This window comes from Paenibacillus segetis (genome assembly GCF_014639155.1).
Classification (GTDB): domain Bacteria; phylum Bacillota; class Bacilli; order Paenibacillales; family Paenibacillaceae; genus Fontibacillus; species Fontibacillus segetis.
Window position 1 is genome coordinate 2595220 of the sequence record NZ_BMFT01000001.1, and the last position, 57671, is coordinate 2652890.

Consider the following 57671-nt stretch of genomic DNA (forward strand, 5'->3'; position numbering starts at 1 on the left):
GCTGCCACCATTCCAATAGAAATGGCTTCACCATGAAGGAATTGACCATATCCACCGGTCGCTTCCAGCGCATGTCCAAGCGTATGGCCCAAATTAAGGATAGCACGTAGTCCATGTTCGCGTTCATCTGTAGAGACGACCTGGGCTTTGATCGAACATCCCAACGTCAAGCCATAGACTAGACTCTCCGGGTCCAAATCGAGTAGCTTGTCACTTTGATCACGACACCAATCCGTGAAACTCTTATCCCAAATAAGTCCATGCTTTATCATTTCCGATAGACCAGATCGTACATCACGTTCCGGTAAAGTCTGTAAGGTATCTACATCGTAGAGTACCATTTCAGGTTGATGGAATGCACCAATCATATTTTTAGCCAATCGATGATTAACCGCCACTTTACCACCAACGCTGCTATCATGCGCTAGAATCGTTGTTGGTATCTGTACGAACTTCACTCCGCGCATGTAGGATGCAGCCACAAATCCTGCCAAATCACCAACCACTCCGCCGCCAAGAGCAATGACCACAGAATGACGATCAAGACCACCTTCGATTGCGGTTGTCATGATTTCTTCAAATACTTCTAGTGACTTCGACTTCTCACCGGCTTTAACAACCTTACTTATCGTACGGTAGCCTGAGTTTTGTAATGACGTCTCTAGTTTACTGAGATACAAGGGACCAACATGTTCATCTGTGACAATGAGCAAGGGGCTTTTCTTGGCTAAATTATGGCGTTCAAAATATTCCCCAGTCTCGGCAAGCAGACCACCACCGATATATATCGGATAAGATCGTTCACCCAAATCCACCTGTAAGGTTCTCATTAGTAGTTCTCCAATTGCGACAGGTAGCCCTTCACATTACGGTCTATTTCCTGGATGGAATCTCCGCCGAATTTCTCCATAAATGCTTTAGCTATTTCCCATGCAACAACGTGCTCCATAACCACACTTGCTGCTGGAACCGCACAAGCATCTGAGCGTTCAACTTGCGCCGTGAATGGTTCCTTTGTATCGATATCGATACTTTGTAACGGTTTGTAAAGTGTCGGGATTGGCTTCATAACACCACGGACGACAACAGGCATACCATTGGTCATACCGCCTTCAAAACCGCCTAGACGATTACTTCCCCGATGATAACCTTGTTCCTCGTTATACAGAATCTCATCATGCACTTTCGAACCTGGAAGCGTACCAGCTTCAAATCCGATACCGATCTCTACTCCCTTAAACGCGTTGATCGACATGACCGCTGCAGCAATCCGTCCATCAAGCTTCCGATCGTATTGTACATGGCTGCCAAGGCCGATCGGCACTCCTTCAACAATACACTCTACAATTCCGCCGATGGAGTCCCCATCAGCTTTAATCTGATCGATGTAGGCTTCCATCTTCTTCTCCGTCTCTGCATCTACTACACGAACGGAAGACTGCTCAGTCATAGTTATCAATTCATCAATGGATAGATTATGAGGTGGTGCTTCAATCTCACCAATCCGAATGACCTGCCCAGCAATTTTGATACCAAAATGTTCTAAGAACTGTTTGGCAATAGCGCCAACGGCTACACGAATGGCTGTTTCCCTAGCACTGGAACGTTCCAGTACATTTCGAAGGTCTTTCAAATTATATTTGAGACCGCCATTCAAATCTGCATGTCCCGGACGTGGTCTATGTACCCGGCGCTTCTCTTCATCTGAACCCTCAATCGGCTCAATATTCATAATGTTCTGCCAGTGCTTCCAGTCGTTATTCTCAACCACTAACGCAACCGGTGCTCCCGTTGTATAACCATGACGGACACCGCCGACGATACTAACCGTATCCTTCTCGATCTGCATCCGACGACCTCTGCCATATCCTTTTTGACGACGGGCTACCTCAAAATTAAGCGCCTCAAAGTCAAGCTTCATATTGCTTGGAAGTCCTTCAATAATTGCTGTCAACTGGGGACCGTGCGTCTCCCCTGCCGATAAGTAACGTAAACTCATGATACGTTCCCCCTTTAAACTGTTAAACTGTAAAGAGCTAAAATCCGTTATTTTCTTTGCTCATTATAGTATAGGTCCCTTCCTTTTGACAAGAAGTCACCCAAAGACAGATAACAGATCCCTCTTGTCTCCCATGAGAAATAACAAAAACACGCCACTCCTTCTACCGTAGCAGAGAAGCGACGCGTTCTCATTTATCATCAATATTATAGCCTATCCAGAGGCTGGATGATTATCCAATGTAATACTTCGTTTTATTTCCATTGGCAAATCTTCCAATAGTCCTTGTAATTGCGATTTCTCCAATCCAAGAACTTGAGCACATTCCTGTGGTGTCAGGAATCCACGCTGGTAAGCATCGATCACTTTTCTCTTATCCATGACCAACCCTCCACGGTAGCTTATATTCTCAAGTATTGGAAAAGAAAAGATTGAATATACCGTGGACTTAAGATTTTTTTCGATAGAAAAAAGTTTCTGTTGCCTCGAGACCAAAAACTGCTGGAGAGAAGATTTGCTCTGTGCTACCCACGAACAACACGCCTCCAGGACGCAGCGCTTTTGCGAATTTGTGGTAGAGCCCCTGCTTAGCTTCTTCCGTAAAATAGATCATGACATTACGGCACACAATCAGATCAAAACTTTCCTCGAAAGTGTCGAGTAATAGGTTTTGCTTCTTAAATGTAACCGCCTTTTTCAGGGCACTGTCAATCCGGTACATTGCACCCTCTGAACTAAAATATCGCTTAGCAACTGCGGGAGGCACATCCTTGAGTGAACGTTCCAGATAAAGTCCTTCTGCAGCTTTGCTCAGCGCCCCGTCATCAATATCCGAGGCAAGCAAGTATGTATTACTTAAGAGTCCCAGGTCAGCTAATATCATCGCTAACGTATATGGTTCCTCACCCGTAGAGCAAGCAGCACTCCAAATTCGTAGACGCGATTTAGCAGATGCTACCTCAGGCAGAACTACATCTCTCAGCATTTCCCAGCGGTTCGGATTACGCCAGAACTCAGATACATTGATCGTCATCTTATCCAAAAATTCATAAAACAAAGTCTTATTGTTCATCATCGCACGAAAAAAAGCCTCAAATGTTGTGAAACCATTTTTATTACGCAAAGTGGTTAAGCGACGTTTCATTTGTGCTTCTTTATATTGAGCTAGATCGATGCCCGTACTTTTCTTAATATTTTGGATAAAACCTAAGTAATCCGGATCTGGCATCTCTTCGCTACCCCCACGAAGGGATTGTGTTAATTTCTGACTTATATCCATGGATCAAGATTTTTGGCATATCCGAGGAGTTCATGCGCTTCAAAGAAATTAGCTATTTCCCGTTCCGCGCTTTCTGGTCCATCGGAACCATGTATCAGATTTAATGGGGTATGTGCAGCAAAATCGCCCCGAATTGTTCCTGGTAACGCTTCAGCAACCTTTGTCTTACCAATTACAAGCCTAGACAATGAGATCACATCATCACCTTCCCACACCATGGCAAAAACAGGACCGGAGGTAATAAAATCAACCAATTCACCAAAAAACGGCTTCCCCTCATGCTCCGCATAGTGGAATTGTGCCTGATTCTCTGTTATTTGTACCAGCTTTCCAGCAACCAACTTGAAACCTTTGTCTTCGAAACGACTAATAATTCTGCCAATTAGGCCCCGTTGAACACCATCTGGTTTAACCATCAAAAATGTCCGTTCCATGGTTTGTACCCCTCCCCTAAATTCTAAGCATTATCAATAATAGTACGTGTTCAAAAAGTCAGATTTTCAGCACCGGAAGGCCCGGCTGAATCCAAGATTCGATGTCGAATATGCCTCTTGTCCAACTTCGTGATCAAAAGATGACTTTTTGAACTACCTCTAAATACCTCTTATCCTGGCTAAGAGGATTACTTAGTCTTATCCCGTAGTTTACCAGAAAAAAGAAAGAAGGGTAAGATTCAATAGGAGCGTTTATTTACAAAAAGAGCGATTTCTTTTAGATGTGACCGTGCTTTATTCTCAGGGAGCTCGTCCAGTGCATCCAAAGCCTTTTGAATAAATCGATCAGCGAGTTCCTCTGAGCGTCTAATTCCAGAGCTGGACACAATCATATCAATTGCTTTCGAGACCTCACCTGTACCATCCTCTGCATGAATACCGCTGATTTCACGTAGCAGGTCAGCTCTGAGATCTGCTTCCTGCAAAGCATAAATAACAGGAAGTGTAATATTGCCTTGACGCATATCACTTCCCGGAGGTTTACCGATGCTTTTCTCGGTTCCACAGAGATCAAGCAAATCATCACGAATCTGAAAGGCCATACCTACGTTGTATCCATATCGGTAGAGCAACCAGCTCACCTTTTCTGGAGCTCCCGCTGCCATTGCACCTAGCTGACAACTGATCGCAATGAGCAATGCTGTTTTCCGGCGAATGCGTAGCAAATAATTCCGGACGGTCTGTTCCGTATTAAAAAAGTCGCGAATTTGCTCCATCTCACCTATAGACATTTGTACCAGTGCTTTGGACAGAATGCGGTGGATTTCTGGATTGCTGAGTTCAGTCGCCAAGATTAGGGCTTTGGCATAGATATAATCCCCTGTATACATAGCGATCTTATTATCCCATTTTGCCTTCACCGTTGGCTTACCACGCCGTGTCCCCGCATCGTCAATCACATCGTCATGAACGAGCGATGCAGAGTGAATAAGCTCAAGAGGAACAGCAACATGCTGAAGACGCTGTAAATCATAATTACCAAATTTACCACCAAGTAATACAAAAACGGGACGAAGTCGTTTTCCTCCCGCTTTGAGTAGATGTAATGACGTTTCACTTAGCAGTTCATCATCACCATCGATGCTCCGGTACAACTGACGTTCGATAAAATCCATATCCCTTTTCAGCGCGCCAAAAATATCCATTAATTTCATTGTTTCACCCGTGTCAACGTATTGTCACTCCAAATATTCATCCGGACTTCATGCTGTAAAAGTCCCAGTTCATAAGCATAAGCGAAGTACAATGCCAGCCCCGCCTGTTGCTTATCGTTAAAATCATAGCATAAATTGTTAAAATAATGATGCCAATAATCCGTTGTACCTCCGATTTCACTACAAGCCTCAGCAACTAACGAAGACAGATTGTTCAAACTTTGCTCCTTGCTCACTTTGAAAGCAGAACACACTTCAGCGAGAAACTCCGGATTAGCCTCAGCAAAGCTGCGCTGTACAGTCCAAACTGCAAAGCTCATTCCAAATCCTGTCCAACTTTTCCAGACTTCCCCTAAATCAGTGACGATATAACCATGATCTCGCCAAGAAGCTCGAATTGCATGGTCACCAATCAATAAAGCTGCATCACACTGATCCATCATTTGATCCAAATCAGGTTCACTAACTGAATAGATTGGCTTCACACCATAAGCTTTCTCCATGATAATCTTAAGTAGATTAACAGAAGTCGCAGAAGTATTCGTTAATGCTATGGTACAGTTCATTAATTCCTCTGGAGGCTTGCGTGAGAATAGAAGGATCGAGTTAACGGGCCCATCCGAGCTAACGGACAGTTCTGGGAGTACCAATAACCTTTCCGCCCCCATCCCAAAAGCGAAAGAGGATACTGGTGCGATATCAAGTGATCCCTCAAGTATACCCCGATTTAATATCGCAGGAACCTCTGTGACCAATTCGCTTTTCCGAGATAATGTATTTACATTAAAATAATGATACATAGGCCAGGCGTTGGTGTATTTTATTTTGCCAATGAGGATATTGTCATTCTCTCTGTTGTTCATTATGATCCCCCCATCTGGTAAACAGAGCATGTTCGATTCTTAAACTATCTAGAACCTTGCCCACTAAAAAGGAGACTAGGTCATCTATACTTTTTGGGCCAAAATAAAAAGCTGGCATAGCTGGAATCATCACGATACCCAGCCTGGCGAGCTTCAACATATTTTCCAAATGGATAGCGTGCAGAGGAGTTTCGCGTGGTACTAGCACAAGCGGACGTCTTTCCTTCATCATTACATCCGCCGCACGAGTCAATAGGTTATCTGAGGTTCCGTGGGCTATGGAGGACAATGTCCCCATCGAGCATGGCATTACAACCATCCCCTCTACGAGATAAGAACCACTGGCGATGGAAGCGCCGATATCAGCATTATTATGATAACGATAACTGCCAGGTAGTCCCCCGAATTTCTCCTCAAGCGCCTTGTTTCGATCCGCAATGTTCCAGCCAAGCTCCTCGTTAATTACACGCCAGCCCGCGTTCGTGATGACGATATGCACATGATAGCCAATCCCGAGCAATGTCTCGATCAGCTTCACACCATAGATCGAACCGCTGGCGCCCGTGATTCCGACCACAATCGATTTCCTACTGTGATTGATCTCCATCAATAGTAGCGCACCACCAAATCAATCAAGGTAAAGGAGAAAACTACGATGCTCAGTACGCCATTCATTGTGAAGAAAGCAGTCTGCAGACGACTCAGGTCATCTGGTGATACGATATAGTGCTCATAGAATAAAATTAGATAAGCGATTACCATACCAGCAATATACCAACCGCCTAGATTAGTCATAAGTAAAAGTGCGATAAAGCCTAAAGCAGTAATAATATGGAATACACGAGCAATCTTCAGTGATTTAGCCACTCCAAACCGAACAGGAATGGAATATAAACCCTCTTTGCGATCGAAATCAACATCCTGACAAGAATAAATGATATCAAAACCCGCGATCCAGAACGTAATTGTTATAAAGAATACTATTGCAGTCCAATCCACAACTCCAGTAACCGCGGCCCATGCACCGAGAGGAGCTAGAGCAATCGTAAGCCCAAGTACCACATGACATAACCAAGTGAAACGTTTGGTATAGGAATAAGCTACTAACATGATTACCGCTATGGGAAGCAGTTTGAAAGCCAATGGGTCTAGCATAAAAGCCGCCAAAAACAACATGGCAAAGGAAGCAAGAATAAATAGCAGCACTTCACCAATTTGCAATAGTCCCGCTGGTATAGCTCTATTAGAGGTACGAGGGTTCTTTGCATCACTAACTCTATCAATCAATCGATTCAACCCCATTGCTGCACTACGGGCACCAAACATAGCAAGCAATACCCAACCAATCTGTGCCCACGACGGGAGTTGTTGATGAATGGCGACATTACCAATTAAGGCACCCATAAAAGCAAAAGGCAACGCAAATACCGTATGTTCAAATTTAATCATTTGCAGGAAAATAGCTACTTTTTTATACATCTGGCTTCTCCTTTGTTCCGATATGCAAGGCTGCAATTCCGCCAGTCAAAGGATAAGCCCTAACCTCTTTTAATCCTGTCTCCGTAAAAATTTGCGCTAATACTTCACGCCCTGGAAATTGAGCAAGGGAATCAGGAAGCCACTTATACTGTTCATAGCGTTTTGCAAATAACTTTCCTAGCTTGGGAAGTACCTTTTCGAAGTAAAAATAATAAAGACCTTTGAACGGTTGCCAGGTTGGCTTCGACAACTCTAAGCATACGACCATTCCACCCGGTTTCACAACACGTTTCATTTCGCGTAATACTTGATGGAGATCAGGAACATTACGAAGACCAAAACCAATTGTCGCATAATCGAAAGTATTATCTTCAAACGGTAGGTCCATGGCATTACCCTGAATTAATGTAATATTGTCATTCAAGTTTTGATCGTTGATTTTGTGACGTCCAATCTCTAACATATTCTCGCTAAAATCAAGACCCGTAATATGCCCACCTGAAGTATTAGCCATGCTAATAGTCCAATCACAAGTACCACAACATAAGTCAATAGCATTGTCACCCTGGGACATATTCATCTTAGCCATTGTAAATTTACGCCAAGCCTTATGGCGTCTGAAGCTCAAAATATCATTCATGATATCGTATTTTGGAGCAATACTCTCAAAGACGGAATGAACAAATTGTTCTTTCGGCTTGGTTGTGGACTCATTTTTCATTTGATTAATTCACCTTTCACCCTTCCTGTAATGAACGACACGTTGGTGAAACAGCCTCAATAAAAGGCTCCAATGCCTTCACAACCTCAGAGCGTATCGTCTCACTCTTACATTCATTGATCAGCTTTTGCGTGCGCTCTACCGACTGACTTAGTAAGACTGTCAACTGTTCCTTCACATTGTATTTCGCTAATAGAGAGGTCCATTCCCGATCTGCGATACTAGTTCCAGACACCGTTTCCTTATCTTCAAACGTTCCGGTCTCCATAATTTTGAAATACGCATAACCTTGATGATGCTGAGGTAGTTCCCCAGTTGACTTCATTTCTCCAAAAATCACTTCACAACGGCTGAGTTCAGAGAGTAGTAATCTCCACACATTATGTACCGACTTGTCTAACAAAGTAGTGAAGGAAAGAAATAAAGTCATATTCAGCTGAGCACGCTCCTTCAAATAATCCTCAGCAGACAGAAGCATTCCCTTTAGTTTTGTATATAGATTCACTTTCAATCGATTCACTTCACAAATGGCAGAACTCATCAAAGATACAATTTTGATCTCTCCGGCTTGCGCCAGCAGCTCATAGAAAACGCCACTAAAGTAATCACCTGCCAACACCTTCAACTGGCGAGAACGCATATTTCGTTCATCTTGGTGCCTAATTTCCAAATCGATCTTATCATGTGTATCAAGACCCAACTGTACGAGAAACGCCGCTAATGCACAGGTTTCTGCTGTGCAATTGGACCTACCACCGTCCCGATCATTTAGAAATGTATAAAGCAAACGAACACGGGAACCCGGAAACTCCGGAAGCGCCGTGTGGGTTGAAATCATGTCATATTCAACATACTTTTGTGCTAATTCATTTATGCGATAGGGTTTCATCCTTTGCCTCCGAGCCGGTATACTAAATATCAAACACATCTCAAAAAGTTGTCAATATCTTGTCTATTATAGCATATGTTATTTCGGTGCGCACGATGGACACCGCTCTTATTTTCAGACTAAATATCAAATGAATTTCTCACATGTTATTCTTGAAATCGCGTTTTCCATAGATGAGTTTCCGTCATGCGAAACCACTCCCTGAGTTCTCTTGGAACCTCTTGGTTTCCAACATTCCGCAAATCTTCTAACGCTGAAAGAGGCCATTGTCCTCTACGGACATCAGCTGCAAGCAATAAATATCTGGTACCCAGCCATTTATCCTCAGCTACAAGTCTCAATAGCAGTTGGTCCACGTTACTGGTGCGTTCCATAGAGAAAGAGATCAACTCTGCCATCCCCTGGTATAATTTTGCTGCATCAAAATCGTCTTCCGTCACCTTAAGATCCACGGACAGAACGTTTCTGTTCAGGTCCACCTTGATAATCTTTGTAGGAAGCTCTAACACACTCAAACCATCGACGAGATTATTGTTAGTTAGCATGATGGGTTGCTCTTCAGCAAACACCGTATACGTTCCACCTGTCTTGTCTCCTCGTTCACTTAACCAAGCTAAGGAAGCAAGTAGAAGCGTACATCCAAACATGAATAAGATAACTTGCAGAGCCCATTTTGATTTCATGGGGCACATCCCCCCTTAGATTTCACCTGGTAACAGATGAATACATTTTCAGGTCCATACCCCATTGTACAATCAAAAAAAGCAGGCTATGCCTGCAAATCCAAAATCATTCTTCCGTATCAACCACACCATGCTTTGTCATCACGATCGCTTTTCCTCTAACTTTAACGGCAGACGTGTGACTCGTGAATTGTGCAATAAGCACTTCACCCTTGTCTAATTTCTCCGTATGATGAAATCGAGTATCTTTCCCTCGGGTCAGCCCGATCACCGTAACGCCCTGTTCCTTGGCTTTCACCACGAAATAATCGCCACTTATAACTTCATGCTCGTCTCCACCGCTTGCTTTGTGATTGTGACTATCCATGATCTGACCCTCTTCCCATGTGCAATTTGGTCAATGCAAACTGATTTCCATATCTCCATCATTTATCAAAAGAAAAGGCCGTGAACATTTGCCCACGGTCTTTTACGGAAGAGGATATGTAGAAATCACTATTTGATTCCGTCTTTGAGTGCTTTACCCGGTTTGAAAGCGGGAACTTTACTCGCAGCAATTTCGATTTCCTCTCCGGTTTGCGGGTTACGGCCTTTACGGGCAGAACGCTCGCGTACTTCAAAGTTACCAAAGCCAACCAATTGTACTTTATCACCGTTTTGGAGAGCTGTTGAAATAGCCTCGAATACTGCATCAACCGCTTTGGTTGCATCCTTCTTGGACAATTCCGTGCTTTCCACAACTTGAGAAATCAAGTCAGATTTGTTCATCATGATTCACCTCCCTACTTAGCAATCTAATAACCTCTGATATTCTGTGTTTCCGTTTTACCGCAGAATATACGTTTCAGTACTTCCAATATGGTCAAATCCCCTGTATTTTCGCTATTTCCCCGCGCTAACCAGGAGCGTCGAACAAATTTATAGTAATACAGCCTATCCATAATTTCAAGTTTTTTAAGTGTTTAAGTCATATTTACCCCAAAAAAATAATAGAATTTGGGCTACTTCGAGCACAAAAAAACAACCGCACGCAGCTGATTAGCTTGCGCGCGGTTGTTAAGAGGAGGACTAAGGTTATAAAATAATGGCGATTAAACCACCGGAACCTTCGTTGATTATTCGGCCTAACGTTTCTTGTAACTTGTAGCGAGCATTGTCCGGCATCATCGCTATCTTCCCCTGAATTCCTTCTCTTACGATGGAGTGAAGCGAACGACCGAAGATGTCGGATTCCCAAATCTTGATCGGATCGTTCTCGAAATCCTGCATCAAATAACGCACCAATTCCTCACTTTGCTTCTCCGTGCCAATAATCGGAGCAAATTCTGACTCTACATCCACTCGAATCATGTGGATAGATGGAGCCGTCGCTTTCAATCGTACGCCAAATCTTGATCCTTGGCGAATGAGTTCTGGCTCATCGAGCGCCATTTCAGCCAGTGATGGAGCTGCAATACCATAGCCCGTAGTCTTGACCATTTCTAACGCTTCTGCAAAACGGTCATATTCCTTCTTCGCATGTGTGAACTCCTGCATAAGCTGTAGCAGGTGATCCTTGCCTCTGATCTCCACACCTACGACTTCCATCAGGATGCGGTCATAGAGATCGTCAGGTGCGTACAAATCGATTTCTGCCACACCTTGCCCCATGTTCAAACCACTAAGTCCTGCACGAGCGATAAAGTCATAGTCTAAGAAGTTACTAACGACTCTATCAACATCCCGTAACCGTCTGATGTCCTTCACTGTATCGCGGACAGAATTCTCATAATTACTGCGGAGCCAATGATCCTCATTCAGCACCATTACCCAGCTAGGTAGATTCACGTTAACTTCATGAACAGGGAACTCATATAATACTTCTCGTAGCACACCAGTGACATCTTCCTCTGTCATGGTTGCAGCACTAAGTGTAATAACAGGGATGTCGTACTTCGCAGCTAATTCACCACGTAATTGCAGTGTTTCATCGCTATTCGGACGTGTCGAGTTAATGACGAGTACAAACGGTTTGCCTACTTCCTTCAGCTCGGCTACCACCCGTTCTTCCGATTCCACATAGGAGTAACGAGGAATGTCCGCGATCGTACCGTCTGTCGTTACAACCACACCAAGTGTGGAATGTTCTTGAATGACCTTCCGAGTTCCAATTTCTGCCGCTTCCTGAAACGGAATAGGTTCTTCGAACCAAGGTGTCGATATCATTCGAGGTCCATTCTCGTCCTCATAGCCTTTAGCTCCTTCAACAGCATAACCAACGCAATCAACGAGCCTCACGTTCACATCAAGACCTTCAGCCACCTTAATTTGTACCGCATTGTTAGGTACAAATTTGGGCTCGGTCGTCATGATCGTTTTGCCAGCCGCGCTTTGCGGAAGTTCATCCACCGCGCGTACTCGATCCGCTTCATTCGCGATGTTCGGTAGGACGACCGTCTCCATGAATCTTTTGATAAAGGTCGATTTCCCGGTGCGGACTGCTCCTACGACACCTAGATAAATGTCTCCTCCGGTACGTTCGGCAATGTCCTTAAAAATATCCACTTTCTCCAATACCAATGATATCCCCTCCTCAAAATTCGCCGAAGGAAAAATGCTTTGAGAGCATCCGCTTCGTTATTCACCATCTTTTTCACAATCACTGCTACGGCAGGAGCGGCAGCTCCTCTTGCCCGTGTCCGCCGCCGAAAACCACTGTGGAGAGAACCTGAACGAAGCGGCGTTAACTCGTACATGCATTTGGACTAGTATCATCATATGTACCAGATGCGTAATTATGACGGAATAAACATGTCACGCCCACTTTTTTTTACAAATCCGCTGCTTCGCCACGAACAGGACGGATTTTTTTCCGCCATAATCAATTTGTATGTGTCTAAAAAGAATAATATGACTAGGTGCTGACTTATACATTTGCTATACAAAAAACCGCACCATGACAACGTCATGATGCGGCAGCGCGATAGATTATTGGGCTTGTGCAATCGGATCGTTATGAATCCAAAGATAAGGAAGTGATTTCACCGGAACGAAATATGACTGGTCTACCAAAACCGTCCTAAGATCCTCACCAGCCTGCGGGTTAACTTCAGCTTTATTTATAGCCTGCATAATATCGGCCGCGTAATCAACAAATACCGTACCATAATTATCCATCAAATAGGGTAGCGTCTCTCCAGAAAATACACTTCGTAAAGAATGATCTGTTCCATGAATCTGCTCTAAATCCACCGTATACAAGCCAGGGTAAGTTTCAGATCCATCGACCGCAGGTAATTGCGAATCATTAGAAGCAAGGAATTTATTTACAAGTGCTTGTACATCATTGACTTTTTGTACGGTGACTAGGTCCATAACTTTAACTTTAGGATCTTTTTCTTCGTCAATTACGAGAAAATAGGCGCTTCCACCTTTTTCAAAGGCTGTTAATGGAATTTCATCAATATAACCATCTTTATACAGCCTACCCAGATCAATCACAAATTTCTCATATCTTGGCGTCTCTTCACCAGCTGTAATGATTGGGAGTATGCCATCTTCCTTCTGAAACTGCTCAATCGCTCTTTGAATCCGATCTACACTTTCTCGGTAGGATACTCCTTGCCCTTGCCTTTGTTCCTTGGGGTACATGCATCCTGATAGAAGTGTGATTCCACCTATCATAAGGCACAACAACAGCAAACTACGGATATTTAAAATGGTAGTTTTATGCAATTTTATTCTCACAATGCTTCACCCTTTCCTCTGATTCTTTTGTTCATTACCATAACTCATCGTCCGCACTTTGTTTCTCCAATTGCTTGCGGATCGCCGCTTTCAGAGGATCTTCAGGGAGTTTCACCTCAGCTGAGCCACAAATACGTGCCTGACAAGCCAGACGAATACCTTGCTCCAGCAAAGGTCCAAGCTTATAACGCTCAGCATCACTTGGAGGAGTTAACGCTGATTCGCGCCCTTGCACAACCTCAACTTTGCACATGAGACATCCTGCATTACCACCACAGCGAGTTGCAATAAACACCCTCGCTTCGCGGGCTGCATGTAGAACACTACTTCCAGGACGAACTTTGATGGTCTTCCCCGGTGGTATAAATTTAATTTGATGTTCCACTTTATACCTCCTTATGACTTACTATTTCGGTGATCCAGCCATTGTTCCATGAGTTCAGGGCTGTCCAACATCACAGCCAGTCTGTCCACCATAACGGTGTTCCAGCCATTTCTGATGAATATCTTCATCAGCAACGGTAAATGTTGTTCGAGGGAACTGCGCATGACCTCTGCAATCGCAAAATACCGATCTGGACGCTCTCTTAGAACGTTGAACACTAACTCATGAGAAAGTGGCATCAATGGGACAATGACGCCTTCAAGCTGATATAACACGGCTTCCTCCAGAAGTACACTGGATACCTCCGTTACATAGCTAGCATCTAAAGTATTCACCTCAAATCCACCGACCAACTCCATCGTTAAATTCCCCAGTCGATAATGACTGAGGCGGGATATGTAAAGACCACTTTTATCGAGGCGAGGTTCATCCAGCATAATTTCAGTCAATTGATCATGCAACTGTTCAACGTCTTCCATGTCGGCATAAATATCAATATCCCTAGGAGGAGCCCCAAGCGAAACTCCTTGCAACCACAGCCCAGAACTACCACCTAGTAACCAGCCATGCCCTGAATTTTCGAAACGGACAACCAACTCTTTTAGTGCCACAATTACATCGGAATATGAATTACTATTTATGTCTGCTGTCATTTGTCTACCTCTTCTCTATTCCGCTTTCCACTTCATAATCTAAGTAATTGATACAAGTCCAACTAAAAAACCTGTCATCATGATAACAAATGCGATGAACGACAGAAGAAGCTTAACCCAGCCTTTTGTCTTACTCCGGGCGAACGTGATCAGAAAGACCGATATTCCCATTACGAAAACCGCCGCGATAGATAACCACATTTTGTCCATAGCATCCATAAACGTTAATCTCCCATTTTTCCAAATTATTGATATGATAAATATTATAGCATTCCAAGCCAATTCAGGCTATGAGCCACTTATATGCGAAAAAAGAATAAGCTCTACAGCTTCATCGCCGTAGAGCCAATAGTTCATTTTATTACTTCATGTAAGGGGGAATACCCGTTCTTTACTTCATCATTAATTTCATCAAGGCTTCCATATTGGTCGGGCTCATTCCACTTTTCTTTACAGCCCCGATAATTTCATTAATTGTGTCTTCTGTAACAGGCACCTTAGCCATCGTGGACACCTGTTTAATCAGTTTCCGTAGCTCAGGTTCGCTCTGAAGTGTCGATGGCTTCACAGTGCTAGCCAATTTTTTGACCGTACCATCTGAGATGTGCTTACCGCTTTTTTTGTTAATAGCGTTCAGAGCATCTTTGGAAATTTTGCTCATCATTTCGCCTCCTCCACTGTCCTCTTCCACAGTGTATGAGGAGGTGAATCAAAAGGTGAGTATGCTATAGCCCTAAAGAGAACACAGCTTCCTTCGATCTTTACGGTATTGTGATACTTTATTAATCACAGACCATTATGTATGCCACTGTTCCCATGTTTCCAATGAAATAACTTCCATCTCCGTTTTCCGATCACGACCCATAAGCGCTTCAACAGCCGTCTTCGGATCCACTCCCTCAAACAGAACACGATAGATTTGTCCAGCAATCGGCATCTGAACTTTATATTTCTCTGAAATGGTATGGGCCGCCTTCGTTGTGCGAATCCCTTCTACAACCATTCCCATAGAGTTCAGAACGGTCTCCAGTGGCTTACCTTCCCCCATCATATAACCAGCACGCCAGTTACGGCTGTGCTTACTCGTTGCCGTAACAACTAAGTCTCCAACGCCTGCAAGCCCTGCAAATGTAAGTGGGTTTGCCCCCATTTCAACACCGATCCGCGTGATTTCAGCAAGACCACGTGTCAGCAAGGCAGCCTTAGCGTTATCTCCATACCCTAGACCATCTGACATACCAGCACCAAAAGCAATAATATTCTTTAATGCACCGGCAAGTTCAACACCGATCATATCGCGGTTTGTATAGACACGGAAATAAGAATTCATAAACAAATCCTGCGCTCTCACCGCTTGTTGTTCCTCCAATGAGGCTACGACAACAGTTGTGGGACACTTTTTGACGACTTCTTCTGCATGGCTCGGTCCCGAGAGAACTACAATTCGTCCTTCTTCACATCCCAGTTCCTCAGCGATAACCGTCGATATCCGTTTCAAAGTTTCCGTCTCAAAACCTTTTGTAGCATGAATTACAGTCATATCTTCATGCCAATATGGCTTTAGATTTCGGGCCACTTCTCGGACAGCTGATGAAGGAGCTACAATGACAACAGCCTTTGCCCCTAACACTGCTTCTTCCATATCACAAGTAGCAACGATCCGCGGTGATAAGTCAACACCTGGAAGAAAACGTTCATTCCGGTGCTGAACATTTATTTCATCTCTTTGTGCTTCATTTCTCGTCCACATGGAAACTTCCATTTCCTTATCGGCAAGCACGCTAGCCAAAGCTGTTCCCCAACTACCCGCCACAAGCACAGCAGCTTTATCAGGCAACTCGATTTCCTCCTTTGGAACCCAGTTTATTCTCCCTACCTTGAACAATTTTCACGATGTTAGTACGGTGTCTCCAAAAAGCGAAAATGCAAATAAGTAGGCTGATCCAAAATGTTGGACCATGTTGTCCAGAAATCCACAGAAATAGTGGTGTTAGTAATACAAAAATTAGTGAGCCGAGCGAAACATACCGCGTGAATACAATAGAGATGATTGCAATCACTCCGGCATAAAGCGCTGGCAAAAAGGCTAGAGTAGCCATGACACCGATTGTAGTAGCTATCCCCTTACCACCACGGAAGTGAAAATAGATCGGCCAATTGTGGCCAACGATGGCCGCGATACCACAAAGAGCCGGGATCCATTCAGAACCCGCTCCAAGCCAGCGGCCGAGCCATATAGCTGCTATGCCCTTTAATACATCGAGCAGAAGCACCAAAATGGCAGGACCTTTTCCAAGTACGCGCAGTGTATTGGTCGCTCCAGCGTTCCCACTGCCATGCTGCCTGATATCGATACCCTTTAAGGACTTCGCCAGCACGACACTGAAGCTGACCGAGCCCAGTAAATAACTGATTAACACTGCAAAAATGGATGGAATCACGTTATTTTCACCTAACCTTCATCTGACTTGCGTCTAGTGAACAACCGAATTGGCGTACCTTCAAAGTCGAATGCAGCCCGAACTTTATTCTCCAAATATCGTTCATAGGAAAAATGCATCAACGAAGGGTCATTCACGAACACCACAATAGTCGGAGGTTTAACCGCAACTTGGGTCACATAGTTGATACGTAGACGACGTCCTTTGTCCGTAGGTGGTGGATTGATAGCAATCGCATCAGAGACAACATCGTTCAGAAGATGCGTCTGCACGCGTTTGGAGTGATGATCTGCCGCATGCTGAACGACCGGAAGAAGCTTATGAAGACGTTGCTTCGTTTTTGCTGACAAGAAAACAACCGGTGCGTAGGTCATAAACAAGAAGTGATCCCGGATCTTTTGTTCGAAATTTTGCATCGTCTTGTCATCTTTCTCAACAACATCCCATTTATTAACTACAAATACAGAAGCCTTTCCTGCCTCATAGGCATATCCGGCGATATGCTTGTCTTGATCAATAATCCCTTCTTCTCCATTGATCAGCACTAGCACGACATCAGCGCGTTCAATCGCCTTCATTGCTCTCATAACACTATATTTCTCAGTTGTCTCATACACTTTCCCACGCTTACGCATACCCGCAGTATCAATCAGCACGTAACGTTGTCCATCTCTTTCAAACGGTGTATCAATCGCATCCCGCGTCGTTCCGGCGACATCACTAACAATAACCCGTTCCTCACCAAGAATTGCGTTAACGAGCGATGATTTACCGACATTTGGACGACCGATGAGTGCAACACGAATAATATCTTCATCGTACTCTTCATCAGTAAGCTCCGGTAGATTATCGGTAATAGCATCAAGTAAATCCCCGATTCCAGTACCATGGCTACCAGAAACACCAATAGGTTCCCCAAAGCCCAAATTAAAAAACTCATAAATATTATCAACACGGCCAAGGTTATCTACTTTATTTACGGACAGAATGATCGGTTTACCTGAACGGAACAAAAGATTTGCAACCTCTTCGTCCGATCCTGTCACCCCTGCCTTGGCATCACACATAAACACGATGACATCCGCTTCCTCGATTGCCAGCTCTGCTTGCATACGAATCGACTTCAGAATCGGCTCTTGATCATCCAGCTCAATACCACCGGTATCAATGATGCTGAAAGACTTACCATTCCAATCACCAATCCCATAAATCCGGTCCCGAGTTATCCCCGGTTTATCTTCAACTATAGCGAGTCGATCACCAATAATACGATTAAAGATCGTGGACTTACCCACGTTTGGTCTACCGACAATTGCCACTACGGGCCTTGCCATACGCACTCCTCCTAAATGTTAAATTCTATATTAAGGCGATTATTTTAAAATAGCCAAGATACACGTTATTCATCATAGCAAAAAATGCTTTAAATGGCTAACATTTCGATTTCCTTATAATACCGCCCAAAATAAAAACGGCGAACCACCTTCAAAGGAGGTCCGCCGATTATTATGCCTGCTTAAATCCCGCTTACTTCCATTGACTCAGCTTGTCGCCGAATCTTTCTCCAAGCGTAATGCTAAGTCCTTCATTGCTGAGAGAGACGTTCGGGTTGTTACCCAAATCTTCTTTTCTCACACTGCTACCTCTAGAAGGTTTGTCACCTCTAGGAGAAGGAGCAGCTTGTGCAGGAGCTTCCTCAGTTTCCTTAATGCTTAGGCTTACACGTTTCTCAGCTGGATTTACATCCAGAACTTTAACTTGAACGGTTTGTCCTTCTTTCAACACTTCATGAGGAGTGCCGATATGTTTATGAGAAATTTGAGAAATATGAACGAGTCCTTCAACACCTGGTGCGATTTCTACGAATGCGCCAAATGCGACTAGACGTCTTACTTCACCACTAACGATATCGCCAGTTTTGAACTGCTCAGTAGCTGTTTCCCAAGGACCAGGAGCTGCTGCCTTAATGCTAAGGCTGATTTTCCCTTTTTCAGGATCAACTTTAAGCACTTTCACTGTTACTTTATCGCCTTCGGAGAGTACATCTGCTGGTTTCTCAACATGACTCCAAGCGATTTCAGATACGTGAACTAGGCCATCTACGCCACCTACGTCAACAAATGCTCCAAATTGAGTCAAACGTTGAACAGTACCTTCAAGTACTTGACCTTCTTTAAGTTCTGCCATGATTTTGAGTTTGTTGGATTCGAACTCTTCATCCAGAACATCCTTAGCGGACAAGATTACTTTGTTGTTCTCACGATCGATTTCCTTCACTTTTACGCGAAGTGTACGTCCTTTGTAGTCGCTGAAATCTTCAACGAAATGACGCTCAACCATCGATGCAGGAATGAAACCACGAATACCTACGTCAGCAACGATCCCGCCTTTAACGACGTCAGCAACGACAACTTCAAAAGTTTCTTTGCTGTCAAAACGTTGTTGCAATTCATCCCAAGCGTTCTCGCCATCGATTGCACGTTTGGAAAGAACAAGACGCTCTTTCTCATCGTCGATGCTAACAACCTTAGTTTCAACTTCTTGGCCCACTTCAACAGCATCCGAAGCGCTGTCCAAATGAACAGAGGACAATTCGCGAATAGGAATAACGCCGTCATATTTATATCCAATGCTTACATAAGCTTGGTTATCCTCGATTTTGACGATCGTTCCTTTGACGGTATCCCCTTTTTTCAAAGATACGATTTGTTCCAACTCATCTTGACTTACCGTTTCAACGGCTTCTTGATTCTTTATTTCTTCCGACATGTCATTACCCTCCTAAATTCAAAAAACACCATTTATTTAAACCCGCTCTTAGCGAAGTTCAAAACTACTCTAGTTGTAGCGTTCCATTTTTTCCCGACCTTCATGCATAGGAATAACATCGTTAATACTCTATTGCAATAATGAGCCTTGAGCTTTTAGCTCGGCAATTCGGGACATAATCTCATGGGTAGCCAGATCTACCGAATCCTGCGTAGGATTCTCTTTGAACGGAGTCAAATCGACCGGTTTACCGTAGATTACTCTAACTTTGCGAAATAATTTATAATTCCCAATGATTGCTACAGGTATTACGACGGCATCCGTACGCAGCGCAAAACTCGCAGCGCCTTTCTTACCTGCTCCTTCATCGTTCCGGCTTCCTTCAGGGAAGATCCCCATGACTTTGCCACTACGAAGGATATTAAGCGAAATCTTAATGGACTCCTTACTAACGCCTCCCCGTTTTACAGGAAAAGCTCCCAACTGCGTGATCAGCCAGCCGAATCCAAACACATCAAACAGTTCTTTTTTTGCCATAAAATGCACTTTACGATCAAGTAGTATTCCGATCGTCGGCGGATCAAAGAGACTAATATGATTGGATGTAAGAAGTACCCCACCCTCTTTAGGGATGTTCTCTAAACCACTTGGTTCGAGACGAAATAAAATTTTGTAAATAATTCGAAGTAAACTGCGGCAAACATTATAAATCATGCTTTGCTCTCCATCCCATGAATCTTACAGTAGGATACGATGGTTTCAACAACTTCTTCAATACTCATAAAAGTCGTATCCAACAAAGTCGCATCTTCAGCCTGACGAAGCGGTGAAATCTCCCGTTCCTGATCGAGGCGGTCTCGCTCGGCGATATCCGCTTCCAATTGTTTCAGCGAAATCTCACCTTGTTCCTTCATTTCCTTGTATCTACGACTCGCCCGTTCTTCTACTGTTGCCGTCATAAAAACTTTGACTTCGGCATCAGGAAGAACTGTCGTTCCGATATCGCGTCCATCCATTACGACGCCTTTGCGCAAAGCCATTTGCCGCTGCAGAGAGACAAGCCTGCCTCGCAGCCCCTCGATTTGCGCATATCGGGATACCTTGGCATTAACGGCAAGAGAACGAATTTGCTCTGTAACATCTTGCCCATTAACCAGCACCTGTTGCCCAAGCTCTCCGGGTATTAATTCAATAACCAGATCTTTCACCGTTTGAAGCACTAGTTCTTCTTCCTCCGGTTCAATGCCAAGACTTTGGAAATACCAGGTTGCTGCTCTGTACATTGCACCGGTATCGACATAGATGTAAGATAATCTACCTGCAACCATCCGGGCAATTGTACTTTTGCCTGCCCCAGCAGGTCCGTCAATCGCGATGTTTATTTTGCCACTTGATGATGACGACGTTTCACTTGCCAACGGGGCATTCCTCCTCAGACACTATCTCAAGAAAAAAGCAGGCTTTGCCTGCGACGTAAAAATTATACCACACATACTATGGGGATGCAAAAACGATCCACTATAAATAACCTATTAGATGTTCTTTTTTAACGTCTTATCGATTTATGTATCGGAACACCCTCGTACTTATCAGCAGAGGAGATGATCTTTCGCAATTCCGGTATACGCAAAGCTCCCTGGAAGAGACATAAACCAATTAACAATATAATAACAGCCCGCTTAAGCCAAGGTTCAACGATCTCACAAAAACTTAGAAATAGTTCAATATAGCTTTCATCTTCCTTGTTCTCCAGCACGACTTTATCCCCTTTTTTTCCTTGAATAAATCTAGCTTATCCAATTCCAATAAAGAGAATCCGGTCTAATCAAATCTATTATCGATTTTTAAAATCAAACTGACGCTCGAAAGAAAAACGAATCAACTTTTGGCGCTCTAAATTAGATATGTTGAGAAATTTAGTCATCGTAATCCAGCGTCCAGACTCCAGTTTTTTCGTTCTTACAACCTCAGCCTCAAATGGTACATGCTCGATTGATCCATTTTTGTACGGGACGAGCAACCAACATTCCAATACATCTCCTGAAGTCAAATTATAATTGTCGTCACTAAGAAAGGAGACACCGCCCCCTCCAACATCATCCGTATAGGTCACGAATCTGGTATTATCCTTTAATTTAACTGCAATTTCTAACTCAGCGATCACCCGAAGAAAATCACGTCTTTGGATCTTTGTAATTGACTCCACAGGAGGCTTGTGAATCCGGATCAGTTGTACCACATCACTCACAAATCCCAGCACATATGTATTGAAATAGTTTTTAATTCCACCCTCAGTTAAGAAATAAAGTGATAGCTCGTCCCCCCCATGTAATCTCTTGATGCGTCCACTTACGGTTTCAATCGGAACCTCGATTAGAAAAGATTCTTCTTCCACATCAGCTATTCGCGATTTGCATTCTTTGTTTGTTTCATCTTTGTCTGCTGATGCTACTTGCAAGTACACAAAATCATTTACTTTAGGAAACAAGTTCCCCCACCCGCCTCCATCATTTATAGAACTACACTACTCACGATTATAGCACGAGCTGAAGTACAGAGAGTGTAAAAAAATATATAATAAAAAGAGAATGCTCCACATTTTCAGAGCATCCTCTTACACTTAGCAATCAAAAAAGTTAGGATTTGGAACTTTTGATTTCTTCTACCGTCTCCTCATTTCCGTTGTCTGCATTAATAAATATTCGGTACGCTGAACCATTCACTTTACCACCAAATTCATAGGTCAAGACTTTCTCAGATAACTCGTTTTGAATGATCGCCAAACGGTTGTAGTCCTCTTTATACTCTGAATTCAGAAATTTTCTCGCTTGTTCAAGAGTAAGCTTAGGTGTCGGTTTGGTCGATTTCGCTGATATCTTATCACTCTCGTGCTCATACACATAATCACTTGCTTGCATACCAGTCACTTCTCCGTTGTCTAGAGCAACGCGAAGCGTAATTTTTTCAGGGTACACGAGCACTTCTCCTGCCTTACTCACACAAGTAAAGTTCCCCAAATCATCAAACTCGTCATAGGACACTGGCGTAAGATCAGGATAACCTTTACTCTTCAAGAATTCTTCAGCCCGTGCTTTGGCATCATCATAGGAAATCGATTTTTTTCCTAGTTGACGATCATAATAGTAGGAAATTAAGTGTCCCCCATTACGTGTGTATGTCAGGTTCATCATTTCTCCATCTTTTTTGGTCTTCACCTTTGCACTGTATGAAGCCCATTCAGTTCCACGACCGTTCTCCGTCACTTCGACAGCAGCCGTGTTCTTTGCCCCAACAAACTTGGCAGCTTTAGCTTTTATATCTTCCACCGTAGTGGGTTTATCACCAAGCTTTTTAACGGATCGCTTACTGTAGATGCTGGAAACTGAGGGACCCCAATCAAGCTCAGGATATTCTCCAACTTTTTTGTCCACCGTCTTAAATCCGTCGATGATGGTATTATCCTGTGGTTCTTTTTGCATTGCCAATGCAGTTTCTACGTCCATCCACCGTAATCTGTTCGAAATGACCTTATCCTGAACGCCTTGCAAATCTTTAGAGATTTGCGCCGAGTTCTTATAAAGCTCTTTCAGGTTTTTTAGTTCGCCATCACTCAAAGGTTGCTTCGTTAAGTCGCGAACCGCCGTTTGATATGAAAACTTAGATATCCGAGACAATAACTCCTCTGTTTTGTTAAATGGTAGCAATGTCAACGGTAATTGATTAATTTCATTTTGTGCTTCACTTGTTAGCCTCCAAACATTAACCAATCCTTTTCTTTGTGAACCGGTTGATGCGGAATGCAGCGCCAATGTGTTTCCAAGTTCCCCATGCAACTTATCTACATGGAAAGACAAATCATGAAAAGCCCTCTGATATTGATTTTCGGCTTTAATCAATATGGAGTTCTTCTCTTGGTTCTCTTGATAGCCCCATACCACCGAGCCAATCAACAAAAGAGTTACTATGGGAAATAATACAGCACTTAATCGTTTATACATCTTTATAGTGCACTCCTTTCTTCAACTAATTGAGGTTAGTTTGACAAGAAGAAAGGGGCTTTATTCATGACAATAAATTTTATGTAAATTTATAAATTAGAGCGCCTCCATTTCCTCTATGAGGAAATGCACATGATCACATACGCATTGCTTGAATCCTGTTTGAATTTGTCCTCGCTCCTTTGTACCTCGAAGTACAAAACGTTCGCCGCAGGACTTGCATGTGATTTTCACCTTCACTCGCACCAAAAAGGCACCCCCCTCCAGCTATATGGCTAACTTCTTGCCATAAATAACTAGAAACAGGATGCCCATTTTTCTGGAAAATTAGTCTTGCCCACTTGCCCTCGTCAACCTAAACGGAGAGCGATTATTCGCACGATATATTTTACCAATACCGCCGTACCACAGAAATGCCATCAGTGGAATGATATACCAAATCCAATATTGCGTAATATTACCTAGTATCCAATCATAGATTCCATGCCAAAATAACGGGAGCAATAAAGATAAGATCAAATACTTACGAGTGTTCCATTTACTAGAGAACTTAGCACGGCCTAAATAATAGCCCATCATTACACCAAACATTGCATGTCCTGAGACGGGTAATAGTGCCCTGATGACCAGCGTACCAACAGAAACCTGATGCGCCAGACCAAAAATGACGTTTTCTACCGTTGCAAATCCCAGCGAAATCGCCGTAGCATAAACTATTCCATCATAAGGCTCATCAAACTCTGTATGATTATAAATCAAATGAAAAAGTACGAACCATTTCATAGCTTCTTCTACGCCTGCTGATATTGCAAAAGCTGTAACCAATGGACCATCACCCAGCCAAATCGTCAATCCACGTTGTATGATCATAACGGGAAGAACTATCAAAAATCCGAGGATGAACATCTTCACTACCATATGCAACGGTTCAGATTCATACTTGTCCTTAAGATAAAAATAAGTTAACAAGGCGATACCTGGGGCAACCGCTGCAATTCCAATCGAGAAAAAGAGCAACGGTTATCCCCCCTATCAACATCTCGCCGTTTCTTATCTCTACCAAAATAAATCAGACACTCAAAACAATTAATCCTGACGTTTGAAGTGACTACAAATAACACCAATCGCGTTCTCTGCCATAACCAAATCACCATACTCTTCAAGCATAGCTGGAGTAACCGAAGTCGCTTCCCCAAACTCAGCCAACACGGCGATCACTGCTGGATGCTTACCATCTTCCAGTTCCTCAGGCTCTAATTGAAGAACCCATTTCCGATTATATTTATACAATCTGCCGGCATCGGCAAGCATATGCTGCAGAACATGGGCCGCTTCAATCAGAATTTCAAAATCATCAAACGAATACAGAATCGTATCGCTTTGCTCCAACGTTACTTCCATCTCATAGACTTCTTCTGGCATTTCATCCTCGTAAGGAGATCCGCCCCCATGATGATGTTGATCGTATTTACCGCGCGTCACTATGACGACCATTCCTTGAGCAGGAAGCGCGAACACTTCTACAGCCAAAGGCCCCGTGGCATCAAAACCCACCTCACTATAAGCCTGATCCATCATTTCGGTGAACAGGTCGTGGACTTTGGGGATTTCTTGCCACATGTCCTCTTTCTGAATACCGCGTTCGCTAAGATCGTCAAACGTGAGGAAAATCCGTATCTTGTCATTGCCTAGTCTTTCTATCTTCATACAGGATCCTCCTCTCCAAGCCTTGTTATCACAGATTATGAAACCTGCTCTAATGTGTGCTGGAAATGGTTCTTTGTAATTATGTTATCACTTCTTTTCCGTAAATGCACGTAATAAAATAGACAAAAAAAGAATCATTTTCCGCTCACAAATCCATGAGCAGAAAATGATTCTTGATTTTGTAATTATTACAAGCCAGGGATAGCTGTATTCGTTTCTTTTAATATCCCTTCAACCTCACTGCGAACTTCTGGATTGCCTTTGATAAATTCCATGATTTGTTTCAGAGTATGTTCCTTCGAATGACTCGCATCGTTCGTGGAATGACAACTGGGATGCACCTGGGTGCCTGAGGACCCTTTAGAACCCGAATGTGACGACGAATGCTCATGCTTGTCACTGGAATGTTGCGAATTCATACTCGACCAATTCATCATGGATCCAGCATCCATAGCGGCGGATAATAATCCTTTGTTTTTGCGAGCCCAAGCAGTAGCTACAGCCCCGAAGAGAACTCCGCATAAAAATGAGGAAGATTTCATCTAAAAACCTCCTTTGTTGTATTAACAGCATAAGTAGTGTTCGCTCTTTCCGACAAACTCATGCGGCATAAATACAGGAAGGAATATCACAAATTCATTTCTGATTGCATCACATCTTCGCTGGTATCAACACCTCTAGATTACCCATATATTTCCGCAAGGCTAGAGGAATATAAATCGAACCATCCTCCCGTTGGTGGTTCTCCAAAAGAGGAATCAGAATCCTTGGCGAAGCGACAGCTGTATTGTTAAGTGTATGACAGTATACTACGCTCCCTCTCGCATCGTGGCAGCGAATATTGGAACGTCTGGCTTGAAAGTCCAACAGATTTGACGACGAATGTGTCTCACCATAAGCATCTCGGCTAGGCATCCAAGTTTCAATATCGTATTGCTTATATGTCTTCTGTGACATATCTCCAGTACACACCGCCATCACACGATAGGGAAGTTCCAATTTACTGAGCAATGCTTCAGAGTGGTTGGTTATCTCCTGATGAAGTTGTTCAGATACACCATCTTCCGGTGAACAAAGGATCACCATCTCCACCTTGGCAAACTGATGTACACGGTACAGCCCCCGCACATCTCTTCCTGCAGATCCGACTTCACTTCGGAAGCAGTTCGACACCGCCGCAAGTTTAATCGGTTCGTTAAGATCTAATAACTCATCTGCATAATACGATACTAAAGGAACCTCAGACGTACCCACCAGCCATTTATCAGCCTCACTAACAGCATAGGTCTGCTCCTGTCCAACAGGAAAGTGGCCCGTATTGATAAGTGGCTCCTCTCTCACCATTAAAGGAACATCCATCGGGGTAAATCCTTGTTCAAGCAGCATATCCAGAGCTAATTGCTGAACAGCTCGGTGCAAAAGAAGACCAGCACCCTTCAAATAATAACTGCGAGCTCCGCCTACTTTCACACCACGTGGCATGTCGATAATATCATGCATGACACCTAGTTCCATATGACTCCGTGGAGTAAAATTCCATTCTGGTATTTCGCCGCTACATCTTACCACAACGTTATCCTGGTCTGACTTCCCTATTGGTGTATCAGCCGAAGGAACATTGGGAATAAGCAGCATCAAGCGATTAACCGCCGCCTCTGTTTCCTCCAGTTTCACCGCAACAACACTCAAATTTTCGTTTAGTGTTCTAAGCGATTCACGTAACTTGGCAGCCTCAATATGCTCTCCCGCTTGCAGTAGTGTCCCCATCCGAGTAGATCCCAAATTACGTTGCTCACGAAGCGATTCAGTTTCTCGAAGCAAGGTTCGTCTTTGAACATCCAAGTCCAATAATTCCTCTACACGAACTTGAATTCCCTTTTGATCAGCAGCCTTCTGAACAAGTTCCACATTCCCTCTAATCCATTTCAAATCTAACATTCCGCATCCCTCCATTATGTTCGTAAAAACACAAAGAGCGCCCTCATCCCTTGGGACGAGGAGCGCTCTGCTCGCGGTGCCACCCAACTTATTAAAGCAATATAAATCACTTCAATCTCTTGGTTCCGCGATAACGGACGGTGCCGGTTAACTTAAGAAATAGGACTATTCCTTTGGCGAAAACGCCTCCGAGTTGGATTCTCTTCATAGGCATATTCTAAATTTTAAATTTGTTCTACACAGTATACGTTACCCTTATCTTAAAATCAATACTCAACCTACTTTACATTATCGTAATATTGGCCCCATGGCGAATCGCTTATTCCCCACCATAATAATGCAATCATTATAACCACAAAAACAACCAGTAAGGAATTAAAGAACCATCTTGTTAGCTTCAACCTTTGTGATGGATACAATTCTCTACGTGAAGGCAAGTCTTCTAATGATTCATCGGATTGAGTCGCAGCCTGTTCCCTGCGGCTCAAACTCATGACATATTCCGCTTCTTCTTGCTGGATACGATCCATAATTTCTTTTTCTTGTTCTCGTTGCCCCTCTATATCCACAGTTGCTACTGAAGCAACTTCTTTTTTATGCGTTCTGTTGCTATGACTACGTCCATGTCGTTCCATCCTACTTAACCGTTCACTCATGATTCCCTCCGAAATTTAATCACTAGCCCCGATATTAAATCAATGAGGAAGTGACATAGAATAGGAGCCCAAAGAGTTCCGGACAAAATATAAATATAACCCAATCCATAACTACTTAGAAATACCCAACCTGTGGGGATCCAATGTTTTAAATATCTAATATGGATTACTGCAAACAAGATACTTGTCCAGTATGGACCGATGCCTTGTTGAATGGCACCACGAAATAATAATTCTTCACAAATGGCCACTACAGCGGATATAAGCAAAATATGCCATATTGGACGTTCACGAAAAATCATGTTATTAATTCCACCGTCATCAATGCTATCTTCCGCGATAAACCTAGAGATTAACATATCCATTAGGAACATAATTACGGCAAAACCAAAACCCCAATACAAAAATTCGACACTTTTAGGGAACTCAAATAAGGAAATCGGGTTACGTTTCTGAAAAAAGAGAATCACTAAGCCGATAAATAAAGTAAGTCCTTGAGTAATGTACAAATTTATTAATAGCAAACGATCAGTAAGCTGACGGGGATCGACCGGTTTAATTTCAATGTTGCCAAATTTAAATTTTTTCATAGTTTCTGTCAGACCCTGTCCTTTATAATTGTTCTTTAAGTACATAATGAGAGGATATTCGACTCTCGGACTTAGAAAATCTTAATTAGGAGTGTTATATATTATGATACGTAAAAGTAACTCCCGGTTTGAAATCTTTTTTATACTAGGTTTCCTACTAACTCTAATCATTGCCTTCAGTACATTCTTCTTAGGACTTAGAATGGGGATTAACCAAACGGAATCAAAATACGCTTATTTAAAAACAAGCGCCCCTGAGTTAGAAACTGAATCATCGTATACACAACAGGATTTAGTTACATTCTACTATGTGGTATTTCAACCCTATCAGCAATTTAAAGATGATTACTTAGCTCTTGTGGATGTACTAGGCCGCAGCAACTCTAATTCTAACTCAAAACAGGCACTTAAGGAAATCCGTAATTCGGCTGAGAAACAGTACGAGCAAATATCAGCTAATTCCATTGCCGCTTCTTCGCCTTTATTGAAAGAAGCCCATAACGATATACTTAAAAGCTTAAAACTATTTGATGATAGCATAGATCGAACTCTTGCAGCATCAGGGAATAAGAATGGGGCCCAATACGCACAGAGCTTAGCTAAGGATGAATTTACGGAAAAAGCGATAGCCTTTGGGCTACAAGCTCAGAAGAAATACTACTCCTCCATATTGAAATGGACAGCCAAAGGTAACAAAAGTATCTCTGGAGAGTATAGTTTTGCGAAAGATACTACAATCCAACAGTGGTCTAATTTATCACTCGCCGTCAAGAACAAAGCGGTAACGGACATCATGGCGAATGACAAATTATTTGTGTCTTACCTTCCACAGGATATGACTGCAAAGATCGATCAAATGATCGGGAGTGGTAAGGCAACTAGCTTGAGTCTTCATTCTGTGTCATCCATTGTGAAAATTCTCACAGAAACTGAAGCCGTACAAAGTAAGGAATTCACAAAATGGAAGTCGACATATTACGCATCCGAACCTCTCCCAGCACTTCCTTTCTTCATTGAGGATTAATTACATTTCTCGCCTAAAAGCGCTGAGTATAACGGTGTCGTGCTCTATTAAAATCATAACTAAAATGATTACTAGATTCAAGGTTGATCGTTGGAATCAAAAAGATCTAATCAACATAGTATTGACACCTCTAGATTGGCGTGTTACATTATGAAAAATTGAATTTGTAAAACACTGTGAAGGAACAAAGTTTTCTGAAAGCTTTCAGAGAGCCGGTGGTGCTGCAAACCGGTAGCAGAGGAATAACTTTAGCGCTCCTGAGTTACTACGTTGAACTTACAAGTAGGCGTAGTCGGAGGAACTCCGTTATCAATCTTGTCTTAAACGACAATGAAGGCTGCTTCTGTGAAGGCGCAGCGAATTAGGGTGGTACCACGAACAACTCTCGTCCCTTACTACGGAAGTAGTATGCGGATCGAGAGTTTTTTTGATTTTATATCACGTTTTTCGCGGGTTCATTGGACAAATGGCACTCCTCTACACCCCGGTCCTTTGCTACAGTATAACGGTAATGGAGAAAAGCATTAAAACTTAAGCTAATGCTTCCGAAGAAAGTTTTACGATCCTTTCTCAAGAAGCTCTGCTATATAAAAAACTTTTAGGAGGAAATAAACCATGTTAAAAGTATTAGTATCGGATCCAATCAGTGATTTGGGGATTCAACAACTTATGGACGCTGAAGATGTTGTCGTTGAGAAGAAAACAGGACTAAGTGAAGATGAATTAGTACAAATCATTGCTGAGTATGACGCCTTGCTTGTCCGCAGTCAAACAAAAGTGACTGAGAAAATCATGGAAGCCGGCAAAAACCTAAAAGTAATCGGACGCGCAGGCGTTGGGGTTGACAACATTAACCTCGAAGCAGCAACTAAACGGGGTATTATTGTCATCAATGCACCTGATGGGAATACAATCACAACTTGTGAACATGCTTTCGCGATGATGATGGCTCTTGCTCGTCACATTCCGCAAGCATATGCGAAGACGATTCAAGGTACTTGGGATCGTAAATTCCTTGGTGTTGAACTTCGTAACAAAACACTCGGCGTACTTGGTATGGGACGGATCGGAAGCGAAGTTGCCAAACGTGCTAAGGCATTCGGTATGGATATTCTCGGCTATGACCCATTCTTAACCGAAGAACGTGCGGATAAGCTAGGAATTACGCTTGCGACTGTTGATCAAATCGTACGGAACGCTGATTTTATTACAGTGCATACACCACTGACACCGGAAACAAAACATATGATCTCAACGAAGCAATTTGAGGTGATGAAGAAAGGTATGCGTATCATCAACTGTGCTCGCGGTGGTGTAATTGATGAAGCAGCCATGCTTGTTGCCTTGGAGCAAGGTATTGTGGAAGGAGCAGCATTTGACGTATTCGAACAAGAGCCACCTGCTGCAGATCATCCATTCCTACACAATCCGAAGATTATCGTCACTCCTCACTTGGGCGCATCGACAATAGAGGCTCAAGAGAACGTTGCAATAGATGTTTCGGAACAAGTACTCCACATTCTTCGGAATGAACCGTTCAAAAATGCGGTTAACATGCCACCGGTAGCTCCAAGCGTTATGAACAAATTACAACCTTACTTTGTACTTGGCGAGCAAATTGGAACACTTGTAGCTCAACTTAATAACCAAGCTGTCCAAGAAATCCACGTTGAATATGCAGGAGATCTATCCGAGGTTGATACACAGCCATTAACTCGTTACATCATCAAGGGAGCTTTGTCCCGTCACTTCGGAAGCGACGTGAACATCGTTAACTCGATGCACCTGGCTAAGGTACGTGATGTAAACATCGTCGTTTCTAAGACGGCAGCAACCAAAGGCTTCACGAATCTGATCAGTGTCACACTCAAAGCAGGAGACGGTTCCGATCGTCGCATCGCTGGAACATTATTAAACGGTTATGGTGCACGTATTGTCCAAATCGATAAGTTCCCAGTAGATATTGCTCCTGAAGGAAACCTGCTCTTCATTTCTCATAACGACAAACCAGGTATCATCGGAAATGTCGGTACACTACTTGGTAATAACGATGTCAATATTGCCTCCATGCAAGTTGGTCGTAAAATTGTCGGTGGGGAAGCGATCATGGTGCTTACTGTAGATAAAGCAGTGCCAAAAGAAGTACTTGAGGATTTGTTGAAACAGCCTGAAATGAACAAAGCCCAACAAATCGCTTTCTCTTAAGCGTCAAGCAATCAGCTTGCTCCGCTAAGGAATCCATACTCTCATATACAAACATTTAATAAAGATAAGGAGTTAACCCTAGAGAATTATCTGCTCTACTGGGGTTAACTCCTTCTCTTGTTTCACAAGAAAGCGCTTCTAATTGTTCCACGTTGAACAAGATTTATCTTCCAGGTTCAACAAAAAACATCCTTTCTTCAAAGGATGTTTTTACGTTTATTTCACCTTTTCGACAGGGAGTACGAGATGGAATACCGTCCCCTTACCTATTTCACTATCAGCATGTATGGACCCCTGATGGGCCTCAATGATGTTCTTTACAATGGACAACCCTAATCCTGTGCCGCTCGCTTCCCCACGGACACGGGCTTTATCTGCTTTGTAGAAGCGTTCAAATATATATGGCAAATCCTCCGATGGAATCCCCACACCTTCGTCTCTAACTGAAGCATGTAACTCGAGCCCTCGTTTGCCCTTAACCATCTCAGCAGATACGGTGATACTAGCACCTTCTGGTGTGTGCCTAAGGGCATTATCCAGTAGGTTCGTTAATACCTGTTCCAGAGAATCCTCGTTAGCCTCATTCAATATGAGTTCTCCAGGTGTAAGTTCCAGCTTGAGCGCTATTGCATTATCCTTAGCTCGGACTGTAAACTTACGAAATACACGCTCAGTCAGTACACGGAAATCCACCTGTTGCATCGCTAACTCAGTTTGACCGGCCTCCATTCGGGCCAAATCCAACAAATCACGAACGAGCCGTCCCATTCGCAGCGACTCATCATGAATGACCTGAACTAACTCCTCGCTCTCTTCAGGTGAGGCAGCAATTCCGTCAAGTAAGGCTTCACTATAACCCTGCATCATCGAGAGCGGAGTGCGAATTTCGTGCGAGACATTTGCAACAAAGTCTCTTCGCATCTTCTCCAGTCGAACTTCTTCCGTAACATCACGTAGAACAGCAACTGCTCCGCGGATTTCACCATCCGAAGATAGAGGTGCCATATGTACAGACCAAACTCCCTGCTTCACATGAAGGTTCGCGCTCTGGTCACCCTCTTGATTCAGTACATTCCTAAAAATAGGCATTAGTGGTGATGGTGCAATGCCAGACCGACCGGGATGGCCATGTCTCCCTGAAGACTCTTCCTCGTCTTCCGGTAGATCACTCCACATCTGTATAATCCGATCACCTGGAGGATTCGTCAGAATAACGTAACCTTCAAAGTCCAATGTAATAACCGCATCATTCATGCTTCTTAGTACGCTTGAGAGATGCTCCTTTTCATGATTCAAACTGCGAATTGTATTCTCAAGTTCCTCAGCCATGTGATTGAAGGCATTAGCCAATGCACCGATCTCATCCGTAGTACGAAGGGAAAGCCGTGTATCATATTTTCCTTTTCGCACCGAATCCGTTGCCTTTATCAATTGTTGCATAGGTTGAGTAATCTTGGTGAATAGGAATAAGGCGAAAAAAGTCGTTAGCGAGAAGCCGATCATCGAAACAATCACAAATAATTTCTTGACGGCTCCTGGATCCGTGAAATTCGTATCGATAAAAGGTAGCAGGAATAATCCTAAACTGAGCAATACACAGGCGACCAGACAAATGATCGTAATCCACAGCTTGCCAACGAGCGTTCTCCAAAGACCCAAATTATTTCGCGACCTCCAGTTTATAGCCTACGCCCCATACCGTAGTAATCATCGCAGCTGATTCAGGAGATACTTTATTCAGTTTCTCACGGAGTCTTTTCACATGTGTATCCACTGTACGCAGATCGCCGAAAAACTCATAATTCCAAACATCTTTTAGCAATTCTTCGCGTGAGAACACTTTGTCTGGAGAAACAGCTAAGTAGTGTAATAACTCATATTCCTTAGGCGTCAAACTAACTTCCTGACCATTGGCAGTTACCCGATGGGCGTCATGCTCAATAATGAGGTGAGGGAATACAATGTTATTGCTTGTTCCGCTTTCTTTGGACAAATAGGCTGTCGCCGAAGCCCGTCTCATGATTGCTTTGACCCGATATATGACTTCCCTTGGACTAAAAGGTTTAACGACATAATCATCCGCTCCAACTTCAAATCCTTGAACACGGTTAATTTCTTCCCCTTTAGCTGTCAACATTAGCACAGGGGTCGATTTGATTTGTCTTAAGCGGTTGCAGACTTCAACACCATCAATTCCGGGCAACATCACATCCAGCAAAATCAAACCATAATCATTCACGCTTGCCTTTTTGAGAGCGGTTTCGCCATCTTCCGCTTCATCGATTTCATAACCTTCTTTTTCTAAGTACATTTTCAGCAGACGGCGAATGCGTTCTTCATCGTCAACTACCAGAATGCGGTTCTCTTGATCTGACATGGACAACAACCCCTTCATCATCTTACCCATACACGTGAGTTCATTTTATAGTTTGATTATATCATTAGTCTGTACCCGCGTAAGAATGCAAACCCGAAATAACAAGATTAACTCCTACGAGCGTAAACATAACAACAAGAAAACCGAGAACCGCTAACCATGATGCTCTGCGGCCCTGGAAACCGCGCGACAACCGAAGATGTAGGTACACACTGTAGAATAACCAGGTAATAAGTGCCCATACTTCTTTTGGATCGTTGGCCCAGAAACGTCCCCAAGCCTGCTGCGCCCATATCATAGCAAACACTAGTGCACCCAGCGTAAAGATCGGAAAACCAATCGCAATGGCTCGGTAACTAATTTCGTCTAAATCGTCAGCATCGATTCCTTTTAAGTAAGGAGATACCGCGGTACCTATCGGCTTACGAATTAGAAGTCTTATAAGTCCGTACAATAGGGCTCCTGAGATCACAGCCCAAATGATCGTATTCAGCTTACGAGCTGCATTCACCCCATTCATCCAAGACGGTGCCTCAAATAATGGCTTATCCATACCAAGGAACGATTGAACGTTCTCCGTTTCACTCTGATAGGGTGCTACGATTGGCGGCATTTTATAAACCACTTTACCTATTGTACTATCTTGTTGTACTTGGCTGTCAATCTCTGTCGAATTTGATGCAAAAGTTGCTTCATATCCGGCGGCACGAAAAGCAAACACCGAAATAATAAAGCCCACTAATACAATTATAGAAAAAAACGTGAATTCAATCCACCATTTTTGTCGACGTGTCGATTTATCGTTGTCACCAAATGGGACACTTCGCAATAAATACATGAATCCTGCCACAAAACCTACCGCAAAAAATGATTCTCCAGCAGCTGCAAGCGATACGTGAATGTAAAGCCAAATCGATTTCAGTGATGGAATTAATGGTTGAACATCTTGAGGAAATACTGCGGCATACGCCATGATAATAATAGCAATCGGTACGGCGAACATGCCGAGTAATATTTTACGATAAATCAGAAATACTATGGTAAAAGCAATCATGATCATCATAGATAAAAATGACATGAATTCATACATATTACTAACCGGAATATGTCCGCTTGAAGCCCAACGAGTTCCGCAATATAACAAATGCGACACCAAACCCAGTGAGGATGTCACAAATGATATCCGTCCCCACTTCCGCTCGTGCTTCTGTGGATCTCGATTTCTCCAAGTCTTTCCGGTTACGGCCACTACATAAAATATAAATGCTACACAATAGAGATAGAATGCAATGACGAAAGCCTGTTTACTGAATTCTAAATAACTCATGGCCGATTCCCCCCGTTATCCAATGACTTCTCATCCACTTCGACACCCATAACTTGCAGGAATGCAGACACCTCACGGCGCATTCCAAACCAGTTTTTTGTCGTATGTCCACCAAGTGTTAACACCTGATCATCAACACGCAGCCAAATTCGGCGATGTTGCCAATAGAAACCTAGAATTAATCCCAGCATGACGATTCCTAGGCCTAACCATACAAATGGCATAGCCCGATCTACTCGTATGTTCAAAAAACTGCTAGAACTGATGAAATCTACATCCTCCATGGCGAGTACATCCAATTCTAACTTATTCTGTAGGCCGCCGAGTTTCTCGTTGATTGCGTCTTGTTGAAAGCGTTCCTTGTCTATTTGCTTCGGGAAATAAATATACTGGCTTCCCTCTGTCGGCAAATCTGGCCCTTTGATAGTAAACAAAAAAGCGGGAGCATTAGGACTCGCTGATTTGGAAATCGGCTGACCTTGATCATTTAATGAGAAATCCATATATTTATTGACGAGTTCTAGGGTGTATGGACCGAGTTTGAATTCTCGCTGAGGATTAGTCATATCAAGCTTGAATTTTCCGAATTGTTCGCCTGTTTGCTTATTGACCAGAACTGGCTGCACCGAACGCAGCTTTGGTGTCAGATCGAAATCAAACTGATAAGCGGAAAGTCCTTTATAGCTTAAAGGCTTGTTGACCTGAATGGCATGACGTTTAACCTCTTTGAGTACGGGAGTCTTGGAGGGATCATCACAGTCTGCAGTACACTGATATAGCACTGCTTTCGTCTCAAATAGCTTAGGCACGACTTTACCCGTTCCACGAAAATCTGCGGACATTTCATCCTCACTGTAATACTCCACTGTGAACTTCTCGTTCTTCAAGTAAAAGGATGTATCTGGAATCCGTGTAATCTCGCCCTCAGGGAACCAGTAATGCTTATCGAGATGCAGTCCGGGAAGACCACGAAATAATACAGCAAGCAAGAAAATAATCAATCCAATATGAATGACATAAGGCCCCCAGCGACTAAACCGCTGCTTCTCAGCTAAAAGAGCGTCTCCATCAATATGAACGCGGTAACCCTTTTTCTTGAGCAAGATGGAACTTTGCTGCACCCACACTAAAGGGTCCTCTGCAATCGGACCTTGATAGACAAGTTTTTGCCGGGTAAGAAACTGCTTGTGTTTGCGAATCTTTTGTTTGGAGAGTGCTTTGTAGAGCGGAAGTACCCTGTCCAGACTACAGATGATGAGAGAAGCTCCGATCATAACCAGCAGCGTAATAAACCACCAGGATTCGTAGGTGTGAGATAGACCCAGCTTATAATAAATATCGCCGATGGTCCCATAATTATCTTTGTAGTACTTCGATGCATCAACTTGTACAAAATTACTCTCCTGCTGAAATATCGTCCCTAGGGACGCACCGATCAGAGTAAGAATAATGAGATAAATTGCAACTTTAACCGATGAGAAAAAATTCCAGATTCGGTCGATGACATTGGGATTAGCACGCTGTGAACGTCTCGCGGCTCCATCATAGCGCATTTCAAGAACTTCACTAGACTCATCAAGCTCAAAGAGTGGCTTCCCACAAGCCTCACAAAGAACAGTTCCAACCGGATTCTGATGTCCGCACTCACATTTCGTGTTTTCAATCAATGGAAAGTCCCCCCTCTCTTCATCAAGGATTCACCAGTTGCTTGATTTGGTCGTCGAGACTGTCCAAATCCAGTTCCCCCTGATGGATGGAGGATATTCTACCCTTCTTGTCAACAAAAAAAGTCGTGGGCATCGGTACGACACCGTATTTACGAACTGCTTCATTATCACTATCAAACAACACAGGAAAATCCACACCCATTTGCCCAGTAAAATTACGCACAGTCATTTCGTCTTCTCCCGTATTAATTCCGAGAATAACGACGTCCTGACTCTGCCACTTCTCCCACTGAGTTTGTAGTGCGGGCATTTCTTTCACACAATACGTACACCAAGTAGCCCAAAAGTTAATGACAACTGCCTGCCCCTTATATTCATCCAGGGTATGTACTTTACCATCAAGTCCTAGCAGTTTGATGGCGGGAGGCTTATCTCCGATTTCCGGTGTGCCGTTCCCGCCGCCGAATGCTGCTGTACTGATGGCATAGCCGCCAAGGATAACGATAAGTATCAGTATGACGACTTGTACTGGCCGTCTCGCTTTCCCCATCTCCAGCTTCCCTTCTGTGATAATTTTCATATTTTATGAACAAATAGTGAACATCCTATGAACATTATAACGAAAATTACCACAGTTTCAGCTAGCTTCCAAGGCTAAATGTGAAAATTATGTGTCTATTTGCGTTTTTCTGGTTTACTTTGTTTCCCAGCAATTCTAGCTTGCTTGTACAATCCTTCAATTTCTTCTTTGGTTAAGTGTCGGTAGAGACCTCTCTTCAAGTTGCCCAGGAACAGTTCACCAAAAGCAATTCTCTTCAGCTTGGTCACTGGGTGGCCAATGGCTTCGAACATTCGGCGTACCTGACGGTTTTTACCTTCATGGATCGTAATCGAGATTGTAGAATGTTTACCTTCGGGATCAATGTCCTGATATTCTACTTCTGCTGGGGCAGTTATACCATCCTCAAGCAGAATTCCTTTTTTCAGCTTATCAAGTTCTGTACCGTGGGGCACACCCTTAACTGCCGCTATATAGGTCTTGGGAACATGATGCTTCGGATGCGTTAGAAGATGTGCAAAATCGCCATCATTCGTAAGCAAAAGCAAACCTTCAGTATCATAATCAAGACGTCCTACTGGATAAAGACGTTCTGTTACACCCTTCAAATAATCCGTTACAATCTTTCTTCCTTGTGGATCTGAAGCACTCGTAATAACACCCTTAGGCTTGTTAAATACGATATACAGCTTCTTCTCCGCACCGATGCTTTTACCCTCTACGGTAATTACATCCACTGCAGGATCAGCTTTTGTACCCAAGGTAGTAACAGTTTCACCATTTACTTCTACCTTACCTTTTAATATCAGTTCTTCACATTTTCGACGTGAAGCGACACCCGCTCCAGCTAATATTTTTTGCAATCTTTCCATGATCAATAAGTCACCTCATACACATGATACCCATAGGAGAAGAAAATCACAATAGCAAGCACTTCTGAGATAATAAAACGACCCGAGGGTAATATACCCCCGAGCCGTTTCATTCTTATTTCAATTCATTATTCCGGTCGATTAAATCGATCGTCGGAGTTAAATCGATCATCAGACCGATTGAATCTGTCCTCTTGATTACCGTCTTGATTCCCGTTCATGTCGATGGGTTGCTGAGTAGTCACTTGCTTCTTTTTCTTACCAAAGATCAGTCGTCCAATAAATGCAAACGCAGCAATAATAAGAACGAATCCCTTCTTAAGAATTAGAAGTAGTAAGGCTAATAAACCTGACTTCTTAGCAACAACCGCTCCAGCTCCGCCTAGAATTAGAGCAGTTAGACCGATCTCCGCTGTTCTATCCGTCTTCGCGTTAAAATCCTCGTAACGCTGTCCTTCTCTTAATTTAAAGCCAGCTAGTACTTCATCTTCCATTACAGCGCGATCAGCTGCTAGATGCTCTGGATCTGATACAAGAACTGCCGATACGGTTCCTTCACGCGTCAAAATACGTATGTTGTAGTTAATCAATGGGTTATTATCAATATCATGAAGTAAAAGTGCCCATGTCAGACTATGTAAATTTTCATCATACTGCGGAGGAGTTTCCCAACCGTCTACAAACAAATGATTTTCCTCGGCCAGCTGTTCATTTGAAGCTTCTGTTCCTTGTCTGTAGCTTTCAAGTAGATCATCCGCATTGATGTCGTTTTTCTCTTTGTCCTTAATATGACCCGTATCTTCGTACTCTAGATACAACGTCCAACCTTGACTCTCATCATCAGGAAATATGGTCGCAATTTCAAGACCGTCAGGAATGTTTCCGGTTTCCTGCAAATAAGTCAATGTATCTTGCTTGTCAAGGAAATAATATCCTTCCTTCAACGTGAGATCAGCGAGCCCATCACCTACTTCGATGCTTTGTCCTGTTCCTTCTACCCAATTCAGCTCAGTCTCTGCCAAAGCTTGAAGGGGAAATGATGTGAAAATGAGCATACATACTAAAATAGCGGCCGCTCCAAGCCTTAGTCTTGTTCTCTTTCTAATCTTTTGCAAATTCAACTCTTCCTCTCGCATGTAAGTATATGTATTTAATAATATTTCTAATTTTACATATTGAAAGCAAATATGGGTAGTCATTTTCTCAATTTAACCTAATTCAACACAAAAAAATGACTTCTGAACTAGTTCAGAAGTCATTAGATTCAGCTAGTTGTTAGCTAAATAAAAGAAGACATACGCAAATTGCGGCAATAAATCCGATAATGTCAGAAAATAGGCCTACTTTTAAAGCATACCGACCATTTTTAATACCAACAGCTCCAAAATATACAGTAAGCACATACAATGTCGTATCCGTACTGCCTTGTACCGTGGATGCTATTCGACCAATCATCGAATCTGGTCCATAGGTCTTAATCAAATCCGTTGTAAATGCAAGTGAGCCTGTACCTGTGAGTGGTCTCAGAATACCAAGCGGAAGTACTTCCGGTGGAACCCGAAGACTTTCTAAGAGTGGAGTCATCCATCCAACAAAGAAATCGAGCGCACCGGAAGCACGAAACACACTAATTGCAACCATCATGCCAACGAGATGAGGTATAATTCCAATGGCTGTTGAGAATCCATCCTTAGCTCCGTCAACAAAGGATTCATATACTGGTACCCTTTTAAAATAAGCATATAAAGGAATAAATGTGATCATCACGGGGACGGCCCAAGCGGACAGTAGATTAATCCAACCCAACAAGGTAGCTCACCTCTTTAAGGACAAAGTAGGTGGTATCGTAGGCGGCAGTTTTCTTCGAATGCTCCTCCGTCGATACCAGCGGTCTGCAACAATTGCAGCAGCAGTGGCAACCGCTGTAGCTAGTAACGTCGAACCTACGATTTCAGCCGGATTTGCCGAGTTAAAATTAAGACGGATCGCGATCAGTGTAGTCGGTATTAAGGTAATACTAGCTGTATTAAGTGCAAGTAGCGTACACATAGCAGGAGATGCTATTTCTTTATCGGGATTTAGCTCCTGTAGTTGCTGCATAGCCCGAATGCCCATTGGGGTTGCTGCATTCCCAAGCCCTAGTAAATTAGCACTCATATTGGACAAAATATATCCCATAGCAGGATGATTCTTAGGAACATCCGGGAATAAGAAAGAAACTACAGGCCCGAGTAATTTTGAGATTTTTTTGACCAATCCTGCATCTTCTGCCAATCGCATGATTCCTAGCCAAAACACTAACACACTAATGAGTCCGAAACAGACGGTAACCCCTGTCGCGGCTCCCTCAAAGGCAGCTTGCGTTACGATATTGATATCACCCTTTAATGCAGCAAATATAAATCCTATTAGTATAAGTGCAAGCCAGATTTTATTTACCATATCCTTCTCCCCCCTTATTAGATTCCCCCACGAAATCATTATTTGACGAGTAGTAAAGACCTGAATACCTCCATCAGCGCTCCTGACCAACTGCTTTGTCCCGTAACTACCTTTATGGTCGTGGAAGCTCCTGAAGAATTTTGACGTTCTTGCTGTGGCTTTGGAATAACACTCCCCTGCTCGTACACCGGAACATTTCCAATCTCTTTACCATCAAGTGTAATTCTAATTTCCCCCCGATAACCAAAATCATCGGGGACAACCCTATTTAGAACAAGTCTTCTCTCTACTCGTGCAGCTTCTCCATTCGCCAATGCATAGCGAAACTCCTTACCCGTGACTAAACCGCCCTCAACCGCTTGTCCCTCTTGAATCAAACTAGTTAGTGGGAAATTAGCAAATCCATAATCAAGTAGCACTCGATGGTCGTTCCAATCATCACCATCATTTAGTGTAACGACGACAAGTTGTTGCCCACCCCGAGTTGCAGAACTAACCAAACAACGTCTGGCAATTTTGGTGAAGCCGGTTTTCACTCCATCTGCTCCTTCATAGAAACGAAGCATCTTGTTTTTATTGTCCCATTTATAATCCCATGGATCGTTAGGGTTCGGTGCTTTCTTGCTTTTTGTAGATACGATCTCCTTAAATTCGAGATTATGTAACGCATATGCTGTCAATGTGGCGAGATCGTTTGCGGAAGAATAGTGTGCTTTTGCATCCAATCCGTGTGGATTCTGAAAATGAGTATGCTCAAGACCGATTAATCGCGCCTTTTCATTCATTAAATGAACGAAACCTTCCTCCGAACCTCCAACATGTTCAGCAATCGCAGTTGCAGCATCATTGCCCGAGCGTAACATCAAGCCGTACAGCATATTGCGTAAACTCATTTCCTCGCCAAGCTGAAGGTATATGGACGAGCCTTCTTTGGCAAAGGCGTTTTTACTAACGGTCACCATATCATCTAGCTTTCCGTGTTCAATAGCGACTATGGCGGTCATTATCTTTGTCAGACTTGCTATAGGTAATTCGTCATCACCTCGGCTTGAATAAAGAATTCGCCCCGATGTTACATCGATAAGCGCAGAAGCCTGCGCGTTTGTTGATGGAGCCCCAGGTCTCATCCCTTCGGCTTGTACGACTGATGTAAAACTCAGAATAAAGCATAGTGTCATAACGCAAATAGCAGCTACAATTCTTAATTTTGTATTCATCACTTATTCCTCCGGCCTTATATGCAAGATTACTTGTATCACTATATGCGACGGTGCTAGAGAGTATGTCCACCTTACAGTAGCACCGTAATAACCCCACAAAGTGGAGTGCTCTTATACGACTATAAAAAAGACCCTTCCCGAGTTTCCGGAAAGGATCGATAACCACCGAACACGGTACATGGATATTTTTAATTGCAATGTGACCCATGATTTTTATCAGTTTCATTTAAAATAATCTTGGATTCCTGTGCGCCCACGCTCTTATGACAATCACCATTTGGGAATAATGACTGGATTTTATCGATTAAACTTGGTACTGCATCAATCATTTTCTCCATCAGGTGCGTTTGGTTGTCGAGTGGTACGATGTTCACACCTTGCTTACCAACAACGAGAAAAGCGATTGGATTTATGGATACTCCTCCACCACTACCCCCGCCAAAAGGTCGCGTTTTGCCACCCTCATTGGAATTGTTATTCGAGCTGGAGTTACCTCCGGAATTCCCCTCCAAGTTAAAATCGCTACCCCCTGCAGCAAATCCGAAGCCCACTCTGCTGATCGGTAAGATAACGCTCCCGTCCGGTGTCTCGACAGCCTCACCTACAATCGTATTGACGTCGACCATATCCTTAATGTTCTCCATCGCAGTTTGCATTAATCCTTGAATAGGATGTTCAGCCATTTCCTCACTCCTCCTTTCACTTTTAACACCCGAACTATAAGTATCAGTCCAGCATATATAGCATATCCGCAGCGGATTTTAGCTATGCAGTGGATCTCCGTGGAAAATAACGGCGGACATCCAAAGACTGGGACGACAAATAGTTTTGGCCTTTGCAACAAAGATACTCGGTGTGACAGCCCCCCAACCAAAGTAGTCTTGATCCCCCATAGAGCTCCTGTCAGCGTCGCGGTATGCGCAGCATCGGATAATGCAACGTTGGTAGACCAATCCAACTTGTGGAAAGATATCCTCTTAAGTGTTTGATTAAACCACTTCTTAAATTCAAAGATTGCTTTCAGGATTTCACGATACTTATTTGTCCAATGCTTAATCTTTTCTTCATTAATATCCTGCTCGTTGCTCGACGTCTGTCCTTTGAAGAAATTAGAAACCACATTATCCTCCACGTTGAAGCCTTCTTTTACATTGCGAAACACAATGGAGGGAACCTCATAATGGAAACGAACTAATCCGTAAACAAGCGTGATATTCAGCAAAATAGTCTCATCCCAATTTTTCTTCCGCACCAACAAATCTATAGAGATATTTGACATCAGAAGTAAGACAATGACGAGTAGCAACAAGATTAGGATGCCTCCGAGCCAAATCCACACGGGAAAGCCCTCCAAGCCTTTCAAATAACTAGCTTACTGTAGTATGGCTTGCCAAAAGAGATAAAATTCCTCAAAGTTAACACAAGTTTAAGAGGAACTGATCTTACTAACACAAAAAAACGGTCCACTCTAATCAGAGCGAACCGTCGATAATCGTTATTCATTTGGGAATCGAATATTATGAATTGCTACTATCATTTACTTCTTTATTTAGAACGGCACCTAAATCGTCCTTCACATCATCAAATGTAAGCTGCTGTTCCTCCAGTTTTTGAAACAATAGCTGAGTCTCCTCCTCCAAATGCTCCGTATTCTCGAAATTGGACATTTCCGGAAGATCCTTCAAGCTTCCTAAGCCGAAGTAATCAAGAAACGACTTCGTAGTTCCATATAAAATGGGACGACCAATCGCTTCTGCTCTACCCACCTCTTCGATTAGGTCTTTATTAACCAAAGTGTGAATAGCCCGTTCCGACTTGACCCCACGAATTTCCTCGATCTCAACCCTAGTGATAGGTTGGCGGTAAGCGACGATGGATAATGTCTCTAATGCAGCCTGGGATAGAGATGACCTGGAAGGGGAATAAGCAAGTCGTTCAAAATATGGAGCGTGATCCGGGAGTGTCGCCAATTGATAATTCCCGGCGATTTGCACAATCTGTAACCCTCGACCGGCTCGTTCAAATGAGGTCTTCATATCGAGCAATGCATCGGTGATCAACTCTGAGCGCTGCTCGGTAACTTCTGAAATCTGCTTCACGCTGAGGCCCTCTTCCCCCGCTAGAAACAATAAGCCTTCAATAATCGACTTCAAGTCCTGAAAATTCATTAACCTTTCCTTCCCCTCTCCACTCCATTACAATGTCGTCAAACAATCTGTTCTGATAACAAACAATTTGTTTCATTTTCATTAATTCCAATACAGCGAGAAAAGTAACGACGATCTCATGTCGGTACATTTCGGGATGGAGTAGCTTTGAAAACAGTAATCTGCCACCCTTGCCTGTACTCTCTAATGCCGATACCACTTCTCGTATACGATCCTTTACTGAAATTTCATCCCGCTGAATTCGTGCTACTACATTACGCTTAACCGCTCTTCTTAAAGCTTTCTGAAACATAGCGATTAAATCTTCGGTATGCAAACCTTTGACGGGGTTCTCCTGCACTTGAGGCATAAATGGGGTTAGATCCTCCGGTTCCTTGGAGAAAATAAGACTCCGCTCCCATTCCCGTTCATGAAGATGCTCGGCGATCCCTTTATATTTACGATATTCGATCAGCTTACGAATGAGTTCGTCCCGTGGGTCCTCTTCATCGTCCATTAAATACTCAAAATCTTCGTCAAACTCGATGACAGGTGGTTTTGGCAATAATTGTTTGCTTTTTATCGACAGTAAAGTGGCCGCCATGACAAGAAACTCGCTGGTAACATCCAGCTCCAATTCTTGCATGCTATGCAAATATTCGAGATATTGATCTGTTATATCGCTTATTGAGATTTGATGGATATCAATCTCAGCTTTATCGATCAGATGGAGCAGCAAATCAAGCGGCCCCTCAAAGGTCTCCAGCTTATATGATACTGTCGTCAATGAAAACATCCTCCGCCTATTTAAGTGCTGGCTTGTAATAACAAGCGAGCAAATGAAAAATGTAGTACCCTTGCGAAAAAAGGGTACTACATTAAATAAGCACTATTTTAGCAGTTTCGTCAAGTTCGCCATTTCAATTGCCGCCATCGCAGCATCCCAGCCTTTGTTCCCGGCCTTCGTACCGGCACGCTCGATTGCCTGTTCGATATTCTCCGTTGTTACTACCCCAAAGATTGTTGGAACACCTGTTTTGAGCCCGATGGCTGCTACGCCCTTTGCTACCTCATTACATACATAATCATAATGTGAGGTTGAGCCACGAATAACGGTACCCAAGGTGATGACGGCATCATAATTTCCGCTTTCCGCTAGCTTCTGTGCTGCAAAAGGAATCTCAAATGCTCCGGGTACCCATGCTACATTCACTTCATCGTCTTGAACCCCATGTCGCTTCAATGCATCCAGCGCACCACTCAGCAGCTTACTTGTAATGAATTCGTTGAAACGTCCAACGACGATAGCGTATTTTAACCCTTCCGATACTAATGTTCCCTCAAAATAATTAGCCATTTCAAATCAAACCTTTCATTATTAGATAATATTTTTATTAGCGGTAAAGCTAAGTGTTCCTTTAAACTTTTGCAGACTCATCTTGTTCTATATCATCAAACTCTAGCAGATGTCCCATTTTCGCCTGTTTTACATGTAAATAATTACTATTGTCTTGATTTTCTTTAATTTGAATCGGCACCCGTTCGACAACTTCTAATCCATAGCCCTCAAGCCCCTTAATTTTCCGAGGGTTGTTCGTCATTAAGCGAATTTGTCTCACACCTAGATCCTTCAATATCTGAGCACCAATCCCGTAATCTCGCAGATCCGCTGGAAATCCAAGCTTAAGATTCGCATCAACCGTGTCCAATCCTTGTTCTTGCAGCTTATAAGCCTTCAGTTTATTCACTAGGCCAATGCCTCGGCCTTCTTGCCTCATGTACAGCAGTACACCATTCCCAGCTTCCTTAATTTGGCGAAGAGCTGCTTCAAATTGTGGACCGCAATCACAACGATGAGAATGAAACACATCACCCGTTAAGCACTCAGAATGTACACGCACTAACACCGGTTTTTCACTATCAATCTCACCCATAACTAGAGCAACGTTCTCTTTCGAATCCACTTCATTGGTATAGGCAATCGCTCGGAAATCACCATAATCTGTTGGCATTTTCACTTCCACTTCGCGGGTCACAAGCTTCTCTTTCTCATTACGATAATGAATTAAATCTTTGATACTGATCAGTTTTAGATCAAAGGCCTTAGCAATTTCCACCAGTTGAGGAAGTCTGGCCATCGTTCCATCTTCTTTAATGATTTCACATATCACCGCTGCCGGATAAGATCCACACATCCGGGCAAGATCTACTGCTGCCTCCGTATGCCCCGCACGTCTAAGCACTCCACCCTTCTTCGCAATCAACGGGAACATATGACCCGGACGACGGAAGTCTGACGGCTTGGCTTTAGGATCCAAGATCCCTTTTATTGTAGTGGAACGCTCAAATGCTGAAATCCCAGTCGTCGTATCGATGTGATCAATAGAAACTGTAAATGCCGTTCCATGATTATCCGTATTCTGCGCCACCATTGGCTGTAGATCAAGTTCTTCGGCGCGGCTTTGCGTAATCGGCAAACATACAAGCCCCCGACCCTGTGTAATCATAAAATTGATCACTTCAGGTGTAGCCTTTTCGGCTAAAGCAATAAAATCTCCTTCATTCTCACGATCTTCATCATCAACAACGATGACTACTTTACCACGCATCAAATCGTATATTGCTTCTTCAATTTGATTCAGTTGAATTTCGCTCATTATAATCCCCTCCTATGGGTTGTTTATTTAAACAAAACCATTCTCCACTAGAAAAGACATATCCATGCTGGAGGATGATGCTGATTGTGCTTTACTGCTTCCATCATCGCTTTTTGCACGACCGTATCTCAGCAGATGATCTACATATTTTCCTAACACATCGCACTCTAGGTTCACCGTATCACCCGTATTTTTATATGCAAACAAAGTCTCTGACAAGGTATGTGGAATAATCGAAATACTAAATCCTCTTGCCTTTACATCAACCACAGTTAAGCTTATACCGTCCACAGTGATCGATCCCTGAGGAATAATGTATTTAAATAAAGAAGGGTCGGACGGAGCAATTTCATACATGACCGCATTGTAATCTCTCTTCGAACCCGTAATTGTTCCGACACCATCAACATGCCCTTGCACGATATGACCACCAAATCGACCACCTGCTAACATGGCCCGCTCAAGATTAACTTTACTGCCAGGCTTAAGGTCTTTGAGATTGGTATTACGATAAGTTTGAGGCATAACATCAACCGTGAACTTATTTCGCTGAAATGATGTTGCTGTAAGGCAAACTCCGTTTACCGATATGCTATCACCTAGCTTCAGACCATCCGTAATCAAGTCTGCCGAAATTTCCAGCTCCATAGCTTCCCCTCTGCGGCTGACGGAATTCATCCTGCCTACTTCTTCTACGAGTCCGGTAAACATCGGCTCGCCTCCTTTGCTAAGTACATGTTAAAGTTTGGTGAAAAGTATGGGCAGTCGGCGTGATTCAGACTTTCGATCGTTGTTGCCACGTGATTGTCTGATTTTTATGAACCCAGGCAGGGTTACAATCACGTGGCAAAGACAAACACTTCGCTTCTCCAGTTCTGAATCACACCTCGTACCCACTTTTTCATCTTCATCACACTTTTAAAGATGTAGTGTATCAAACTCGTTTCGCTGCAGAAAAGAAAATGAAATTAGTTAAGGCCAGTCAGGGATTCCTCGGATACATATGTTATCTCCGATTTGCTCTACTTCGAGGTCTTTTAAGGAAACCGCATCCTGCATGAGATCAAAACCATCAAACCTAAAGTTTCCAGGTGCTTCTAGTCCACCAACAAGCTTTGGTGCAAAGAATAAGATAATTTCATCAACGAGCCTATTCTGAATGAGCGAACCATTCAATCGGCCGCCTCCCTCTACAAGGATCGAGGAAATATCCAGTTCTCCTAACTTAGCTAGAGCATCTTGTAAATCGACCTGCGGCCCTTCACCACAAGTGAGTACATTGATCCCACGATTCTTCAGAGTAGAAACCCTAGTAGGGTCAACCTGACTCGTCGTCAAGATGATCGTTTGAGCTAACCCGTCGGAAAGTACTTTGGAGGAGTCCGGAATCCGTAGCTTGGAATCGACAATGATCCGAATCGGAGACAAACCAGGGACCTGAAGTCTCGTTGTTAATTGCGGATCATCTGCTATTACCGTTCCTACCCCAACCATAATGCCCTGATGGCGGTGACGCAGCGTATGAACCATCTCTCTTGATGACTCATTTGAGATCCACTTACTATCTCCCGTCTTAGATGCAATTTTCCCATCCAAAGTACTTGCTGTCTTGATCGTAACGTAAGGTATTCCGGTAGTAATGTACTTAATGAACTTCTTATTCAGTTTCAAAGCTCGATCTCGAAGCACCCCAACTTCTACATCGATCCCACTCTGACGTAGAATCTGAATACCGTGTCCGGCTACCTGCGAATTGGGGTCCTCACAAGCGACAACTACCCGGGATACCTTCTCGGCAATTAGCCGCGCCGCACATGGCGGTGTTGTTCCATAATGACTACAAGGCTCGAGTGACACATATACGGTACTACCTTCAGCAGTTGTTCCGGCCATGTTTAGCGCATGAACCTCTGCATGTGGCTCGCCTCTTTTCAAATGCGTCCCCAACCCAAGAATGGCACCATCCTTCACGACTACAGCTCCAACAACCGGGTTCACTCCAGTTTGCCCTTGGGCCTTCTCTGCCATATCAAGCGCAAGCCCCATATAATACTCGTCATTAATCTTATCCACACATTACACCTCCAATCACGCAACACCACTTAAGAACATAAAAAATCCCTACCGGAACAATCCAGTAGGGAGTCATGGAAGATATTATTCGCAAATAAAGTCAGCAAATAGGGATATTGCGAATCCATAATAAATAATGGAAAACTCAAATAAACCCTTAGCACTTTTAAATATGTCCAGAACAAAGCTAGACCTAAACTTTGTGAAAAAAAGGACAATAAAAAGTCTGCTCAACATTTTGGACAAATTGATCTGTATAACGATCAAATGTCCCTGCGTTTTCCTTCTCCCATCCAGACTATACTGTCGGTCCCGGAATCACACCGGCTCAGCCATATGCATATCAAAGATACGCATACAGGTCACGGACTTGTGCCTGCCTTGCTTCATCAAACTATCAAAGCCAAGACATGCCATCACCGTCGGTAGGGAATTTCACCCCTCCCCGAAGGACTGCATAAAAAATATTTAATTATATCGATATCGGTGTTTTAGCAAACCATAACACCCTATCCACTATGACGGTATCTTATCACCATGAATTAAAAAAATCAAGGAAGTGCGTTATTATCTTGTCTGAAGCAAGAGAGAACACGGAGACCCCCTCTCATTATGTGATGATAATCACAAGGGGTGTACAAATATAACGTTAGGATTAGACATACAAGTACAACATTACTATTTTGACTAAGGGAATGGAGATAGGCAAATGAACAACTTTACTTTTGAGGACATGAAGCAAATAAAAAGAACTACTTTGGGCGCTGAGGTTCCCTTAGAACTATTCCGTGCCATTCGATTAATCGGGATGTACCAGGGCCTACCATCAGGGGGGAAAGGCACAACAATGACCATCGGAAGAAAAATCGGTCAGAGTCTACCTGTCACTTCACTTGAAGAGCTTCTTCATCTACTCGAAGAATTGAAAATTGGCATTCCTCACATCTTAAGTACAAATGAAAAAGGCATGACTATTGCTGTTGAAGATTGCTTTTGTGAAGGCCTTCCCATTCATGAAGGGCAGATGGTTTGTGACCTTGAGGGAGCAATTTTGGAAGGAGCGCTGAGCAAAATATACAATAAAAGAGTCACAGCTAAGGAAATAAAGTGTAATGTTAACGGGGATGAACGCTGCGAATATGAATTAAGGTTTTAGCTATAAACCTATAGTAAAGCCCCCCTCCATTGTGATTCCATAGGAGGGGGGCTATTCACATTAGCTCATAAGCTAATTCTTACTCTTCGTCCCAAACAGAAACTTCTTTCATCTTGTCGCCAGCTTTAACTTGGTCAACAAGCTCCATGCCAGAAGTAACTTTACCGAACACGGTGTGCACACCGTTCAAGTGCGGTTGTGGTTCGTATACGATAAAGAACTGGCTTCCGCCTGTGTCTTTACCAGCGTGAGCCATAGACAGAACTCCACGTTCGTGTTTCGTTGTGTTCGTTGCTGTCTCGCATTTGATTGTGTATCCAGGTCCACCAGTTCCATTACCTGTTGGGCAGCCACCTTGTGCAACAAAACCAGGAATTACACGGTGAAACGACAAACCATTATAAAATCCGGAGTTCGCTAATTTTTCAAAGTTAGCTACCGTACCTGGTGCTTCTTCTGGCAAGAACTGAATTTCAATTTCTCCGCCTTTTTCCAAAACGATTTTACCTTTTTTCATATGGAACACTTCCTTTTCATGTCTCTTAAATCAAACCTCTTACAGTGTACTATGAAATGACGCGAGGAGCAAAGAGACTTACAGAAGAAGTTCAAAAATGTCTGTTTATTTAAGACAATATTTCACACTATTTAAGTAAAGGTTGCTTCGAAATCCGTTCCGGAATTACATCACCTGCAACAATATCCTGCAAGCTTTCTCTTTTGACCACAAGATCACTGCTACCTTCGTTAACGAAGACAACTGCCGGACGAGGAATCCGGTTATAATTACTCGCCATTGCATAGTTGTATGCTCCAGTACAAGCAACAGCGAGCAGATCTCCACTGTTTACTTTAGGAAGATCTATATCCCAGATGAGCATATCTCCACTTTCGCAACATTTACCCGCGATGGATACCGTTTCTTCGGCAACATCATTCCCGCGATTTGCTAACATAGCCTCATATTTAGATTCATAAAGAGCTGGGCGTGGGTTATCTGTCATTCCACCATCCACAGCAACGTATTTACGAACACCTGGGATCTCTTTACTTGTTCCAACCGTATACAACGTCGTTCCTGCATCGCCTACAATACTACGACCTGGCTCAACCCAGATCTCAGGAAGTTGGGCATAAATACCAACGAAATATTGCTTCACTGCATCCGTAATCGACTTCACATAGTCCGATACCTTGAGTGGTGTATCTTCTGCGGTATAACGGATACCAAATCCGCCACCCAAGTTGACCACTTTAAAAACAACACCGAGATTTTCCTTCACTTGCCCCGCGAATTCAGCAACTCGCTCAATCGCCAATTGGAAGCCTTCAACCTCAAATATTTGTGATCCGATATGTGAGTGTAGGCCGAGTAGATTTAAATTCAAACTTCCGGACGCCAGTTCTACAGCTTCTAAGGCCGATCCATTTGCGATGTCAAACCCAAATTTGGAATCCGTTTGCCCCGTAGAAATATATTCGTGCGTATGAGCCTCCACACCTGGAGTAACACGCAACAGAATATTGACCGCTACACCTTTTTCTGCTGCAAGTGCCTGAAGCATATGAAGCTCAGTGAAATTGTCTACCACAAAACAGCCGATGCCCGCAGATATAGCCATTTCTAATTCATACGGTGTTTTGTTGTTCCCATGAAAATGGATCCGCTGCGCTGGGAAGCCCGCTTGGAGTGCCGTATACAACTCACCCTCTGAGACGACATCCAGAGATAGTCCTTCTTGTTCAGCCAATCGGCACATAGCCATTACACAGAACGCTTTGCTGGCAAAAGCAACCTGAAACGTCAGACCTGACGCTCTAAAAGACTCCATATATTCGCGGCATCTTTGCCGGACAAGAGCTTCATCCATAATATATAACGGTGTGCCATAGGTTTCTTTCAATTCAACCGTATCACAACCACCAATCTCAAGATGAGCTTTTGCATTAATTTTGCTCGTACCGTGTAAATACATCTACGCAGTCCTCCACTTTCAAATTTTACACCAGTATAGCAAACAACTGGCCAACTGAAAAATGGATTTTTATGATTATCCTTTGTATTTTTTGTAGGACGGACCCTTAGCTACTCATCTTGAGGCATTCTTGTATTGTCTCTTGTCTTGTTTAAGGATGGTCTAAGCTTGGATGTCAAGACCGGTACACGTACCAAGACAGCTGCCATCGCCTTTGCATTAAATGGAATAAACGGCCACATGTAAGAAGAATTATAGGAACGACGCAGCGTAAGGAACACAATAAACACGGTTACACCGACAATAAACCCAGGCGCACCAAATATTGCGACCGCTATGAGTAGAACCAGCCTTACGATACGATTAGCCAAGCCTAGCTCATAGCTAGGGGTAGCAAACATACCAATTGCCGCTACAGCCATGTACAAAACAACCTCATTAACGAATAGCCCTGTCTTTACTGCAATATCACCAATCATGATAGCAGCAATTAGACCCATTGCAGATGCTAACGGAGTAGGTGTATGCACCGCTGCCATTCTAAGCAGATCGACGCCAAACTCCACAATAATAAATTGCGCAATTAATGGGATATTCCCCTGCTCCTGGGGACCAATAAAGGATAGGGCAGCTGGTTTCAGCTCAGGATGAACAACCAACAGCAGCCAGATCGGTAGAAGAAATAGAGAAGCAAAAATGCCAAGGAATCGAACCCAGCGCAAATATGTTCCCATAGAAGCAGTTTGCCGATTTTCTTCGGCATGTTGACATAGATCAAAGAAGGTTGTCGGGAGAATAATGACACTTGGTGAAGTGTCTACAAAAATAACAACCCGCCCTTCCATTATATGAGAAGCTACTACATCAGGGCGCTCAGAGTAACGTACAAGCGGATAAGGATTCCATCCTTTATGAAGTATTGCCTCCTCCAACTGCTTGTCCGCGAGTGGGATACCATCAATGTTTACTTCCTCTATTTTCTTTCGTACGTCTTCAACTAGCTCTTTATCAACGATGTCATCAATATAAGACAGTACAACATCCGTTCTCGTACGACGCCCAACAGTCATGGCTTCAAATATTACACCCGGATCACGAATGCGACGTCTTACAAGTGCAACGTTCGATAACATGGTCTCCGTAAATCCATCCCTGGAACCCCGAACAACTCTCTCCAGTGAGGGCTCTTCTGGTGAACGTGAAGGAAAAGAACGAGTATCCATCACAATCCCCGTATGTTCCCCATCTACGAACAGAGCACTCATTCCCGTTAAAACTTTATTAATAACTTCACTCAGCTTTTGATGTATTGAAACTTGAATATGAGGAATATACAAGTTAAAAAGCTTATGAATCGCTTCGCTTGATAAGCTATCCGGTTCTAAATAGGTAAGACGTTTTAGAACTTCCTGCATGGTTTGTTCCTTTGCGAAGCCGCTGAAATAGAAAAGAGCAGTTCTCCTACCCCCAAATGTCATTTCACGAAACTCAACGTCAAAACTATCACCAAGTGCAACAACCTGCTTAAGCGTATCCTTTGTTGTATCCAGTGAATCGCTAATTTCATCACTATGTTGCCAATATATGATAGACTCTTCCACCGAGTCAGATTTCTCATTCTCAACCTTTTTTTGTAACGCTTTGTCCCTGTTCCTTTCCTTTACGTTATCTTTTTCTCCCTGCTGATCCTTTCCCGAGTGCTTAGTCCTCATTCTCATTCAGCTCATCCTTTCCTTTGCGATTAATTTATGACCTGTAGATAAACCATTCGAATAAAGAACCCGCTACTTTACCGCATACCATGGCGAGCAGCAGACCGAACAGATATCGCTGCATATGCAATCTTTTGGCCAAAATCGGTAATACATTAAGCACTTCTGTAAGAGCTGCAGCGAGCATTCCAACAAAAATCCCGTTCAGCAAACCAACAAATCCACTTCCAATCCATGGCCCGCTAACATGCCAATTCCAAAAGTCTGCTACTGTTCCAATAAACGAACCACTGACCATAGCCCCCTCATACCAGTGGACTTTGTTGTATGTCCTAGTAACCTGAGCAAGCCTTGGAATCACGTCTAGAACAATGAACAGTGCAATCACACCACCACCTACGGCAACCCCACCTGCTACACCAAGAAAAGTAAGAACAATGGCCGACACTACGGGAGTCAAGGAGCTTTCTCCTGAGATGGATTATTCGCCATTTTTTTATACTCTTCCGCGATTACGTAATGGTTTAAGTTCTCTTGGTATAGAAACATTTCAACTTCTAGCGGGGTCGGCTCCTCGTTCCATTTCTTCTTGAACAAATGATTAAAAAAGACAATCATCCCAAGTCCCAGACCAATGGAATATGCGCCTTGGAACAAATAAGGATGCTCATCTCTTGTCCCTGTGATCATTTCAACAATGCGTATTTGGACCTCTGGCATACTAACATCCGCATGGAAATTCATAATCGTCAGAGCTGCACCAAAAAATAACAATAACCAAACAACGACGAATAGGATCAGCGAAGGTTTCTTCTCTTTACTAACCAGCTCTACCAGTACATGTGGTTCACCAACGAATTCGATTTGATACGCTGGAAATCGATCTTTGATAACTCGGATCACATGCAGCATATCAATAACAATTAAGTTCCCGTCACGAGATTCTGGTCTGACAAGTACCAGATCCAGCAAATCCTCCTCTTGATCCGGATCAGCCAATACACGGGCCACGTCCCGCAGCCTAATAGATGATCCTTGCGGTATCCCCACCTGTTTACGAAGCCGCAAATATATAATAGAGGCGGGATTTATCCCCATCAAAGTCACCCCTTATCTGCCGTATTGCCCATAGTATGCCAAGACATGCCCTTTTTTACTCTTGTAGAGGTTGTTCAACAAGTCATCCCGTCGGTATAAACAAATAAACGACCATCCAAGAAAAGAACTCCTTGGATGATCGTTTATTTGTTTAATCTATGTTCTTTACTGCGCAATCTGATCACGAATACATTGCAATATTTTTTTCTCAAGCCGGGATACCTGCACCTGAGATATACCAAGACGAGTAGCAACTTCAGACTGCGTCTGGTCGCGATAATATCGCAGATACACGATAAGTCTCTCCCGTTCATTGAGACCGTCTATTGCTTCATGCAGTGCCAGCTTATCAAACCATCGTTCCTGTGATTCATCAGCAATCTGATCCATGAGCGTGATGGGATCACCATCATTCTCAAAAACCGTCTCGTGAATCGAAGCGGGGGGCTTGTTCGCCTCTTGGGCAAACACCACATCTTCTGGGGTAACGCCAAGCGCAGTGGCGACCTCTTTCACTGTCGGAAGTCGGTTTAATTGCTTCGATAGCTCATCCTTCATCTTACGAACCTTATTGGCCATCTCTTTCAGCGACCTGCTGACTTTGAGTGTTCCATCATCACGTAAGAATCGTTGGATCTCTCCGATAATCATAGGTACGGCATAAGTTGAGAATTTCACATCATAACTAAGATCGAATTTATCAACCGACTTTAATAGACCGATACAACCGATTTGAAACAAATCATCAGGCTCATAACCCCGATTCATAAACCGTTGTACGACAGACCAGACAAGCCGGATGTTGCAATTAACTAATCGATCTCTTGCACCATTATCCCCCGACTGGCTCAGGGCGATCAATCGTTTCACTTCCGTGTCATTTAGAAACTCTCTCGAGGTTTGCTTCACATCGGTATCCATAGATCCAACCCCTAATTGTATAAAGCTTTCTTGGATACAATCCGTTTCTTCATGCGAATAGAGGTACCCCCTCCAACCTCGCTGATCACATCGAATTCATCCATGAAGTTCTCCATAATTGTGAAGCCCATACCCGAACGTTCCAACTCAGGTTTTGACGTATAAAGTGGCTGTTTCGCCAACTCTAAATCCTCAATACCACGGCCCTTGTCTTCAATGATCAATGTAACTGTGTCGTCTTCGATTCTGACAGAGATATTCACAATCCCCTCAGAATTCCCATCATAACCATGAATTATGGAATTCGTAACCGCCTCAGAGACTACCGTCTTTAAATCAGTAATTTCATCCATTGTAGGATCGAGTTGAGATACGAAAGCTGCTACCGTCACACGAGCAAACGATTCATTCTCCGACTTAGCGGCAAATTGCAGTGACATAAAATTCTCTTCAGTATGACTCATAGGACCACCTCCAACTCAGAGAGAGCCATATCTTCGTCCTCGTAAATGGACATGATCTTGAACAAGCCTGACATATCAAACAACCGATATACCGATGGATTGACGTCGCATAATACCATTCTGCCGCCTCTCTGCTTGATCAACTTGTATCTCCCCAAAATGACCCCGAGCCCGGAACTATCCATAAACTGAAGTGACTTTAGGCTTAATACAAGATGACGGCAGCCACCGCGTCCAAGTTCCTCATCGATACGCATACGAACATCATCAGCCGTATGATGATCCAACTCTCCACTTAAACGCACAATTAACGTATCGCGGTTTCTTACCATCTCCGCATGCAAATTCACGTCTGTTCACTCTCCTCTCTGACATGAACACACATTTCTACACCCAAATGAAATAATCCTTCTCTATGACAAAACTAGAAGAAAACCCCTACGAATCTACAAAAAATAAATGTGAAGCCGTTCTTTTAAACATCGTCCACCAACCTGCTTTATCAATGGCTGAAGGGGCATTAAGCTCAAACTCATTTAATACCTTACCGTCTTGATAAACAATCAGCTTGCCTATGTTTTGACCTTCTTTTACCGGCGCATTAACCTTTTCAGGCACAACTACCTTTTGAGTTATACTACCTTGTGCACTTCCTTTTTTGACAAGGACACTTAATGCACGGTTTGCGGTCAATTCGATCTGGGATGATTCTCCCTTCTGAACCTTCACCTTACCAATCACTTCACCAGCTTTATAGATTGGCTGCAGGGCATATTGGGAGAAAGCATAATCAAACATCGCCGACACTTCACTATTTCGGGTCTTGGTGTTCGGTTCACCAAGTACCACCGCAATGAGTCTTAACCCATCACGCGAAGCGGTAGCTGATAGACAGAATTTTGCTTCCGCTGTATATCCTGTCTTAAGACCGTCTGCACCGCTATAGAAACGGACTAGTTTATTTGTATTCACCAACCAGAATGGTTTAGCAGAATCTTTACGTAAATAATCCTGATAGGACCCAGTATATTTAGTAATGATAGGATATTTAAGTAATTCTCGGCTCATAACAGCAATATCGTGTGCAGAACTGTAATGATTGGCTACAGGTAAGCCGTTGCAATTCTCGAAGTGCGTATCCTTTAACCCCAGTTGCTCCGCTCTTTGGTTCATTAGTTTCACAAAAGCCTTCTCTGATCCACCAATTCGCTCCGCTAATGCGACAGATGCATCATTTCCAGAAGCCATTGCTACCCCTTTAAGCATCTCATCAACGGTCATTTCTTCCCCAGGCTCAAGGAAAATTTGTGATCCGCCCATTGAAGAGGCATACTCACTGGCCCTAACCTT

At 43.2% G+C, this 57671-nt stretch carries 67 protein-coding genes, 1 riboswitch and 1 other annotated feature (2 of these 69 only partly in view); of the genes, 4 read left to right on the plus strand and 63 right to left on the minus strand.

Annotated elements, in window-relative coordinates; translation table 11 throughout:
* The 15 genes from aroB to spoIVA all read right to left on the minus strand — a co-directional run.
* Positions 1 to 830, minus strand: partial view of a 3-dehydroquinate synthase gene (aroB, locus tag IEW05_RS12075; protein WP_188539007.1) — the 5' portion only. 274 nt of this gene lie to the left of the window's left edge; 830 of the gene's 1104 nt are visible here — the first part of the coding sequence; it begins with the start codon at positions 828 to 830; its stop codon lies off the left edge, out of view.
* A complete protein-coding gene (aroC, locus tag IEW05_RS12080) occupies positions 830 to 1999 on the minus strand; it encodes a chorismate synthase (RefSeq protein WP_188539009.1) in 1170 nt (389 codons plus the stop codon). Before aroC ends, aroB begins: the two co-directional genes overlap by 1 nt.
* Positions 2000 to 2212: 213 nt before the next feature.
* A complete protein-coding gene (locus IEW05_RS12085; protein ID WP_188539011.1) occupies positions 2213 to 2380 on the minus strand; it encodes a hypothetical protein in 168 nt (55 codons plus the stop codon).
* A 67-nt stretch (positions 2381 to 2447) separates the two neighbouring features.
* The gene (locus tag IEW05_RS12090; protein WP_188539013.1) at positions 2448 to 3227 is read right to left on the minus strand and encodes a CheR family methyltransferase; all 780 of its coding nucleotides are present in this window, start codon (positions 3225 to 3227) and stop codon (positions 2448 to 2450) included.
* A 41-nt stretch (positions 3228 to 3268) separates the two neighbouring features.
* Positions 3269 to 3712: a nucleoside-diphosphate kinase gene (gene ndk, locus IEW05_RS12095; protein ID WP_188539014.1), complete on the minus strand. Its 444-nt coding sequence runs from the start codon at positions 3710 to 3712 to the stop codon at positions 3269 to 3271.
* Positions 3713 to 3951: 239 nt separating this feature from the next.
* Entirely contained in the window at positions 3952 to 4926 is a 975-nt protein-coding gene (locus tag IEW05_RS12100; RefSeq protein WP_188539016.1) for a polyprenyl synthetase family protein, read from the minus strand.
* Entirely contained in the window at positions 4923 to 5789 is an 867-nt protein-coding gene (locus tag IEW05_RS12105) for a menaquinone biosynthetic enzyme MqnA/MqnD family protein (RefSeq protein WP_188539018.1), read from the minus strand. The genes IEW05_RS12100 and IEW05_RS12105 overlap by 4 nt, the downstream gene beginning before the upstream one ends.
* Entirely contained in the window at positions 5770 to 6396 is a 627-nt protein-coding gene (locus IEW05_RS12110; RefSeq protein ID WP_188540845.1) for a UbiX family flavin prenyltransferase, read from the minus strand. Before IEW05_RS12110 ends, IEW05_RS12105 begins: the two co-directional genes overlap by 20 nt.
* Positions 6396 to 7268: a UbiA-like polyprenyltransferase gene (locus tag IEW05_RS12115; RefSeq protein ID WP_188539020.1), complete on the minus strand. Its 873-nt coding sequence runs from the start codon at positions 7266 to 7268 to the stop codon at positions 6396 to 6398. The genes IEW05_RS12110 and IEW05_RS12115 overlap by 1 nt, the downstream gene beginning before the upstream one ends.
* Positions 7261 to 7989 carry a demethylmenaquinone methyltransferase gene (locus IEW05_RS12120; RefSeq protein WP_188539022.1) on the minus strand — a complete coding sequence of 243 codons (729 nt, stop codon included), beginning with the start codon at positions 7987 to 7989 and terminating at the stop codon, positions 7261 to 7263. Before IEW05_RS12120 ends, IEW05_RS12115 begins: the two co-directional genes overlap by 8 nt.
* Before the next feature lie 16 nt (positions 7990 to 8005).
* Positions 8006 to 8878 carry a heptaprenyl diphosphate synthase component 1 gene (locus IEW05_RS12125; RefSeq protein WP_188539024.1) on the minus strand — a complete coding sequence of 291 codons (873 nt, stop codon included), beginning with the start codon at positions 8876 to 8878 and terminating at the stop codon, positions 8006 to 8008.
* A 146-nt stretch (positions 8879 to 9024) separates the two neighbouring features.
* Positions 9025 to 9561, minus strand: coding sequence for a hypothetical protein (locus tag IEW05_RS12130; protein WP_229753355.1), 537 nt, complete (start codon positions 9559 to 9561; stop codon positions 9025 to 9027).
* 106 nt (positions 9562 to 9667) lie between these two features.
* Positions 9668 to 9928 carry a trp RNA-binding attenuation protein MtrB gene (gene mtrB / locus IEW05_RS12135; protein WP_188539028.1) on the minus strand — a complete coding sequence of 87 codons (261 nt, stop codon included), beginning with the start codon at positions 9926 to 9928 and terminating at the stop codon, positions 9668 to 9670.
* Positions 9929 to 10056: 128 nt separating this feature from the next.
* A complete protein-coding gene (gene hbs, locus IEW05_RS12140; RefSeq protein ID WP_188540846.1) occupies positions 10057 to 10329 on the minus strand; it encodes a non-specific DNA-binding protein Hbs in 273 nt (90 codons plus the stop codon).
* A 306-nt stretch (positions 10330 to 10635) separates the two neighbouring features.
* Positions 10636 to 12114 carry a stage IV sporulation protein A gene (gene spoIVA / locus IEW05_RS12145; protein ID WP_188540847.1) on the minus strand — a complete coding sequence of 493 codons (1479 nt, stop codon included), beginning with the start codon at positions 12112 to 12114 and terminating at the stop codon, positions 10636 to 10638.
* A gap of 45 nt (positions 12115 to 12159) precedes the next feature.
* Here spoIVA and IEW05_RS12150 point away from each other — a divergent pair, with 45 nt between their 5' ends.
* The gene (locus tag IEW05_RS12150) at positions 12160 to 12309 is read left to right on the plus strand and encodes a hypothetical protein (RefSeq protein ID WP_188539030.1); all 150 of its coding nucleotides are present in this window, start codon (positions 12160 to 12162) and stop codon (positions 12307 to 12309) included.
* Positions 12310 to 12528: 219 nt separating this feature from the next.
* Here IEW05_RS12150 and IEW05_RS12155 read toward each other — a convergent pair whose 3' ends face one another.
* The 21 genes from IEW05_RS12155 to IEW05_RS12255 form a co-directional block, all read right to left on the minus strand.
* Positions 12529 to 13287 (minus strand): YphF family lipoprotein, encoded by a 759-nt coding sequence (locus tag IEW05_RS12155; RefSeq protein WP_229753356.1) that lies wholly within the window; start codon positions 13285 to 13287, stop codon positions 12529 to 12531.
* Between the two features lie 34 nt (positions 13288 to 13321).
* Complete coding sequence (locus IEW05_RS12160) at positions 13322 to 13672, minus strand: 2Fe-2S iron-sulfur cluster-binding protein (RefSeq protein ID WP_188539032.1); 351 nt, start codon at positions 13670 to 13672, stop codon at positions 13322 to 13324.
* 11 nt (positions 13673 to 13683) lie between these two features.
* Positions 13684 to 14325: a nucleotidyltransferase family protein gene (locus IEW05_RS12165; RefSeq protein ID WP_188539035.1), complete on the minus strand. Its 642-nt coding sequence runs from the start codon at positions 14323 to 14325 to the stop codon at positions 13684 to 13686.
* Between the two features lie 39 nt (positions 14326 to 14364).
* The gene (locus IEW05_RS12170; protein ID WP_188539036.1) at positions 14365 to 14544 is read right to left on the minus strand and encodes a DUF2768 family protein; all 180 of its coding nucleotides are present in this window, start codon (positions 14542 to 14544) and stop codon (positions 14365 to 14367) included.
* Between the two features lie 172 nt (positions 14545 to 14716).
* The gene (locus IEW05_RS12175; protein ID WP_188540849.1) at positions 14717 to 14986 is read right to left on the minus strand and encodes a stage VI sporulation protein F; all 270 of its coding nucleotides are present in this window, start codon (positions 14984 to 14986) and stop codon (positions 14717 to 14719) included.
* Positions 14987 to 15121: 135 nt separating this feature from the next.
* Complete coding sequence (locus IEW05_RS12180; RefSeq protein WP_188539038.1) at positions 15122 to 16162, minus strand: NAD(P)H-dependent glycerol-3-phosphate dehydrogenase; 1041 nt, start codon at positions 16160 to 16162, stop codon at positions 15122 to 15124.
* On the minus strand, positions 16155 to 16766 hold the full coding sequence (gene plsY, locus IEW05_RS12185) for a glycerol-3-phosphate 1-O-acyltransferase PlsY (protein WP_188539040.1): 612 nt from the start codon (positions 16764 to 16766) through the stop codon (positions 16155 to 16157). Before plsY ends, IEW05_RS12180 begins: the two co-directional genes overlap by 8 nt.
* Positions 16767 to 16777: 11 nt before the next feature.
* Positions 16778 to 18100: a ribosome biogenesis GTPase Der gene (gene der / locus IEW05_RS12190; RefSeq protein ID WP_188539042.1), complete on the minus strand. Its 1323-nt coding sequence runs from the start codon at positions 18098 to 18100 to the stop codon at positions 16778 to 16780.
* A gap of 193 nt (positions 18101 to 18293) precedes the next feature.
* A complete protein-coding gene (gene rpsA / locus IEW05_RS12195) occupies positions 18294 to 19535 on the minus strand; it encodes a 30S ribosomal protein S1 (protein ID WP_188539044.1) in 1242 nt (413 codons plus the stop codon).
* A gap of 129 nt (positions 19536 to 19664) precedes the next feature.
* A complete protein-coding gene (locus tag IEW05_RS12200; RefSeq protein WP_188539046.1) occupies positions 19665 to 20249 on the minus strand; it encodes a lysophospholipid acyltransferase family protein in 585 nt (194 codons plus the stop codon).
* The gene (cmk, locus tag IEW05_RS12205) at positions 20246 to 20953 is read right to left on the minus strand and encodes a (d)CMP kinase (RefSeq protein ID WP_188539048.1); all 708 of its coding nucleotides are present in this window, start codon (positions 20951 to 20953) and stop codon (positions 20246 to 20248) included. Before cmk ends, IEW05_RS12200 begins: the two co-directional genes overlap by 4 nt.
* 128 nt (positions 20954 to 21081) lie before the next feature.
* Positions 21082 to 21291 (minus strand): hypothetical protein, encoded by a 210-nt coding sequence (locus IEW05_RS12210; RefSeq protein WP_188539050.1) that lies wholly within the window; start codon positions 21289 to 21291, stop codon positions 21082 to 21084.
* A gap of 78 nt (positions 21292 to 21369) precedes the next feature.
* The gene (locus IEW05_RS12215) at positions 21370 to 22023 is read right to left on the minus strand and encodes a flagellar brake protein (RefSeq protein WP_188539052.1); all 654 of its coding nucleotides are present in this window, start codon (positions 22021 to 22023) and stop codon (positions 21370 to 21372) included.
* A gap of 148 nt (positions 22024 to 22171) precedes the next feature.
* A complete protein-coding gene (gene ypeB / locus IEW05_RS12220; protein ID WP_188539054.1) occupies positions 22172 to 23533 on the minus strand; it encodes a germination protein YpeB in 1362 nt (453 codons plus the stop codon).
* Positions 23534 to 23629: 96 nt separating this feature from the next.
* On the minus strand, positions 23630 to 23773 hold the full coding sequence (locus IEW05_RS12225) for a hypothetical protein (protein WP_194434132.1): 144 nt from the start codon (positions 23771 to 23773) through the stop codon (positions 23630 to 23632).
* A gap of 87 nt (positions 23774 to 23860) precedes the next feature.
* Positions 23861 to 24550 carry a glutamic-type intramembrane protease PrsW gene (gene prsW, locus IEW05_RS12230; protein WP_188539056.1) on the minus strand — a complete coding sequence of 230 codons (690 nt, stop codon included), beginning with the start codon at positions 24548 to 24550 and terminating at the stop codon, positions 23861 to 23863.
* A 69-nt stretch (positions 24551 to 24619) separates the two neighbouring features.
* A complete protein-coding gene (locus IEW05_RS12235; RefSeq protein ID WP_188539059.1) occupies positions 24620 to 25240 on the minus strand; it encodes a genetic competence negative regulator in 621 nt (206 codons plus the stop codon).
* A gap of 188 nt (positions 25241 to 25428) precedes the next feature.
* Positions 25429 to 25782, minus strand: a complete 354-nt coding sequence (locus IEW05_RS12240) for a hypothetical protein (RefSeq protein ID WP_188539061.1) — start codon at positions 25780 to 25782, stop codon at positions 25429 to 25431.
* 109 nt (positions 25783 to 25891) lie between these two features.
* On the minus strand, positions 25892 to 27178 hold the full coding sequence (serS, locus tag IEW05_RS12245) for a serine--tRNA ligase (RefSeq protein ID WP_188539063.1): 1287 nt from the start codon (positions 27176 to 27178) through the stop codon (positions 25892 to 25894).
* A 278-nt stretch (positions 27179 to 27456) separates the two neighbouring features.
* Positions 27457 to 27834 (minus strand): hypothetical protein, encoded by a 378-nt coding sequence (locus tag IEW05_RS12250; protein ID WP_188539065.1) that lies wholly within the window; start codon positions 27832 to 27834, stop codon positions 27457 to 27459.
* On the minus strand, positions 27831 to 28424 hold the full coding sequence (locus tag IEW05_RS12255) for a CPBP family intramembrane glutamic endopeptidase (protein ID WP_188539068.1): 594 nt from the start codon (positions 28422 to 28424) through the stop codon (positions 27831 to 27833). Before IEW05_RS12255 ends, IEW05_RS12250 begins: the two co-directional genes overlap by 4 nt.
* Positions 28425 to 28527: 103 nt before the next feature.
* Between IEW05_RS12255 and IEW05_RS12260 the strand changes: the two genes are divergently transcribed.
* Positions 28528 to 29448: a hypothetical protein gene (locus IEW05_RS12260; RefSeq protein ID WP_188539071.1), complete on the plus strand. Its 921-nt coding sequence runs from the start codon at positions 28528 to 28530 to the stop codon at positions 29446 to 29448.
* 167 nt (positions 29449 to 29615) lie between these two features.
* Positions 29616 to 29844: a binding site (T-box leader), on the plus strand.
* A gap of 219 nt (positions 29845 to 30063) precedes the next feature.
* Complete coding sequence (gene serA / locus IEW05_RS12265; RefSeq protein ID WP_188539073.1) at positions 30064 to 31653, plus strand: phosphoglycerate dehydrogenase; 1590 nt, start codon at positions 30064 to 30066, stop codon at positions 31651 to 31653.
* Positions 31654 to 31869: 216 nt separating this feature from the next.
* Here the strand turns inward: serA and IEW05_RS12270 are convergent, their stop codons facing one another.
* From IEW05_RS12270 to ribD, 18 genes are all read right to left on the minus strand, one after another.
* Entirely contained in the window at positions 31870 to 33312 is a 1443-nt protein-coding gene (locus IEW05_RS12270) for a HAMP domain-containing sensor histidine kinase (RefSeq protein ID WP_188539075.1), read from the minus strand.
* A 1-nt stretch (position 33313) separates the two neighbouring features.
* The gene (locus tag IEW05_RS12275) at positions 33314 to 34030 is read right to left on the minus strand and encodes a response regulator transcription factor (RefSeq protein ID WP_188539077.1); all 717 of its coding nucleotides are present in this window, start codon (positions 34028 to 34030) and stop codon (positions 33314 to 33316) included.
* 64 nt (positions 34031 to 34094) lie between these two features.
* Positions 34095 to 35357 (minus strand): cytochrome c biogenesis protein CcsA, encoded by a 1263-nt coding sequence (ccsA, locus tag IEW05_RS12280; protein WP_188539086.1) that lies wholly within the window; start codon positions 35355 to 35357, stop codon positions 34095 to 34097.
* Positions 35354 to 37024, minus strand: a complete 1671-nt coding sequence (resB, locus tag IEW05_RS12285) for a cytochrome c biogenesis protein ResB (protein ID WP_188539089.1) — start codon at positions 37022 to 37024, stop codon at positions 35354 to 35356. The genes ccsA and resB overlap by 4 nt, the downstream gene beginning before the upstream one ends.
* 22 nt (positions 37025 to 37046) lie before the next feature.
* On the minus strand, positions 37047 to 37574 hold the full coding sequence (locus IEW05_RS12290; RefSeq protein ID WP_188539091.1) for a peroxiredoxin family protein: 528 nt from the start codon (positions 37572 to 37574) through the stop codon (positions 37047 to 37049).
* A 125-nt stretch (positions 37575 to 37699) separates the two neighbouring features.
* Positions 37700 to 38455: a pseudouridine synthase gene (locus tag IEW05_RS12295; RefSeq protein ID WP_188539093.1), complete on the minus strand. Its 756-nt coding sequence runs from the start codon at positions 38453 to 38455 to the stop codon at positions 37700 to 37702.
* A 128-nt stretch (positions 38456 to 38583) separates the two neighbouring features.
* Entirely contained in the window at positions 38584 to 39570 is a 987-nt protein-coding gene (locus IEW05_RS12300) for a DUF2167 domain-containing protein (protein WP_188539095.1), read from the minus strand.
* Positions 39571 to 39730: 160 nt separating this feature from the next.
* A complete protein-coding gene (locus IEW05_RS12305) occupies positions 39731 to 40264 on the minus strand; it encodes a spore maturation protein (RefSeq protein WP_308420403.1) in 534 nt (177 codons plus the stop codon).
* Positions 40265 to 40270: 6 nt separating this feature from the next.
* A complete protein-coding gene (locus IEW05_RS12310; RefSeq protein WP_188539099.1) occupies positions 40271 to 40897 on the minus strand; it encodes a nucleoside recognition domain-containing protein in 627 nt (208 codons plus the stop codon).
* A gap of 38 nt (positions 40898 to 40935) precedes the next feature.
* Positions 40936 to 42024, minus strand: a complete 1089-nt coding sequence (locus tag IEW05_RS12315; RefSeq protein WP_229753436.1) for a D-alanyl-D-alanine carboxypeptidase family protein — start codon at positions 42022 to 42024, stop codon at positions 40936 to 40938.
* Between the two features lie 281 nt (positions 42025 to 42305).
* Positions 42306 to 42800, minus strand: a complete 495-nt coding sequence (gene ytfJ, locus IEW05_RS12320) for a GerW family sporulation protein (RefSeq protein WP_188539103.1) — start codon at positions 42798 to 42800, stop codon at positions 42306 to 42308.
* Complete coding sequence (locus tag IEW05_RS12325; protein ID WP_188539105.1) at positions 42773 to 43456, minus strand: DUF2953 domain-containing protein; 684 nt, start codon at positions 43454 to 43456, stop codon at positions 42773 to 42775. The genes ytfJ and IEW05_RS12325 overlap by 28 nt, the downstream gene beginning before the upstream one ends.
* A gap of 178 nt (positions 43457 to 43634) precedes the next feature.
* Entirely contained in the window at positions 43635 to 44285 is a 651-nt protein-coding gene (scpB, locus tag IEW05_RS12330) for an SMC-Scp complex subunit ScpB (RefSeq protein ID WP_188539107.1), read from the minus strand.
* Positions 44254 to 45051 carry a segregation and condensation protein A gene (locus IEW05_RS12335; protein ID WP_505818049.1) on the minus strand — a complete coding sequence of 266 codons (798 nt, stop codon included), beginning with the start codon at positions 45049 to 45051 and terminating at the stop codon, positions 44254 to 44256. Before IEW05_RS12335 ends, scpB begins: the two co-directional genes overlap by 32 nt.
* A 102-nt stretch (positions 45052 to 45153) precedes the next feature.
* Positions 45154 to 45621, minus strand: coding sequence for a 6,7-dimethyl-8-ribityllumazine synthase (ribH, locus tag IEW05_RS12340; RefSeq protein ID WP_188539109.1), 468 nt, complete (start codon positions 45619 to 45621; stop codon positions 45154 to 45156).
* A 61-nt stretch (positions 45622 to 45682) separates the two neighbouring features.
* Positions 45683 to 46921, minus strand: a complete 1239-nt coding sequence (locus tag IEW05_RS12345; protein ID WP_188539110.1) for a bifunctional 3,4-dihydroxy-2-butanone-4-phosphate synthase/GTP cyclohydrolase II — start codon at positions 46919 to 46921, stop codon at positions 45683 to 45685.
* A 27-nt stretch (positions 46922 to 46948) separates the two neighbouring features.
* Positions 46949 to 47632 (minus strand): riboflavin synthase, encoded by a 684-nt coding sequence (gene ribE, locus IEW05_RS12350; protein WP_188539111.1) that lies wholly within the window; start codon positions 47630 to 47632, stop codon positions 46949 to 46951.
* 261 nt (positions 47633 to 47893) lie between these two features.
* Positions 47894 to 48994, minus strand: a complete 1101-nt coding sequence (ribD, locus tag IEW05_RS12355) for a bifunctional diaminohydroxyphosphoribosylaminopyrimidine deaminase/5-amino-6-(5-phosphoribosylamino)uracil reductase RibD (protein ID WP_188539112.1) — start codon at positions 48992 to 48994, stop codon at positions 47894 to 47896.
* A 277-nt stretch (positions 48995 to 49271) separates the two neighbouring features.
* Positions 49272 to 49451: riboswitch (FMN riboswitch) on the minus strand.
* A gap of 276 nt (positions 49452 to 49727) precedes the next feature.
* Between ribD and IEW05_RS12360 the strand changes: the two genes are divergently transcribed.
* A complete protein-coding gene (locus IEW05_RS12360) occupies positions 49728 to 50150 on the plus strand; it encodes a V4R domain-containing protein (RefSeq protein ID WP_229753357.1) in 423 nt (140 codons plus the stop codon).
* Positions 50151 to 50229: 79 nt separating this feature from the next.
* Here IEW05_RS12360 and IEW05_RS12365 read toward each other — a convergent pair whose 3' ends face one another.
* The 9 genes from IEW05_RS12365 to IEW05_RS12405 all read right to left on the minus strand — a co-directional run.
* The gene (locus IEW05_RS12365) at positions 50230 to 50667 is read right to left on the minus strand and encodes a peptidylprolyl isomerase (protein WP_188539114.1); all 438 of its coding nucleotides are present in this window, start codon (positions 50665 to 50667) and stop codon (positions 50230 to 50232) included.
* Between the two features lie 127 nt (positions 50668 to 50794).
* Complete coding sequence (gene lysA / locus IEW05_RS12370; protein ID WP_188539115.1) at positions 50795 to 52126, minus strand: diaminopimelate decarboxylase; 1332 nt, start codon at positions 52124 to 52126, stop codon at positions 50795 to 50797.
* Between the two features lie 110 nt (positions 52127 to 52236).
* Positions 52237 to 53844 (minus strand): spore germination protein, encoded by a 1608-nt coding sequence (locus IEW05_RS12375; RefSeq protein ID WP_188539117.1) that lies wholly within the window; start codon positions 53842 to 53844, stop codon positions 52237 to 52239.
* Between the two features lie 28 nt (positions 53845 to 53872).
* Positions 53873 to 54298 carry a stage V sporulation protein AB gene (locus IEW05_RS12380; RefSeq protein WP_188539119.1) on the minus strand — a complete coding sequence of 142 codons (426 nt, stop codon included), beginning with the start codon at positions 54296 to 54298 and terminating at the stop codon, positions 53873 to 53875.
* Entirely contained in the window at positions 54295 to 54936 is a 642-nt protein-coding gene (locus tag IEW05_RS12385; RefSeq protein ID WP_188539121.1) for a stage V sporulation protein AA, read from the minus strand. Before IEW05_RS12385 ends, IEW05_RS12380 begins: the two co-directional genes overlap by 4 nt.
* Before the next feature lie 165 nt (positions 54937 to 55101).
* On the minus strand, positions 55102 to 55857 hold the full coding sequence (gene sigF, locus IEW05_RS12390; protein ID WP_188539123.1) for an RNA polymerase sporulation sigma factor SigF: 756 nt from the start codon (positions 55855 to 55857) through the stop codon (positions 55102 to 55104).
* 11 nt (positions 55858 to 55868) lie between these two features.
* Positions 55869 to 56321 (minus strand): anti-sigma F factor, encoded by a 453-nt coding sequence (gene spoIIAB, locus IEW05_RS12395; RefSeq protein ID WP_188539124.1) that lies wholly within the window; start codon positions 56319 to 56321, stop codon positions 55869 to 55871.
* On the minus strand, positions 56318 to 56671 hold the full coding sequence (gene spoIIAA, locus IEW05_RS12400; RefSeq protein WP_188539125.1) for an anti-sigma F factor antagonist: 354 nt from the start codon (positions 56669 to 56671) through the stop codon (positions 56318 to 56320). The genes spoIIAB and spoIIAA overlap by 4 nt, the downstream gene beginning before the upstream one ends.
* Positions 56672 to 56759: 88 nt before the next feature.
* Positions 56760 to 57671, minus strand: partial view of a D-alanyl-D-alanine carboxypeptidase family protein gene (locus tag IEW05_RS12405; RefSeq protein ID WP_188539126.1) — the 3' portion only. 279 nt of this gene lie beyond the right edge of the window; only the last 912 of its 1191 coding nucleotides appear in the window; its start codon lies off the right edge, out of view — the gene reads right to left on this strand; it ends in the stop codon at positions 56760 to 56762.

Coding starts and splice junctions, on each gene's coding strand:
- IEW05_RS12260 (WP_188539071.1), top strand. CDS start 28,528: ATGATACGTAAAAGTAACTCCCGGTTTGAAATCTTTTTTATACTAGGT.
- aroC (WP_188539009.1), bottom strand. CDS start 1,999: ATGAGTTTACGTTACTTATCGGCAGGGGAGACGCACGGTCCCCAGTTG.
- ytfJ (WP_188539103.1), bottom strand. CDS start 42,800: ATGGCTGAACATCCTATTCAAGGATTAATGCAAACTGCGATGGAGAAC.
- ribE (WP_188539111.1), bottom strand. CDS start 47,632: ATGTTTACCGGACTCGTAGAAGAAGTAGGCAGGATGAATTCCGTCAGC.
- IEW05_RS12110 (WP_188540845.1), bottom strand. CDS start 6,396: ATGGAGATCAATCACAGTAGGAAATCGATTGTGGTCGGAATCACGGGC.
- spoIIAB (WP_188539124.1), bottom strand. CDS start 56,321: ATGAGTCATACTGAAGAGAATTTTATGTCACTGCAATTTGCCGCTAAG.
- IEW05_RS12100 (WP_188539016.1), bottom strand. CDS start 4,926: ATGAAATTAATGGATATTTTTGGCGCGCTGAAAAGGGATATGGATTTT.
- scpB (WP_188539107.1), bottom strand. CDS start 44,285: ATGAATTTTCAGGACTTGAAGTCGATTATTGAAGGCTTATTGTTTCTA.
- rpsA (WP_188539044.1), bottom strand. CDS start 19,535: ATGTCGGAAGAAATAAAGAATCAAGAAGCCGTTGAAACGGTAAGTCAA.
- ndk (WP_188539014.1), bottom strand. CDS start 3,712: ATGGAACGGACATTTTTGATGGTTAAACCAGATGGTGTTCAACGGGGC.
- serA (WP_188539073.1), top strand. CDS start 30,064: ATGTTAAAAGTATTAGTATCGGATCCAATCAGTGATTTGGGGATTCAA.
- IEW05_RS12360 (WP_229753357.1), top strand. CDS start 49,728: ATGAAGCAAATAAAAAGAACTACTTTGGGCGCTGAGGTTCCCTTAGAA.
- IEW05_RS12235 (WP_188539059.1), bottom strand. CDS start 25,240: ATGAAGATAGAAAGACTAGGCAATGACAAGATACGGATTTTCCTCACG.
- sigF (WP_188539123.1), bottom strand. CDS start 55,857: ATGGATACCGATGTGAAGCAAACCTCGAGAGAGTTTCTAAATGACACG.
- IEW05_RS12090 (WP_188539013.1), bottom strand. CDS start 3,227: ATGCCAGATCCGGATTACTTAGGTTTTATCCAAAATATTAAGAAAAGT.
- IEW05_RS12125 (WP_188539024.1), bottom strand. CDS start 8,878: ATGAAACCCTATCGCATAAATGAATTAGCACAAAAGTATGTTGAATAT.
- IEW05_RS12310 (WP_188539099.1), bottom strand. CDS start 40,897: ATGGTAAATAAAATCTGGCTTGCACTTATACTAATAGGATTTATATTT.
- IEW05_RS12120 (WP_188539022.1), bottom strand. CDS start 7,989: ATGAAAAATGAGTCCACAACCAAGCCGAAAGAACAATTTGTTCATTCC.
- ribH (WP_188539109.1), bottom strand. CDS start 45,621: ATGGCTAATTATTTTGAGGGAACATTAGTATCGGAAGGGTTAAAATAC.
- IEW05_RS12170 (WP_188539036.1), bottom strand. CDS start 14,544: ATGGATGCTATGGACAAAATGTGGTTATCTATCGCGGCGGTTTTCGTA.
- der (WP_188539042.1), bottom strand. CDS start 18,100: ATGGCAAGGCCCGTAGTGGCAATTGTCGGTAGACCAAACGTGGGTAAG.
- hbs (WP_188540846.1), bottom strand. CDS start 10,329: ATGAACAAATCTGACTTGATTTCTCAAGTTGTGGAAAGCACGGAATTG.
- IEW05_RS12130 (WP_229753355.1), bottom strand. CDS start 9,561: ATGAAATCAAAATGGGCTCTGCAAGTTATCTTATTCATGTTTGGATGT.
- IEW05_RS12175 (WP_188540849.1), bottom strand. CDS start 14,986: ATGAGCAAAATTTCCAAAGATGCTCTGAACGCTATTAACAAAAAAAGC.
- lysA (WP_188539115.1), bottom strand. CDS start 52,126: ATGTATTTACACGGTACGAGCAAAATTAATGCAAAAGCTCATCTTGAG.
- IEW05_RS12085 (WP_188539011.1), bottom strand. CDS start 2,380: ATGGATAAGAGAAAAGTGATCGATGCTTACCAGCGTGGATTCCTGACA.
- IEW05_RS12250 (WP_188539065.1), bottom strand. CDS start 27,834: ATGAGTGAACGGTTAAGTAGGATGGAACGACATGGACGTAGTCATAGC.
- IEW05_RS12200 (WP_188539046.1), bottom strand. CDS start 20,249: ATGATTTATAATGTTTGCCGCAGTTTACTTCGAATTATTTACAAAATT.
- serS (WP_188539063.1), bottom strand. CDS start 27,178: ATGTTAGATTTGAAATGGATTAGAGGGAATGTGGAACTTGTTCAGAAG.
- IEW05_RS12295 (WP_188539093.1), bottom strand. CDS start 38,455: ATGGAAAGATTGCAAAAAATATTAGCTGGAGCGGGTGTCGCTTCACGT.
- IEW05_RS12165 (WP_188539035.1), bottom strand. CDS start 14,325: ATGACAGCAGACATAAATAGTAATTCATATTCCGATGTAATTGTGGCA.
- IEW05_RS12385 (WP_188539121.1), bottom strand. CDS start 54,936: ATGGGGATAAATCCCGCCTCTATTATATATTTGCGGCTTCGTAAACAG.
- IEW05_RS12105 (WP_188539018.1), bottom strand. CDS start 5,789: ATGAACAACAGAGAGAATGACAATATCCTCATTGGCAAAATAAAATAC.
- IEW05_RS12375 (WP_188539117.1), bottom strand. CDS start 53,844: ATGAGAATGAGGACTAAGCACTCGGGAAAGGATCAGCAGGGAGAAAAA.
- IEW05_RS12255 (WP_188539068.1), bottom strand. CDS start 28,424: ATGAAAAAATTTAAATTTGGCAACATTGAAATTAAACCGGTCGATCCC.
- mtrB (WP_188539028.1), bottom strand. CDS start 9,928: ATGGATAGTCACAATCACAAAGCAAGCGGTGGAGACGAGCATGAAGTT.
- IEW05_RS12275 (WP_188539077.1), bottom strand. CDS start 34,030: ATGTCAGATCAAGAGAACCGCATTCTGGTAGTTGACGATGAAGAACGC.
- IEW05_RS12290 (WP_188539091.1), bottom strand. CDS start 37,574: ATGGGGAAAGCGAGACGGCCAGTACAAGTCGTCATACTGATACTTATC.
- IEW05_RS12240 (WP_188539061.1), bottom strand. CDS start 25,782: ATGAAATCTTCCTCATTTTTATGCGGAGTTCTCTTCGGGGCTGTAGCT.
- IEW05_RS12315 (WP_229753436.1), bottom strand. CDS start 42,024: ATGAGACCTGGGGCTCCATCAACAAACGCGCAGGCTTCTGCGCTTATC.
- IEW05_RS12365 (WP_188539114.1), bottom strand. CDS start 50,667: ATGAAAAAAGGTAAAATCGTTTTGGAAAAAGGCGGAGAAATTGAAATT.
- IEW05_RS12345 (WP_188539110.1), bottom strand. CDS start 46,921: ATGAGCGAAATTCAACTGAATCAAATTGAAGAAGCAATATACGATTTG.
- ypeB (WP_188539054.1), bottom strand. CDS start 23,533: ATGTATAAACGATTAAGTGCTGTATTATTTCCCATAGTAACTCTTTTG.
- IEW05_RS12115 (WP_188539020.1), bottom strand. CDS start 7,268: ATGTATAAAAAAGTAGCTATTTTCCTGCAAATGATTAAATTTGAACAT.
- ccsA (WP_188539086.1), bottom strand. CDS start 35,357: ATGAGTTATTTAGAATTCAGTAAACAGGCTTTCGTCATTGCATTCTAT.